The following is a 56,044-nucleotide window of genomic DNA, read 5'->3' on the forward strand; positions in this document are numbered from 1 at the left end:
TACTTCTTGGTCATGGAATATTCCTCAATAGGTGTAGTTTCACCTATTGAGGTGTCCGGGACTATTAGACCAGCTCAGACATCCATGTGACTGAACTACCGCCATCGCGAGCAAGCTCGCTCCCACACCGGATTTTCGGCAGACACTTAACACACATGCGCCCAGTTTCCCTGTGGGAGCGAGCCTGCTCGCGAACGGGCCGGCACCTTCAATATTTTCATTGAATGAGCCATCGCCATCGCGAGCAGGCTCGCTCCCACATGCAATCTTCAGTGGACACAACATTCATGTCCAACACAGACCCCCTGTGGGAGCGAGCTTGCTCGCGATGAGGCCAGTCAGCCCAGCACCCATGCGACTGAACCACCGTTATCGCGAGCAAGCTTTGCTCCCATGGATCTGATGGGTATACGACTGGGAGAGGCAGGTCGGCTTTAAGGCCGCCTCGTGGTTAACGGATATTTACACCAAGAAAAGCTACACCAGGCGATCACTTGCAAACATAGAACTTGCGCACATAGACACTGCTCTTCCACGCGCAGGGAGTGCCTCGCGGTACGAACACTGTATCTCCCGTGTTGACCGCCAGTTGGGTCCCATCGACTTGGAGAATGATGCTGCCTTCGACCAGGTACATCAACTCATGCATCGTATGTGGCCGCGCCCTACGGACATAAGGTGTCGAATCCCAAATGCCGATGCGCAGGTTGGTCGCGTCCTCGACGAACAAGTTGTTCGAGCGACATTGTGGCGTCGGGCTCAGCAGGAACTCTTCACTCGGAGGCGTCGAAGGGGAGAGCAGGGTGTGCGGGGGGAGAGCGGTCAGCCCTATGTTGCCGGCTTCAACCGGTTGGATATCGGCACAGAATGCCCAGAGCGAACCCGGTTGCGCCTCGATCCGAACCGATGTGCCGCGGGCAATCACGGCGCTGTCACCCGGATTGAGTTCGAGCGAGTGCTCCTGGCTCTGCAGGGTGACGTGTCCCGCGTGGACAACAATCGTTTCGCTGTAGGGGTAGTCATCGGTGCTGAATTGCCCGCTCGCCTGGACGATGCCGGCAGCAATGTCATCGGTCCCGACATAAGCGATTTGCCGGTCGAAAGGATCGTTGGCGCCCAATGAGCCGCGGGTGAATGCCGTGGACGCGGGAGTGCCGTTGGCATGGGCCAGCAGCACGGCAGTGGGTTCTAGCATGAGGGTGTTTCTCCAGGAGAGTGGATGGTATAGCGGTGATGGAGGGGCGTCAGCCGATGGCCTGGGTCACCAGCGCAAATTGATGTACGCCGCCGCTGGCCTGGGGCGGGGTCCCGCGGACCATTTGGGCGACGGTGTCGACCTGTTTCAACCCGGCTTCTTCCAGCCAGGCACCCAAGCCGCTGTCGGGCAGTACATCCATGCGCACGAAAGCGTCCGGTACTTGCGCCAATAACACGGCGATCAAGTACCTGGCCTGCCCTGGATTTTCTGCCACGACCGGGCCGATATAACGACCGCGGCCGAAGGGACGCAGAATGGCGAATCCGCGCAGTTGTCCATCGCGCTCGATGCCCACGACGTCGTCGACACTGTCGAACAGATCGTTGAGCACGGTATGCCTGTCCAGGCCGCTGCCGGCATTGGCGAGTTCGATCACCTCGTTTCGATCGGTGTCGGTCAGGCGGCGCAGGCGCTCACCGGATGGTAGGTCCGTGGAGGCAGGGGGCAATACGTTGCCCTGATGCTGCTGGATATGCCCAAAGTCAACGAATCCCTGGCTGGCATAAAGGGGCGCGCCGGCCAACGTCGCATTGAGCACCGCGGTCCGCGAACCGCACGCTTCGAGCGCCAGTTCCATCAATCTGCGCCCGATGCCCTGGCCCTGGTACTCATCGCTGACGATCACCAGGCCAATCGTGGCGTAATCACCCTGCGGGCAAGTGAACGCGGTACCGATCAGACGCCCTTCGTCCTCTACGACAAAGCCTTGGGAGACACGCTGCAGCATGGCCCAGTCTTCCAGACGGTGGGGCCATTTCAACTGCACGGACAAGGCATGGGCCGCCGCCACATCGGCAGCGGTCATGGGGCGGTAGGCATAGACAGGGCGTTGCGAGTTGGACATGACAGATCTCCATGGACAAGGGAGCGTGACCGGTCGGATTTCTCCGCTGAAAGTATGGGTATCTCACCTGCCGCCAGGCCTGACAAGAGGCCGGCATTGATTCGGTAGATTGCATAAGTTGCGGCTTCACGCGCCGCAGTTATTGCTCAAATCCGCAGCCGGCCCAGCAGCAAATATCAGCGTCTTTTTTGTCGGTGCTTATGCAGACGCATGGGCTGCGCGGGTCAATAACGTCGCTGGCGATCAATCTGGCCGAGCATCGATTCGCCGCGTTGATGCCGACGGATATTTTCCAGCAGCACGCCAAAGGCGCTTTCGGGTTGGGTCATCGCCGCGATATGCGGCGTCAGCACTATCTGTGGATGTTGCCAGAACGGGTGATCCGGCGCGGCCGGCTCCTGTTGCAGGACGTCGAGCACCGCGGCACTGAGTTGACCGCTGGCCAAAGCCTCGAGCAGGTCCGCTTCTATCAGGTGCCCACCGCGGCCCATGTTGACCAGGGCCGCGCCCTGGGGCAGGTGTCTGAACAATTGACGGTTGAGAATCCCTTGGGTCTGCTCGGTCAATGGCAAGACACAGATCACGATGTCGCATTGGCCGAGGAACGCCGGGAGTTGTTCGTTACCGGCAAAGCAATCCACGCCAACGATAGTGTGTTCGCTGCGTGCCCAGCCGGATAAGGCGAATCCAAAGGTCTGCAAGGTGGCCAGGATCTGCTGGGCCTGCATGCCAAGCCCCATGACACCGACCCGACGCTGGGCCGCCGGTTGCAGCAAGTGCGCCTGCCAGCATCGGGCGAGCTGTTGCTGGCGATAACGGAGCATATCCCGGTGCAGGCTGAGCACGGCGAAACTGGCGTACTCGCACATGCCCCGGGTGATACCAGGATCGAGTAGACGCACCACCGGCAGGGACATCGGCAGGCGATCAAGGTCGAGTTGGTCGACCCCGGCCGACAACGCGAACAGCACTTCAAGGTTCGGCAACAGTGCTTCGAGGTCATCCGGCGTCTGCCAAGCGGCGAGGTAGCGAATGTCCTTCGGATCGCCGATGTCCGGCCAGGCACGCCATTCGATATCCGGCGCGTGCTCGGCGAACAGACGCTTCCATTGTTCGCCGCGTACCGGGTCGGCTTTATAAAGCAGGGCCATGGGTCACTTCTCATACTGGATAGGGAACATCCAGCATGCCCGAGTGGTAAAGCAGGATGTATCAAAAGGGCCTGCGTAATCCGTCGACACTGCGTTGTATGGGGCGTTTGCCGGCAGATTCCATGGGGCTGGAGGCGGCTGAAGGAATCTGCTGTTTGCCGGGGTGAAAACAGTCGATCCGAATTTCCCAGAGGCCAAGTTCGGCTTAGACAATTGCGTCGAACGCTTAACCTGTGGAACACATCGCAACCGTTTCCCGGTTGCCTGGTTCACTGTGGGAGATGCCATGAACAGTAAAGTCGAAGAAACCCCAAGCTTGCTCCGTCAACGCGATCAATTCGTGCCACGGGGTCTGGTCACCGCACATCCACTGGTCATCGACCGGGCCCAGGGTGCCGAGGTGTGGGACGTGGACGGGGCGCGCTATCTGGACTTCGTCGGCGGCATTGGCGTCTTGAACATCGGCCATAATCACCCGAAGGTGGTCGCGGCGGTGCAGGCCCAACTGCAGAAGGTCAGCCATGCTTGCTTCCAAGTCGTGGCCTACAAACCCTACCTCGACCTGGTCAAGCGCCTGTGCGAGCTGGTGGGTGGCGAGCAAGCCTACAAGGCGGCGCTGTTCACGTCCGGCGCGGAGGCGGTGGAGAACGCGGTGAAGATCGCCCGTGCCCATACCAATCGTCCCGCCGTCATTTCCTTCCGTGGCGGTTTCCATGGTCGTACCTTGCTGGGTACGACGCTGACGGGCATGAGCCAGCCCTACAAACAGAACTTCGGGCCCTTCGCGCCTGAAGTCTTCCATACCCCATACCCGAATGCCTATCGCGGTTTCAGCAGCGAGATGGCGTTGCAGGCCCTGAATGAGTTGCTGGCGACCCAAGTCGCTCCGGATCGGGTCGCGGCGATCATCATCGAACCGGTGCAAGGCGACGGTGGCTTCCTTTCCGCGCCGCCGGAATTTCTCCAGGCGCTGCGGACCCTGACCGAGCAACACGGCATCGTGCTCATCCTTGATGAAATCCAGACCGGCTTCGGCCGTACCGGCAAGAGGTTCGGTTTCCAGCACGCCGGGATTCAGCCGGACCTGGTCACCGTTGCCAAGAGTCTGGCCGGTGGCTTGCCCAGTTCAGGTGTGGTGGGACGTGCGCACATCATGGACGCGCCGTTGCCCGGCGGTCTCGGCGGCACCTACGGCGGTAACGCCTTGTCGTGTGCGGCGGCGCTGGCGGTGATCGACGCTGACGAACAGGAGCAGTTGCTTGAGCGGGGCCAGGTCCTGGGCGCGCGGCTGCGTCAGGGCCTGCTGCGCTTGCAGGCACGTCACCCGCGCATCGGTGACGTGCGCGGCACTGGTTTCATGTTGGCCATCGAATTGATTAAAGACGATGAGGCCCGCAGCCCCGACGCCGAGCTCACCCAGCAACTGATCGACCAGGCCAGGGTAGGCGGGCTGTTGGTGATCAAATGCGGGGTGTACCGCAATGTCCTGCGCTTCTTGGCTCCCTTGGTCACCGAAGAAAGCCAGATCGACGAAGCACTGGCCATTCTTGAAGCAGCTTTGCTACGCGTGTTGGATTAATCTCAGGTCTCGATCGGCGCCTGTAACGAGGTGCCGACCGAGGGCATTTAGCGCAGATGGATTGATGAATGCATCATGGGAGGCGACACATGCACCTGACTGATTATCGTGCGCTGCTGATCGATTGCGACGAAGTCCTGGTCGATAGGGACTCCGGTGTCTGGACGGCCCTGCAACCCTTGCTCGACAACCACCCGGGCATGCCGGACAGGGACGCCGTGTTGGCGGAATTCGACGCGGCGGTGCGCGGGCTTTATCCGCGTTTCTCCGAACTCGGCTTCAGCGGTTTGTTGTGCTTTGCCCATCGTCAACTGGCAGAGCGCCTGGGGCTCAAGGTCAGTTGGGAGGAGGGCATGAGCTTTGCCCGTTCGGCAGGCAACTGGTCGCTGTTCGAGGACGCGCCCGGAGCGATGTTGTACCTGCGCAAATTCTATCGGCTGCTGGTGTACTGCGACCGCGATGCCGAGGATCGCGAGCCCCTCTGCGAGCGTTTGGGAATCCCTCCCGAGGACTTGCATTCCCGAGCGAACAATCCATTGGAAGATGAGGCATGGCTGCAGGCGAACACGCTCAAGCCAGAAAACATCATGCAAGTGTCCAGGCCACCTGCACAAGCGCCAAAGTCAGCGGGCCTGTGCCTGATCCGCCGTGGCCATGAACCTGATAATCAAGAATATTCTGCCGATTTCTACCTCACCAGCATGGCCGCCCTGGTCGCTCAGCATCAGCTATCTTTGCGCCGTTGAATTTGCTAAAACCACTGTCAACCTGAAGACAACCGAGGGGTACACGATGGAAGGTTTAATAAAACTAGACCGAATTGATATCAGTATCCTTGTTGAACTTCAAAAGGACGGTCGAATGACCAACGTCAGTCTGGCCGATGCCGTGGGGCTTTCATCCAGCCCATGCCTGCAGCGAGTCAAGCGACTTGAGTCGGCGGGTTATATTTCCGGCTACAGGGCTCATCTCAACCTGGCCAAGATCACTGACTCGGTCACGGTCTTCACTGAAATCACGCTGAGCGACCACAAGCGCGAGGACTTCGCCAAGTTCGAATCCAATATCCGCTTGGTCGATGAGGTACTGGAGTGTCATTTGATCAGCGGCGGCTACGACTACCTCGTGCGTTTCATGACCTGCAGCATCCAGCATTATCAGGAAGTCATCGAAGGGTTGCTGGACAAGAACATCGGCATTTCCAAGTACTTCAGCTATATCGTCATCAAGTCCCCGGTGCTAAAGGATGGGGTGCCGTTGCGTAGGTTGTTGCGTCACTGATACATCCTGGCGGCAAACCGAGCTTTTGGACTGCTCACAAGCAACAAAAAAATTTGTGCTTGTAGAAAATTTATATTGATTTTTTTTAGGCGTATGCGGCTTTAGCATGAATATGGCCTAAGAAGCCCGGCAGGCAGCGAGCCCCGTTGTCCGTTTGGAAATCAATAAAAATTGCAGCCCGGAGTCCCGATGAGTCTTTCTCCTTTCCACCTCGCAATCCCCGTGTATGACCTGGCCGCCGCACGCACATTCTACGGTGAAGTGTTTGGTCTTTCCGAAGGGCGCTCCAGCAACCAGTGGGTAGACTTCGATTTCTACGGCCATCAATTGGTCATCCATGAGCACCCTAAAACCGCTTCTCAAGAAAGCGTCCATAGCAACCCCGTAGACGGTCACGACGTACCGGTGCCTCATTTCGGGATCATTCTGGAATGGGCACAATGGGAAGCGTTGGCCGAGCGCTTGAGAGCCTTCGATACCAAGTTCGTCATTGAACCCTACATCCGATTCAAAGGGCAGGTGGGGGAACAGGCCACCATGTTCCTGTTCGACCCCTGTGGTAATGCACTTGAGTTCAAAGCCTTCAAAGATATGAGTCAGCTCTTCGCAAAATAATAAAAAACCTGGCGCGAATACATCGCGCCAGGAAATTCCAAATGAGCTGGAAGCTCATGAATCTAGCTACTGCCCTTAAGCAGTCCTTTCATTCCAAAAAAAAGGCTAGACATGAAACGTATCCCATTGGTTTGGCAGATCGTTGCTGGTCTGTTGCTCGGCGTGCTCGTTGGTTGGTACTTCAATACCCACCCGCAACATCAGGTTTGGGTCAGTACCGAAGTGCTTAAACCCCTCGGCGACATTTTCATCAAGATGATGAAAATGGTCGTTGTTCCCATTGTTTTTTGCTGCATGATCCTCGGCATTGCCGGGGGCGGCGATAACAAGTCCTTCGGTCTTATGGGGGCAAAGTCCCTGATTTACTTTTTTGCGATTACCACCTTGGCCATCGTGCTGGGGCTGTGCTTTGCCAATCTGTTCGAGCCTGGTCAGGGCACCCAGATTGCTGGCATCGCCCACAGCGGTAGCTCGGTGGTCACCATTGAACCGTCTAAAGGTGCACTGGTCATCCTGCAAAACATCGTGCCGGATAACGTGATCGTGGCGATGTCGGAAGCGAAGTTGTTGTCGGTGCTGTTTTTTGCCGTCCTGCTCGGAATGGCGCTGAACACATTGCCCAAAGCGAAGAGCGCACCGGTCATTGCAATCATCCAGGGCTTTTCTGATGCCATGTTCAAGGTCGTGTCGTTTGTCATGGCGTATGCACCGATTGGAGTGTTTGGCATGATCGGAGCAACCGTTGCGACTTTTGGATTCGCCTCGTTGTTACCCTTGCTCAAGTTGATTGGCGTGGTCTATCTCGCGCTGATTACTTTTGCGTTGGTATTACTGGGAGGTATTTGCTATCTGATCGGTGAAAATGTATTCAAGTTGATCAAGTATTTCAGGGATGAGTTGATTCTGGCGTTTTCAAGCGCTGCCTCTGCAGCGGTCATGCCGCAGTTGATGACCAAGCTTGAAGCGTACGGTGTCCCTGCGCGTATCGTCAGTTTCGTCGTGCCAGTGGGCTATGCCTTCAACTTGGACGGGGCTTCGATTTTCCTCGGTGTGGCGACGATCTTCATTGCCCAGCTATACGGCATCGATCTTTCATTGACTCAGCAGATCTTGCTCGTAGTCACGATGGTATTGACGTCGAAGGGCGCTGCAGGTGTGCCTGGTTTCGCCATCATTATTCTGTCGGCAACCCTGGCGTCAGCCGGCCTGCCATTGGAGGGGGTCGCGTTGATCGCCGGGATTTTCAGGATTATCGACAGTGGAACCACCACCTTGAACGTCTTGGGTAATGCGATTGCGCCCTTGGTAATCGCCAAGTGGGAAAAGGCACCGCTTGTACGGAAAAAAGCCGTGGGCGCTTAGAACGCCGGGGCAGCGACACAAAAGGGCTCTCCACGTAACAGCGTCGAGAGCCCTTATTTTATTGCTGATAAGGTTCATCGTCGGGCAGACATCGCTCCTTGCCCTACGGGCTTTTCAGAACCTGGTCGGTAATCAACTGGACTAATAACTTTACCGGCTCGCTGAGGCTACGGCGCGCACGATGGACCAGGCCAATGTCGCGATGAAATGTGCGTTGTTTCAGGTCGATGGGGCGCACCCCGGCAGACCATTTCTGGTGGGTTGCCGTTTCCGGCACCAGCGCCACGCCCACTCCGTTTGCCACCAGCTTGATAATTGCATCCAGCTCATCGAGCTCGCAGACTTCATGCAGCGGTATATGAGCTTCTCGCAAGAACCGATCAACCTGACGCCCGCCAAAAGATGAGCGGTCATACCGAATGAAGGGCTGGCTTGATAACAGCTCCGCCCAGTCGTCTCCTGGCATATCGGCAGGAACGATCAGGCGGTACGGTTCACGGGCCAAGGTAGTCCAGCGCAGGTCGCTCTGCAGAGAGAAGGGTGGACGGATGATTGCGGCCATATCGATCTCACCTGAATCGACCTGGTTCACCAGTTCCATCGAAAGGCCGGGAACGACGCGGGTCCTGCATTGTGGGGAGCGTTGGTGAAACTCGGCGAGTGCTTCCGGCAAAAAGGAGCGTTGAACGGAGGCAATCGCGCCAATGGTGCCCAGGATACTGGCCGATAGGCCCACCGATGTCGTGCCCAGGTTTTGGAACTGGCGCACCAGCTCCTGGCCCTGCAATAGCACTTGATGTCCCATGCGGTTGAGCTGGGCGGAGCGTCCCTTGCGGTCGAATAACGCCACGCCAAGCTCCGCCTCGAGACGTTGCATCTGTGCACTGACGGCGGCTTGGGTAAGCCCGATCTTGCTGCCCGCCGCAGCAAACGTGCCTTCTCTGGCCACCGCGATAAGTGTTTTCAGTTCTTTGATCATTCGAAAATAATAATGTTGTTTTGACGGGAAACATATTCATTTTTTTTGTGATTGCAGGGCAGACTTCGTTATCGCGTATCCTTCGTAGAAGCTTGTAGACGACTGGTCTAATTTCCGGTAGGCTGCACCCACTATGAAGAAACCCGCTAATGAAATGCGCGAGCACATCCTTGATGTAGCCAGGGCGCTCATGACCCACAAAGGCTATACCGCCGTAGGTCTCAATGAAGTGTTGAGCACGGCGGGCGTGCCCAAGGGGTCGTTCTATTACTATTTCAAATCCAAGGAAGAATTCGGCCAGGCACTCCTTGATGAGTACTTTGACGAATATCTGTCGCGTATCGGCCCGATTCTCAAGCAACAGGCCAGCGGGGCAGAGAGCCTTCTGACGTACTTCCAGTATTGGAGCGAAACCCAGCATGACGACTCGGTCGATAACAAATGCCTGGTCGTGAAGCTTGGCGCTGAAGTCTGCGACCTCTCCGAGGTTATGCGGCAGGTGTTGGAGAAAGGCACGACTCGGATCGTGAAGCTGATCACGGACAGCATCGAGCGCGGAATCAAGGACGGCAGTATCGCTACCCGTGACAGTGTTGCGCTGGCTGAGTCGCTTTACCAATTGTGGCTGGGCGCCTCGTTGATGGCGAAAGTGAACCGTTCCACTCAACCCTTTGAATCGGCAATGACCCTGACAAAAAGCTTGCTCGGTTGAGCTCGCTTTTTTTTGCCTGGGAACTAGACGACTGGTCTACTAAACTGAGACGCATATGATTGATAACAATCCCCGCACTGATCTGTTCGAGCCCACGCGCATGGGGGCCATCGAACTCGCCAACCGTTTCGTAATGGCGCCGGTTACTCGTAGCCGTTACGCCGAAGACGGTGTCCCTGACGATCTGCACGCTACCTACTATGCCCAGCGTGCATCAGCCGGCCTGATCATTGCCGAGGCGACCAATATTTCCGCCCAGGGCCGGGGTTATGCCGCCACCCCGGGAATCTGGAGCGATGAGCAGACCGCAGGCTGGAGGAAAGTCACCGAGGCCGTGCACGCTGAAGGGGGCAAGATTGTGCTGCAGTTGTGGCACGTCGGCCGCTTCTCCAGCGTCGAACTACAGCCTGACGGCCAGGCACCGGTAGCACCGTCTGCAATCAAGGCCGAGGGCAGTACCTACACGGCCGGAGGTTTCGTTCCGGTGTCCATGCCGCGAGCCCTGGAAACCGATGAAATTCCCGGAATCATTGAGCAATACCGCGTGGCCGCACGGAATGCCAAGCGCGCCGGTTTCGACGGGGTAGAAGTACATTCGGCCAATAGCTATCTGCTCGACCAGTTCTTGCGTGACTCCACCAACCAGCGTACCGACCGTTACGGTGGCTCGATCGAAAACCGGGCGCGCCTGACCCTTGAAGTCACTCGCGCGGTGATCGATATCTGGGGCAGCGACCGAGTCGGTATCCGTCTTTCGCCAGTGACGCCCGACGCAGGTAATACGCCGCCGGACAGCAACGTCATGGGCCTGTTCGGTTACCTGGTGCCCGAGCTGAACAAGCTCGACCTTGCCTACCTGCATTTTGTCGAGGGCGCCACGGCGACCAGCCGCGACGTCCCCGAAGGCGTCGATATGGATGCCTTGAGCGGCCTGTTTACCGGGCCTTATATCGGTAACAACAACTACAACCTGGGAATGGCCATCGAGCGCCGCGCTCAGGGCAAGATCGACGCCGTGGCCTTCGGCCGCCTGTTCATCTCCAACCCTGATCTTGTCCAGCGCCTGCGCCTGGGAGCCGAGCTGACGATTGCTCCGCGTGAGAGTTACTACGGTGGCGGCGCCAAGGGCTACATCGACTGGCCCAATGGCAACTACTGAGGTTGCTGGCGGAGTAACCCCAGTGCTGTCCATGGGGATCGCCACGGCTCTCGTTATCCCCATGTGCCCAATTCCCGGGCGCAGGTAGAAGGATCAAAACATGAATTATCTGGATCAGAAAGTCGTCGTCATCACCGGTGCCTCTTCCGGTCTCGGCGCAGCTTCCGCGCGTGCCTTGGCTGCTTGTGGAGTACGTATCGTCGCAGCCGCCATCGATGGGCCAGGGCTGAACGCTTTCGTTGCGGATTTGCGTGCCAGCGGTGTGGACGCAGTTGGCAAGGTCACCGACGTGACCGACCTGGACGAGTCCCGCGCCCTGGCTCGATTCGCCATGGATACCTACGGCGCCCTCGACATCCTGGTCAACAACGCCGGCCTGATGCTGTTCTCCAACTGGACCGATATGGCTGTCAACGACTGGAACAAGATGATCGACGTCAACATCAAGGGCTATCTCAACATGATCGCCGCGGTACTGCCACAGATGCTCGAGCAGAAATCTGGCCACATTCTCAACATGGCCTCTGTGGCTGGCCATCAGGTAGGCGAGGCCGCTGGCGTGTACAGCGCCAGCAAGTTTTTCGTGCAAGCGATGACCGAGTCGATGCGCAAGGAGCTGGGGGTCAAGCACGGTATTCGTGCCGGCACGATCAGCCCCGGCGTGATCAACACCGGTTGGGCGGACAAGGTTGAAGACCCCGAGGGCCGCAAGGCCGCAAGGGCGCTTAACAAGATCGCCATTTCCCCGGACGACATCGGCAGGGCGGTGGTCTACGCCCTCAATCAACCTGCCAACGTCACTGTAAACGACCTGATTGTGTCCCCGACCCGGCAGGATTGGTAAGGGCGCATCGTGCTGGAAACCCGACGGGATTCCCCCGTGGACGCCCAAGCACTTCTCACACATTTAGAACCAGGAAAAACACCATGAGCAACCCCACTTACGTGCAGGAATACCAAGCCATCGTCGACGTGCTGAACCAGTACAACGAAGGCGGCAAGCAGGCCAAGAGCAGCGTCATGAAACCGGCCTTCAGCGAGCAGGCAACCATTTTCGGTGTCGATGGCGACGCCAAGTTGGTCGGCGGTGCGATCCAAGGTCTGTTCGATACTATCGACAACCCACCTTTCCGTCCTTCCCCGGAAGCCCAAGGTGTCATCGTCAACGTTGACATCGTTGGTACCGCCGCCAGTGCCCGCATCGATACCAACGATATCTCGGGGTTCTGTTTCACCGATTTCTTCAACTTGCTGAAGGTTGAAGGCAAGTGGACGGTGGTCAGCAAGATTTACCACACCCATATCGCTCCGTAATTGGCGGTTTTTCAATGAGCCCGGCGTCAAGCGATGCCGGCCTCCCACTGGCGCGTCCTGCGTCGCATTTGACTGGAGAGAAATCATGAGCAAGAACATCAAGGCCGTTCCTACGGCCGAATACGATGCCGTGATCGCGGTAGCGCAGAAATATGTCGATGGCCTGCGCATCGGTAGCGTTGAAGATGTGGCGCAGGCATTCCACAAGGATGCGGTCATGTACGGCTTCACCAACGGGGCGCTATTGGGTGGCCCGATTGCCAATCTGTTTGGCTTCATCGAGAAGAACGGTAAGGCTCCGGAGATCAAGACCCGCCTGGATGTGTTGGCGATTACGCCGACCACCGCGGTAGTACGTGTGGACATGGAAAAAGACGCCATCGGCGCCGACTACAACGACTATCTGACGTTGATCCGGATTGATGGCACGTGGAAGGTCATCGCCAAGGTTTATCACCAGTTCGAAGGCTGAGCGCTGTCACTAACCACTGGTCTTGGGTCATGCCCGCCGAGCGCGTGACCCCAGACGTTTCCCCCTTATGCTCATTGAAATCAGGCAGGCAGCGGCCTGTCAGGAGTCCTGCTATGCCTTCGGTTCACCACAACGCGCTGGTCAACAGCGACGCCACCCAGGTGTGGAGCGTCATCAAGCAATTCGCAAACATCAGCCAATGGCATCCGGTCGTTACCCGGAGCCTGATCGAGGACGGCCAGCCCGACGGCCTGGTCGGCTGCATTCGCACCCTGATCTTGCAGGATGGCGCCATCTTGCGCGAGCGCCTGCTGGCGATGGACGACAGCCAGTTGAGCTTTTCCTACCGTTTCGAGGAGGCGCCATTGCCGGTGGACGACTACGTGATGACGGTAAAGCTGATCCCCGTCAGTGGCCAGGACAAGACCTTGATCCAGTGGTCGGCGCGTTTCGACAACCAAGAACCGGATCCCCAGGGGCTGCAGCTGGACATTATCCGTGGTCTGATTGTCAGTGGGCATGACAGCCTGCAAGCGTATCTGAACCGTTGAACGCTGGAGGTTGCCGATGAACAAACACATCGCCCCGGTACCGCTGGAGAAGGCCTTTCGCCTGATCAATCACGGCCCCACCGTCCTCGTCTCCGCCCGTCACGACGGCGTGGACAATGTCATGGCCGCGTCCTGGGCCTGCGCACTGGACTACTCACCGCCAAAGTTGACCGTGGTGCTGGACAAGGTCGCCAAGACGCGAGAGCTGGTAGAGCACAGCGGCCACTTCGTTATCCAGGTGCCCACGCTCGCCCAGCTCGACCTCACGTACCAAGTGGGCCACCGCAGCCTGTCTGACGAGGCGGACAAGCTGACGCGTAGCGGCGTTGAGCTGTTCGCCATCGATGGCCAAGACGTGCCGTTCGTGAGCGGCTGCTCGGCCTGGCTGGCCTGCCGCTTGATCGCCGAACCGCACAACCAGGAGCGATACGACCTGTTCATTGGCGAGGTTATCGGCGCCTGGGCCGACACTCGGGTATTTCGCGACGGTCATTGGCATTTCGAGAGCGCCGAACCGGCCTGGCGTAGCCTGCACTACATTGCGGGTGGGCGTTTCTACGCGAGTGGTGAAGCCTTGGACTCGCGAGACAAACTCGACTGATCAGCAGCACACCGTTTCAGTGTTTTGCCAAACAGTTCCAGCTGCGCCCATCGGTGCGGCTGCACAAAAGGGAGCATTTGCTCCCTTTTGCCATTCGATTTTCATAAAAACGTAACACAACTGTTGCAGAGTTCTCCGGCCCGTCATCACAAGGAATTTCTTTCAATGAAAAGTTTGATGAAGTCTGCTGCGCTCGCCGTTACGCTTTCTCTTTGTGCCACTTCGGCGACCTTCGCTGCAGAAAGTGTCCGTCTGACGGGTTCTGGCGCGAGTTTCCCAGCGCCGATCTACCTCACCTGGTTCAAGGATTTCAGCAAGAAATCCGAAGGCGTCACGGTGGACTACCAATCCAAGGGCAGCGGCGCGGGTGTACAGGACTTTCTGAATAAAACCGTTGATTTCGCCGCCAGCGACTCGGCGATGAAAGACGAAGACATCGCCAAGGTCGCCGAAGGCGTGCAGTTGCTGCCGATGACCGCTGGGGAAATCGTCCTGGCCTATAACCTGCCGGGCAATCCCAAGGGCCTTAAGTTGCCACGGGATGTGTACTCCAACATCTTCCTCGGCAAGATCACTCGCTGGAACGATCCGCAAATCGTGGCGGCCAACCCGGACCTGAAACTCTCCGATACGCCGATCACGGTTGTCGTGCGTGCCGATTCCAGCGGCACCACCGCGGTATTCACCAAACACCTGGCGACCATCAACCCAGACTTCAAACAGGCGCTGGGGGAGGGCAACACCGTCAACTGGCCGGCCAGTGACAAGTTCATCAAGTCGCCGAAGAACGATGGTGTGACCGCTACCGTGCGCCAGACCCCGGGCGCGATTGGCTACATCGAATACGGCTTCGCCAAGCTCGCCAAGGTTGACTTCGCCCAGTTGCAGAACAAGGCCGGCCAATACGTCGTGCCAAACGCCGAGAGTGGTGCCGAGGCCCTGGCGGCGGTGAAGATGCCAGAAAGCCTGGTGTCCTGGTTGCCTGATCCAGACGGCGCCAAGTCGTACCCGATCACGTCCTACACCTGGATGATTTTCCGCAAGGACAACGGCAATCCGGCCAAGGCCAAGGCCATGCGTGAAATGGTCGAATACAGCCTGACCGAAGGCCAGAAAATTGCCGACTCGATGGGGTACATCCCGTTGCCGGCGTCGGTTGTCGATCAGGTTCGCAAAGCTTCCGCCAACATTCAGTAACGCCTGAGGCCTCTCCCGGTGTGGCATGTCAGCCATGCTGGGAGAGCTTTCCCCCTGTTCCGGAATTAGCCAATGAACACTCCCTTTGTCGTACCGGTTAATCCAGATTCTGCCTGCCAGCCACCGTCCGCGAAGGACTTCCTGGTGGATCGCACCTTTCGTGCGATCGCTCGCATAGGGGGGGTCCTGGTTCTGGCGCTGGTGTTTGCCCTCGTGTTCGAGGTCGGACGCAAGGCGCTTCCCGGCATGGAAAAGCACGGGTTTGATGTGCTGCTCGGCACTGTCTGGGACGTTAACCAGGGTAAATACGGCATCCTGCCGGCTATCTGGGGCACGCTCTACAGCGCCTTTATCGCGTTGCTGATCGCCGGGTTCTTCGGCGTCAGCATGGCGATTTTCCTGACCCAGGATTTCCTCCCCCCCAAGCTCGCCGCCATTTTTCGCACCATCGTCGAATTGCTCGCGGCCATCCCCAGCGTCGTCTACGGCCTGTGGGGGATCTACGTGGTGATCCCGGCGATTCGGCCGCTGACCACCTGGTTGAACAGTGAGCTGGGCTGGATACCGTTCTTCGGCACGTCCTTGAGCGGGCCGGGGCTGCTTCCCGCAGCGTTGGTGCTTGCCATCATGCTCCTGCCGACCATTGCCGCCGTTTCGCAGGATGCGCTCACGGCCGTACCGATGAAAACCAAGCAGGCTGCCTACGGCATGGGCACCACCCATTGGGAAGCGATTCTCAAGGTCATGGTGCCGTCCGCTGCCACCGGTATTTTCGGCTCCCTGGTGCTGGGCCTGGGGCGTGCGCTGGGTGAAACCATGGCATTGGCCATGCTGGTCGGCAACGCGAACAACATTTCCCTTTCGCTGTTCGCCCCGGCCAACACCTTGGCGGCCTTGCTGGCGGTGAACTTCCCCGAAGCCGGACCGAACGAGATTGAAGTCCTGATGTATGCCGCGCTGGTGCTGATGTTCATCACGTTGATCGTGAACGTCTTCGGCTCCTTGATCATGATGTATGCCCAACGGGGTAATAAGTGATGACCGATCTCACTGCTGCAACAGACTTGACGGCTCCAGCAGGCGCGATGCCCAGCCTGCAGCGCAAGTTCGAGGGCCGTGCCCTGCGCAGCCTGATCTTGACCACACTGGTCTGGAGCGGGGCGCTGCTGGCCAGCGTGCCGTTGATTTCCGTGCTCTACATGCTGATCACCCGCGGCGGCGCGCGCCTGAACCTGGAAGTGTTTACCGAACTGCCGCCGACCGGTTTCGAGATGGGCGGGGGCTTCGGCAACGCGCTGGCCGGTACGTTTGTGATGGTGGGCATCGCGGCGGCAATCGCGGTGCCGGTCGGCATCATGGCGGCGATGTTCCTGGCTGAACTGGGGCCGGACAGCAAACTGGCGAATGCCGCGCGCTTTGCGGCCAAGATGCTCACGGGGCTGCCGTCGATCCTGGCCGGGGTGTTTGCCTACGCCTTGGTGGTGATGACCACCGGTACTTATTCGGCACCGGCGGGCGGCGTCGCGCTGGCGGTACTGATGCTGCCTATCGTCGTGCTGACGGCGGAAGAGTCGATGCGGATGGTGCCCAAGATCATGAAGGATGCCGCCTACGGCATGGGCTGCACCCGCTCGCAGGTGATCTGGAAAATCATCTTGCCCACCGGCATGCCAGCAATCCTGACCGGCGTCATGCTGGCCGTGGCCCGTGCCGCGGGCGAGACAGCGCCGTTGTTGTTTACCGCGCTGTTCAGCAACTACTGGATCTACCACCAAGGCAGCCTCGAGGTCATGAACCCGACGGCATCGCTGGCAGTACTGATCTACAACTTCTCCGGCATGCCGTTCGACAACCAGCTTGAGCTCGCATGGGCGGCCTCCCTGGTGCTGGTGATGATCGTGTTGGTCGTGAACATCATCAGCCGTATTTTCGGCAAGCCCAAGTATTAAGAACGGGAGCATCTGATCGTGAACGTATCCACTGCGCAAATAGCCGCTCCGTTTGTCACCCAGGCCCCTGTCGTCATGGACTGCAAACTGGACAAGATTTTCTACGGCAACTTCATGGCGGTACGTGACAGCCATGTACCGATCGAAAAAAACAAGATCACCGGCTTCATTGGGCCCTCCGGCTGTGGCAAGAGCACCGTGCTGCGCAGCCTCAACCGAATGAACGATCTGGTGAAAGGTTTCCGTTTCGAGGGCCACGTGCACTTCCTCGGCCAAGACGTCTATGGCAAGGGCGTCGATCCGGTGGTCGTGCGCCGCTACATCGGCATGGTGTTTCAACAGCCCAACCCGTTTTCGATGAGCATCTTCGACAACGTCGCGTTTGGCCTGCGCCTCAATCGCTACAAGGGCGATATCGGCGATCGGGTCAAACATGCCTTGCAAGGCGCCGCGCTGTGGGATGAGGTCAAGGACAAGCTCAAGGTCAGTGGCCTGTCGCTGTCCGGCGGCCAGCAACAACGACTGTGCATTGCCCGCGCCATCGCCACCGAGCCGGAAGTCCTGCTGCTGGATGAGCCGTGCTCGGCACTCGACCCGATCGCTACCCGGCGGGTCGAGGAGCTGATGGTCGAGTTGAAGAAGGACTACACCATCGCGCTGGTCACCCACAACATGCAGCAAGCCATCCGCGTCGCTGAAACCACGGCGTTCTTCTCGGTGGATATTACCCAGGGCACGCGCACCGGCTACTTGGTCGAAATGGGCCCGACGACGCGAATTTTCGACAACCCTCGTGAACAGATGACCGGCGACTACATCAGCGGCAAGTTCAGCTGAGTCCACTTCCGGTCAAGGCCGCATACCTGCAGAAGCCAAATGGATTTGGCGGGCATCCGGTAGACATTTACCAAGCGTTTCCCAAGGAGCACCAATGCCTGCTACGCACCGCCTTGATTTGCCTGCGATTGAACGTGCACTGCGGGAAGTGCAAGAGCGCTTCGCCGCGCTGAGCCGGCACTTCACCGAGCCGCGCGATCCCTTGACCGACGAGGTGCTGCACAATGTGCTTGAAGGTTATGCGCTGGTTGACGACTATGTTGCCCGCGGTGTTGATCTGTTCGACCTCCAGCAACTGAACCTGATGCTTGAGATCAACGCCACGGTGCTGTGCGGCCGAGACCCGGCGCGCCGCTTGGAGTACGCCCAGCACCTGGCCGCGACCGAGGCGCATTTCTTCAACAACGTTGAGGGAGGCATCAAGGACTTGTACAACTGGTATTGTGCGTATCGCAGCGAATCCGTCTGGAAGCGTGCGGCTGGCGTCTATGTGCGCATTCTCAGCAAGCCGCAGTTGTTCATTGAAGGGAACAACCGCAGTGGGTCGCTCATCGTCAGCTACCTGCTCATGCGCGCGGGCTTGCCGCCTTTCGTGTTGACGCTGGAAAACGCCGAGGGCTACTTCAACCCTTCATCGGTCATACGCAACTCTGCCAAACATGGAGTCAAGGCGTTGTACGAATTGCCCAAGATCAAGAAAAAATACGCAGCTTTCCTGGAAGAACAGGCGCCTGACCCGATGAAGTTCTTTCTCAAGGGCAAGCCGTCGTCCTTCTCTCTAGGTGGCCATTGATGGGCAAGTATACGGCGCTCGCCAAATGCAAAACCGTCGGTAGCCGGGTAGAGCAGGCCATCCGTGGCGCTGTCCCGCTGCAAATGTCCAGGCGCCAACGCATCCGTATTTCGTTTGATATCGATGACACGCTCGCCTGCCAACTCCACCACTGCGAAGTCGAGCACAGCAAACTGCCGGCCAGCGTCCATCGTTGGTTGGGTGAACCGTTGCGCAGGGGCACACGTTCCTTGATCCGAGAGCTGCGCCGCCAGGATTGCAGCATCTGGGTCTATACCTCGTCCGGTCGCACGCCGTCCTATATCCGTCGTTGGCTGCTGCTGTATGGCATTCGCGTCGATGGCGTCGTCAACAGCGTGCTGCACAACCGCGCGCTGGCGGTCCATGGGCTGTTGAATACGCCCTCGAAATATCCGCCAGCGTTCGATATCGACTTGCACGTTGATGATTCCGAAGGGGTGCAGATCGAAGGGGATGACCATGGCTTTCGCGTGGTCGTGGTGCATCCGGAGGATGAGGGTTGGGCGCACAAAGTGCTGGAGGCGGTCGCCGTTGTCCAGGCGCAATTGGCTTGGCAGCAGAGGCCTGTACAGCGAGCTTCGTTGCGCCGAGTGCCGACTATTTAGCCAGTGACAGATTCCGTACCGCGTGCCTTCTATACAAGCTCGCTGACTTGGCTCCATGGGATGTTGAATCGACCCAGAAACTTACGGATACGATCGGAATCATTAGGCGATGCCTTGGCTGATCGGCTCTGTGAAAAGAGCTTGCGACCGGCCTCCGCCTGACTTGCCGCTGTGCTGCACACCTTCAAGACCGACTCCAGCTGAAGGCGATCGAACAGATCAATTTCGAGACCTGCTTTCGCCAGGTGCTCCGACAGCGGGTCGGAGATGGTCGGCATCCGCCAGTCCAGGCGCAGTCGTTCCAATTCATCCTCCACCAGCGCCATGTCGATCCGGCCGCTGTCGGCCAAGGTGGCCATCCGGGTGATCGACGCGGAGAGTTGTCGGAAGTTTCCCGGCCAACGGGCGTCCCCGCTGGTAGCAAAGGACACATATCGGCGCCGAGCTTCGACATTGAAACGAACCGTGTAGCCGTGATCCCGGGCATAGCGCTGCAGTTCAAAATCGATGTTCGGCTCGATGTCTTCCCTTCGGTTGGCCAGCCCGGGCAGCACAAATGTCCAAATGTTGATCCTGGCTAACAAGTCCTCGCGAAACTGGCCTTCGGTCACTCGTGTTTGCAGGTCTCGATTGGTACCTGCTATCAGGGTGAAATCGGACTCGACCTCCCTGTCAGAACCCATCGGCAGGAACCGCTTTTCCTCAATCGCCTTCAGGAGCATCGCTTGCTCATCGAGCGGCAGCTCTCCAATCTCATCAAGGAACAAAACCCCTTTGTGAGCCGAGCGCAGCAAGCCCTCTCGCGCCTGTTGAGCGCCGGTGAACGCGCCTTTGGCATGGCCAAAAAGCGTCGACATCGCGGTATCACCGCGCAACGTGGCGCAGTTCACCGTGACGAACGGGCCATCGATCTGGTGTCGGCCCCGTTTAAGCTCATAGACCTGTCGTGCCAGAAAGGACTTGCCGGCGCCTGTGGGGCCGCTGATCAAAATCGGCGCCTTGGATCGAACGGCGACCCGTTCGATCTGCTCTATCGTACGGTTGAACGCCGTGTTGCGGGTCGCAATGCCGGACTTGAGCAGTTGCGTACCTTCCAGCCGCTCAGCTTGGAATCGCTTCGCGATCTGGTCGTAGCGCTGAAGATCGAGGTCGGTGACAACGTGTTTGCCAGCCGGCACCGAGTCATCATTCCGCAGGCTGCTCGGCTGCGTCTGTATCAGTTTGGCCGGGACGTGCCGGGACTCGGCCAGCAGGAACCAGACGATCTGCTGAACATGGGTGCCCGTGGTGATGTGAACAAGATAATCCTCACGCTCTGTGTCAAAGGGGTAGTCAGCCGCGAAGTCGTGGAGTGCGGCATACACTTCCTCGAAGTCCCAGGCGTTTCGCATCGCCATGGTGTGCAGGCGGACTTCTGTTTCTGGCGACACCTGAGCGATATCAGCCGCTACCTTCAACGCCAGATCCGTGTCAAAACCCGCCTCCCCGTGAATCAGCTCAAGGCGATCAATCACCAGGTCGGGCTGCTGGCAAAGTGAGACAGTCGGGCGCCATTTGTTCCAGCGCTGCTCACCCTTGCCAACGCGGTCGAGCTTCGAACCCAGAATTCCAATGGCGACTGTCTTCTTGATCTGCATTGCGGGATATCTCAAAAGATAGCATTCGATAATACAGTATAGTTTTTATGTCTTTGTATTGAATAGACTTCACTGGGCTGCAGGTCGTCATATCTCAATTAACCGTTAGATATCAATGAAATACAGAAAATACAGTTCACCGTTAGTGACTTTGGCATGCCGCTCGCTATAGACCTCCAAACAGAACATCACAGGAGCGAAAATAATGACCACTCAAACCTTCGAGCTGCTTGAGGTCGAAAACGGCAAGCCCATCAAAATGTGGACCCGAGGCGTCCCGGTTGAACCCGAGGCCAGGCAACAACTGATGAACACGGCGCAGATGCCGTTCGTGTTCAAGCACATGGCGGTCATGCCCGACGTTCATCTGGGAAAAGGCTCGACCATCGGGAGCGTGATTCCTACCAAAGGCGCGGTGATTCCCGCTGCCGTCGGGGTCGACCTCGGTTGCGGGATGTCGGCCGTGCGCACCTCGCTGCGCGCAGGCGATCTTCCCGACAGTCTGTTTGGCCTGCGTAGCGCAATCGAGAAGGCCGTGCCGCACGGACGCACCTCGGGGCGTAGCGGTCGGGATAAAGGCGCTTGGGAGACCGCCCCGGCGCTTGTTGATCAGGCATGGTCGGCCCTTGAGGGGCGTTTCAACCTCATCACCGACAAACACCCCAGCCTGGAAAAATCCAACATCCGTAAACACCTCGGAACGCTAGGCACAGGAAACCACTTCGTAGAAGTGTGCCTGGACGAGACCGACCACGTGTGGGTCATGCTGCACACCGGCTCCCGTGGCGTAGGGAACATGATCGGCACCTATTTCATCGAAAAGGCCCGTGAAGAGATGCGCAAGCACATGGTGAACTTGCCCGACCGGGATCTCGCCTACCTGCGAGAAGGAACGTCCAGCTTCGATGATTACGTCGAGGCCGTTGAGTGGGCCCAGGACTTCGCCAAACAGAACCGCGCGGTGATGATGGTGGCGGTGTTGGACGCCGTCCGATCGATTATCACCAAGCCGTTCGAGTCACGGCTGATCGCTGTCGACTGCCACCATAACTACGTGGAGCGGGGCACTTATTTTGGGGAGGACATTCTTCTCACCCGTAAAGGCGCCGTCTCCGCGCAGAAGGGGCAGATGGGGATCATTCCGGGGTCGATGGGCGCAAAGAGCTTCATCGTGCGCGGCCTGGGGAACGAGGAGGCGTTCTGCAGTTGTTCCCACGGTGCGGGCCGGGTGATGAGCCGCACCAAGGCGAAGGCGGTGTTTACGGTCGAGGACCAGGTGCGGGCGACCGCGCATGTGGAGTGTCGTAAGGATGCGGCTGTTATCGATGAGATTCCGATGGCTTACAAGGATATCGATGCAGTGATGGCTGCCCAACGCGACCTGGTCGAAGTGGTTCATACCTTGCGCCAAGTCGTATGCGTGAAGGGGTGAGGTGATGGACCAGGACCTGATTCTGATCGACGGCACCCAGGGAGGAGGGCAGGTGCTTCGTACGGCCCTCAGCCTCTCGATGATCACCGGGCGGGCGTTCCGGATGACGGGGATACGCGGCAAGCGTTCCCGTCCCGGATTGTTGCGCCAGCACCTCACCGCAGTGCGAGCGGCGACTGAGATTTGTGGCGCTGAAAGCCTTGGTGCGGAACTCAACTCGACAACTATTAAGTTCCATCCCGGAAGCATAAAGGCTGGTGAGTATTCATTCGCAATCGGAACGGCGGGCAGCACGATGTTGGTATTGCAGACGCTGTTGCCTGCACTTTTGCGTGCTGATGGGCCGAGCACCGTCCGGATCACTGGCGGGACGCATAACCCCGCGGCGCCGCCCTTCGAATTCATACAACACGCTTGGTTACCGCTGGTACGGCGTATGGGCGCGCAGGTGGAACTGACGCTGCTCAATCATGGCTTTGTCCCCGGCGGAGGGGGGCTGGTCGAAGCCACTGTTGAACCTTCAATCCTCAAGCCACTGGAGCTGGACGGTGGAATGGACCCCGTCACCATCGTGTCGGCCGGAGCGCTGGTTTCGGCCATTCCTGTCTCGATTGGGAACCGAGAAGTCGACCGGCTTTCAGCGAGGCTGAAGATCGGACGGCACGACCTCTTTGTCACCGACCTGGGTGACCAGGCAGGGCCCGGAAATGTTGTGTCGATCACAGCCATGAAAGCTGGCGTTACCGAAGTGTTCGCCAGTATTGGCCAAGAACGCGTTCGCGCGGAGCAGGTCGCTGACGTGGCGATAGACGAATTCACAGAATGGGCCCATTCGAACACGGCGGTGGGAAACCACCTGGCAGATCAATTGATGTTGCCGTTGGCCATCGCCGGCGCTGGCAAACTGACGACGGTACGCCTGAGCAATCATATTCGAACGAACGCCGTTGTTATCCAGCAGTTCCTCGATGTCGAGGTGCGCCTTGCTCAATCTTCTGATCAAGGGAGCGCTGTTGTTGAGCTTCATGCTCGTTAATTTCACGCATTGGAAAAAGCGGGTGGGGGAGCGCGACATGATGGCCTTTTGCTTTTAAATGGATCCCGCTAGAATTCGCACCCCTCTCTGTGAGCGGCATTAGTAAAAATTACGCAAGGAAGTCGATATGCAATTTGCAAAAGCCATGGGCCTCGTCTTGGCCTTGAGCCTCAGTGGATGTGCCAGTTTCACCAAAGATGAAGTCGCCCCGGAGAATCTGCCTTCGATGGCCAGCTACTCGAACAAACCGAACGTCTATGTCGACTTCGATTTCTATCAGGGCGAACCTGGCAATGCCAAAGCCACCGAGGTGCCGCAGGCTCGGGACATGCTCAAGCCTGATCTGAAGCGGACCTTCGACGAATCAGGGCTTTTCGGGCGCGTAGTCTTCGACGAATTCCAGAAGCAACCGGGCGACTACAGTCTTCGATTGAAGGTCTACAACCACGCACCAGGTGGTGGGCAAATGGTCCTGGCATTCATCAGCGGCTTCACGTTCACGATCATCCCTGCGCTGGCAACCGACCAGTACACGGTGAGCCTGGAAACGCTGGATGAGCAGGGTCAGCCGGTGGGCAAGACCAGCAACCACGATGCGGTCAATACGTGGTTGGGTATCTGGTTCCTGCCCCTGGCAGGTAATACGCCCAAAGCTGCCATCACCGACACCTTCAACCGGCAGGTCAATGCACTGTTGAAAAACTGGGTCGACAACAACCGCATGAAATACTCCGCTGTCGATACCCACATTCCACGGGGCTGACAGCCGACAGAAAAAGAGCCGCAACCGCGGCTCTTTTTTTTTGATCACTTCAACGCTTGAGTGAACTGTGGATCGCTGTACAAGCTCTTGAGCAAGTCCTGCACCATAGGGTTGTAGTTGTTCGCCGCAGCCGGAATGGCGATCGGACCGAAGAAACTGCTGTCCCAATCACGCTGCACGTCTTTAGTGGTTTCGTATAAAACCTGGTCACCTTTACGCAATGTGAAGCGCGCAGCCAGCTCGCCATGGCCGTTGCTCATGCCAGCGGTGAGCTGGCTCTTGACCAATTGAATCTGCAGTTGCCGGTCAGCACGAGGGTCCAGCAAACCAGCCTGACGGAGCTCATCGTTGATCGCTGCCTGGATGTGCAGTGGAACGCTGCCCACGGGCGAAGAAATCGGGTTCAGGCGAACCATCAAAGACCCTTGGCCAGAATCAGCATTCACCTGTGTTTCGCGCAGGTGTTGCATGGGCTCATTTTTCTTGAGCTGCTGAACGTTTTGAAAGTTGGGTTCATAGCGGGTCATGGTCACACCACAGCCTTGAAGCAGCAGCGCGCAGAGCGGTAGAGCCAGGTAGAGCTTCTTCACAGCAAATCCTTATGTGCTTTTTGAGAAGGGGTGATTATCGACGGATAGCCTTAAGCCATCAATGAGGGGCTGAGGTTTGTGGCGATACGTAAACATCTCGTTTAACATAATATACATTATGTGTACTTGTATATTGGGCCAGTCGACGTCCTTTGCAGGCTTTTTCCGCTGCGCCGCCGTTGTCGACCACGACGGTGAATAATGTTGTGCCTTTACCAGGCGCTCGCCGAGCGACTGGCTCATGCCTAATGAACGATTATGCTAAGGTCCCATCCGCTCGACTAACCCGGCTTGCAAGGAATGCGTCATGGAGTTCGTGGTTCATAGCTATTGTCTTAAAGGCGCACGCCAGGAGCTTTTGCTGCCTCCTGTCACCCTCACACCCATTTCATTGACCTTGACGGTCGCCGAGCTCATTCGCCTGACCGTTGCCGAACAGATCGCCGCGCTGTCAGCTCAACACGGGCTGGAACAAGCGTCGATGCGTAAAGCGCTCGACCGCCAATACCTGAGCGAGCGGGATATTCTTCTGCAAGCCAGTGAAGGCGCGATTGTCATGCCTCAGGCCACCGCGCCTCCAGTCCTGGATGTCAGCGTTGAGGTCGAGCGAGCTTTAAAGGGTTTTGAAACCCGTGCGTTCCGCGTTCTGCACAATGGCGTCATGCTGCAAAGACTCGACGAGTCAATCGAATTGAGTCTTCCTTCCACGCTCGCGTTTATCCGCCTGGTGCCGCTGGTTGGCGGTTGATCCTCGTCACTCAGTTCTCGGATATCCTCATGCAATCACGCCGTCCAGTACCCGAACAAACCGAACGTCTCGCAGCGCTGCGAGCATTCTGTGATAGAGCGTTGGATGACTATCCCGAGCTTAATCGATATGACGAATTCGAGCCCGATTTCTGGGACGGCATCGACTGCCTATGTATAGCGGCTGACTGGGTCAGGCAGCATCCCGAGGATGGGCCCAAGGCACTGGCTGATGGTTTTGTGTTCCCTACCGTGTGGGACGATCTGGAGGACCGCCGCGATCAACTGCGCTATGGCCTGCAATATCGACTCTGCGATGCGTGGATCACGGCCCGCCCAGATGCTTATGCACTGGAGCAGATCGGGGCGCGACTGCGGCATATGCTGCAATTTGCCTTCGAGGACAGTGATTATCCGCTGCCCACTGACGAAGATGGACCTGCCTACTACCGAAGAAGTCCGGACCAGGCCTGGGCTTTCCCAGATGTTCAGGCCTGCATCAATCGTCTGAGCAATTACCCGTCCACCCCGGCCTGGCAGACCCTCGCCGAATGGTTACTGGACGGCAGCTGGAACCGCGAGCAGCCCCCGTCCACGCCTTGTAGTGAACAAAGGAAAATCGCCGACGCGTATACCTACGGGCACAAGGAAATCAAGCGCATTGCGCGGGGCCTGATGGAAGCGGGCCGCCTCGATTACCCTCGCTTCGTCCGGGCAGCCAATACCTGGGGCCGCGCCATGATGTTCTACGCAGGCGACGCCGGACTGGGCAGCGATGATGTGGACCTGAATCAGTACGCGGATGAGGAGTTTGACGAGGACGATTCCAGCGACGAGGCCCCGGAAGACATGGATGTCGAGTCATTCCAAAGTGAGGAAATTCCTACTGAAGAATCTGCTGTCGCCTCCCCTGAACTGGCGAACTTCACCGTTCGTTATGTCGAGGAAGCCCTGGCTGGATTGCCCTATAACGCCGAGAGACTGGCTGACACCTTCCGTTCGGTCGAGGTTTATGAGACCCGCTGGTTACTGCAGGCCTTGGCGGTCATTGAGCGACTGGGCATGACGCCGGATAACTTCCTCGACGGCTTCGGCCATACGGCCGCGGTGCTCGAACGTTTTCTGTTGCGTCAGGCACTGCCCAAGGATCAATCGGCAGAACTGCTCCCAGCGCTGACCGGTTTTTCAAGAGATACCCTGCTGGCCGCCCTGCCCTATGCTGGACACGCCAGCCGGGTGATGCTCGACGCGCTCGGTTGGAGCGATTTGCGAGCCTTCCAGCGTGAGTACCTGAACATCGCCTTGGCGCCTCGCTCCGGCTGGGGCACCGACCTGCCCAATACGCTGGATGAAACAGTGGGTGTGGTGGACCGCTATCTGCTGGACAAGGCGCTGGCCGAGGCCAACCCGGACCACTTGCGTGAGTACCTCGCAGCACTCGATCCCTCGCCCTGGGCGTTTCCCGCGACGCGTGTGCTGCTCGACGCCTACCAAGGCATCGGCCGACCGGCCCTGGAAAAGAAGCTGGCCCGCCATGCACAGGCGGCTATGCGCATCTACGGCGTGCTGCCCGTCACGGATTCGGACGACGTACGCCAGCGCTATCTGAGGCTCAAGAAGCTGCACAACGAGGTGCGTAAATACGGCGCCGAACGACAAGCCAACTCCCACGCAGCGGTGCAGGCTGGACTGGAAAACCTGGCGCGTGTCGCCGGTTATCCCTCGGTGATCCGCCTGGAATGGGCCATGGAAGCGGAAATCGCCGAGTCCGCCCTGACGGCCGCTACCATCGATGGTTATGACGTCACGCTCGTCATCGACGGCTTGTCGCCCACGTTGCACATCAGCAAAGCCGCAAAGACGCTCAAGACCGCACCGCCTGCGGTTCGCAAACACGCAGACTTCATTGCCCTCAAAGCGCAGCAGACCCAGCTCAAGGAACAGATCGCCCGCTTCGGCCGCACCCTGGAAACGATGATGAGCAGCGGCGAAACCCTGGCCTTGGACGATCTGAAACAATTGTTGAAAATGCCTGCTGTTCGTCTGCTGCTGGAGCAACTGATTGTGCAGGTCGACGACACGGTGCTGGGCTGGCTTGATGCCGCGACGCTGACGGTGACTGATCTTGAAGGTCGCCAACACGTCGCTGAGAGGAATATGCGTATCGCTCACCCCTTTCATCTGTTCACGGCAGGGCAACTGTCAGCCTGGCAGAAAGACGTGGTGACCCATCGCCGCGTGCAGCCGTTCAAACAGGCCTTTCGCGAGCTGTACCTGCTCACACCTGCAGAGCGAGACACCGGCCTGTGGTCCAATCGCTTTGCCGGTCACCGCCTGAAAGCCCAAGTTGCCGCGCGGTTGCTGCAGGTCCGCAACTGGTCGACCTCCAGCGTCGAGGAGATCTATTACGAGAGCAAAGAGCACGGCATGTACGCCCTGTTCAACTTTTCGGATACCGGTCATTACCTCTCGGAAACGGAACACTTTACCTTCGACACCATTGCATTCCATCGCGCCCAGAAAGCTATCCCCCTTGAGCAAGTACCACCGCTGCTGTTCTCAGAAGTCATGCGTGACGCCGATCTGCTGGTCTCCGTAGCCCACGCAGCAGCCGACTACAGCACTAGCCACGAAACCGTGCAACGACGCGCGGAACTGATCGGCGAGTTGATCCAAGAGCTGGGCTTGCAAAACGTTGGGTGCGAAGGACATTTTCTGCATATTACCGGTCGGCGTGCGAACTACCGCATTCACCTGGGCAGCGCCGCCATCCATATCGAACCTGGCAACTACCTGTGCATCGTGCCCGCAGGTAGCAGTTTTGCCGAGTTCTACCTGCCGTTTGCCGATACAGACAAGAAAATGGCTGAGGTGCTAAGCAAGATGTTTCTGTTGCTGGACGACATGAACATCACCGACAGCCTGATACTGGAGCAGATACAACTCGGTTGAGTCGAGGAGAAATCCGAGTCCATACTCAGCCCGCAACGCTGAGTTGACCATCGGTATGGTCCATCCCTGTAAATCCACCGCGTCGCCTAGGCTTCGCGGATGGGCTCGGTACCTTCAGCTCCGAAGCCGATACGCTGCACAGCGCTCTCATCGCCTCACCAATCTGTCAGATCCTGTAATAAATCGCCGCGTATGAATTATTGGAAACCGTTGTAGGATTTCTTCCCCAACTATTTCCAGGTCTGTATGAACGCCCCCCAGGAACCTCCTAGTCGTCCTCCAAACAACCGCTTTCCCTCCGGCGTTCCTACGCCCTGCATACATGTGTTGCAGCCCCCTTCCCTCGCTTCGATCATCCGGAGGGGCGAATAACCCATGGAATGGATCGTTGACCCCACGGCCTGGCTCGGCCTGCTGACCTTGATCGTGCTGGAGCTGGTACTCGGCATCGATAACCTGGTATTCATCGCCATCCTGGCTGACAAACTGCCGCCCGAGCAGCGCGACCGTGCCCGTATCATCGGCCTCTCCCTGGCATTGCTGATGCGCCTTGGCCTCCTCGCCAGCATTTCCTGGATGGTAACGTTGACCAACCCGCTGTTCGAGGTGTTCGGCAAGACGTTCTCGGGCCGGGACTTGATCATGCTGTTTGGTGGTGTGTTCCTGTTGTTCAAGGCAACCATGGAGTTGCATGAGCGGCTCGAAGGCCACGTGGCGCAACGCTCCAGCAATGCCGCCTATGCGATGTTCTGGCCTATCGTTGCGCAGATTGTGGTGCTGGACGCGGTCTTTTCCCTGGATGCGGTGATCACGGCCGTGGGCATGGTGGAGCACCTGTCGGTCATGATGATCGCGGTGATGTTCTCGATCGGCTTGATGATGATCGCGAGCAAGCCACTGACAAAATTCGTCAATGGCCACCCTACCGTCATCATGCTGTGCCTGGGCTTCTTGATGATGATCGGCTTCAGCCTCACCGCTGAAGGCCTGGGTTTCCACATTCCAAAAGGCTACTTGTACGCCGCGATCGGCTTCTCGATCCTGATCGAGCTGTTCAACCAGTTGGCGCGCTCTCGTCGCAAGAAAAGCCTGCAAGGTCTACGGCCGATGCGCGAGCGTACCGCCCATGCGGTGTTGCGCCTGCTGGGCGGCCAAAAACTGGATGCCGATGAAGTCGGTGAGGAAATCGCCGACATGCTGGAAGGTGAGGAATCGGAGCAGGTTTTCCATCGGCGCGAACGGGTCATGATCAGTGGCGTGCTGCAGCTGGCCGAGCGGCCGATACGCAGTGTGATGACGCCTCGTGCGCAAATCGATCACCTTGACTTGGCAAATGCTGCGCAAGAGATCCGTGCGACGCTGATGCATTCTGCTTACTCGCGCTTGCCGTTGATCCGCGAAGGACGCGTGGATGAGCCGCTGGGCTTTGTCCATAAGAAAGAACTGCTCAAGGAAATACTGGCAGGCAATCAACCAAACCTGGAAGTCATGGCACGCAAAGCCATCAACCTGCTCGACAGCTTCACGATCCTCAATGCACTTGAGCAAATGCGTAAGGCGTCGACCCACATCGCGTTTGTGGTGAATGAGTTCGGTGACTTCGTCGGCCTTCTCACCATGACCGACATCCTGGAGTCCATTGCCGGTGAGCTGCCGGATGCCAGTGAAATCGAAGGACCGAACATTGTTCCCCAGCAAGAAGGTTTCCTTGTCAGCGGTGCCCTGAATCTCAGTCTCGTCCGCGAACACATCGGCTTTCAGGCAAAAGCGACGGAAGAGTATCAAACGCTTGCCGGCTTGGTGATGAGCCTGCTGGATCGCTTGCCGATTATTGGAGACACGCTCAGTTGCCAAGGATGGAACATGACCGTGATGGCGGTTGAGGAGCGACGGGTGACCCGGGTGCTGTTGCGTAAGGAGTAAGCGCGGGTGGCGGACTCCCGGCCTTGAAGGTACCTTCTCGATGACGTCTAACGATTTGAAAGGAGCCGTGACGGTGAGTGTCGATATCGACTGCGTAGTCGTGGGTGCGGGTGTCGTCGGGCTTGCCATCGCGCGGGAAATGGCCTTGGCAGGTCACGAAGTCCTGGTGATTGAAACTGGGGCGGCAATCGGTATTGGCATAAGCTCGCGTAATTCGGAGGTCATCCACGCGGGGATTTATTACCCTCCCGGGAGCTTGAAAGCCCGGCTGTGCGTCGAGGGCAGACAGGCACTTTACGAGTATTGCGATAGCCACGGTGTCAGTACGCGCAGACTTGGAAAGCTGATCGTCGCCAACACTGACGTGCAGGTAGATCAGCTTCGATTCTTGCTCAAGCGAGGGCATGAAAACGGTGTGGATGATCTATGTCTGCTTGATCGTAATCAGGCCATGGCGCTGGAGCCTGCGCTTGAATGCATCGCTGCGTTGTATTCACCTTCGACCGGCATCGTCGACTCCCATGCGCTGATGTTGGCGCTGCAAGGGGACGCCGAGGCGGCCGGCACCAGCATCGCGTTCCATGCCCCGTTCCTCGGTGCAAAGGTGACAGCGGACGGTTTTCTCCTTCATGTGGGTGGGGTAGCTCCCATGGAGCTTGCATGCCGCCGGCTAATCAATGCCGCGGGCCTTCATGCGCCGGCATTGGCACGGCGAATCGACGGATTGCCGGCTGATGCGGTGCCGCGTGACTATTTGTGCAAGGGCAGTTACTTCAACGTGTCCAGACGCGTGCCCTTCACCCATCTCATTTACCCGGCGCCGGAAGCCGACGGTCTCGGGGTGCATATGACCCTCGATCTGGGCGGACAAGCACGCTTTGGTCCAGATACCGAATGGGTCGAAACCGAGGACTACCAAGTCAATCCCGCTCGCGCAGACAGTTTTTATGCGGCCATTCGCACTTACTGGCCCGACTTGCCGGACGGTAGCCTGCAACCGGGCTACAGCGGGATTCGCCCGAAGATCTCGGCACCTGGCGAGCCAGCCCGCGATTTTATGATCAGCAGCCAGCGCGAGCACGACGTCCCGGGGCTGATCAATTTGTTTGGCATAGAGTCTCCCGGACTGACGTCATGCCTGGCCATTGCCAAGCACGTACGTGAGCTGATTGAACGGCGTCACGCTTAACCAGGCTTGCTCCACTCCCCCACCATCGCCTCATAAACCTCTTGGCAAGCGAACTCCGCCGAGACCTTCGCATCGGCAAAAACCTGATCGCCTGCTGACGTGAGGCAGGCGTAGCCTACACGCGCGTCCCGTGGGTCACTTTGGCGAGACACCAAGCCTATTTTTTCAAGCGGCAGCAGGGATTTGGTGACCGCCGATGCCGTCAACCCCATGCTGTCAGCCAGGTCCGCTCGCCGCAGTCGAGCATTGTGTGCATGTTTCAAGTGGTACAGGATCATGAAATCGCTGAAGCTCAGGCCGTGCACGGCAGAGAGCTTGGCATCCACTCGCCGTGCGGCTGAGGTGTAGGCGCGTGAGAAACGAACACAGCGGTCGAGTATCGAGCCATTCGCGGCAGGTGCGGTAGATTCGTTGTCAGACATTGCAGCATTGCTCCAATTCTTGTGGGGAAGGACGTTCAAATCGGGAATCCATGAAATCAAACATTGGCCCCGTTACCTCGAAAGCGTAGGTCTCGCCTTTTTCACTATTTCTTTGCATGACCCGCTCACGCCGCAGTTGGGGGGCAGCATCGATGAAATAGCTGGACACCTGATAGCCCGCTTGGCCGGCCAACAAACGAATGCGTGTGCGATCAGCTTCACTCATGAAGCCTTGATCAAGCACGACGTCGCGCCCTGCTCCCAGGACCTGTATAGCCGTCTTCCATATATGGGCTTCACAGCGTTGTACACGGGCCATGATCCACGCCAGGTTCATGGGCTTCGGCAGGTCCGGGCCATAAAGCTCGTTCATCCACTCATCGATGGAGAAGCGTACGCCAGTCACTTCGGCATTCAGTTGCCTGGCGAACGTCGACTTCCCTGCCCCCAAAGGGCCAAAAACCATATGGACTGATTGCATGACTTTCTACTTTCTAGATACTTGAATGATACAGTATCAAGAAATAAGAATGACGTGACCTATGGTCGACGAACGGCTGAAGTTACCCGAACATGAAATGAGGCAGCCGATATCCCCTCAGCCTACTTCCCTCCAGTCACATCCAGGAAGGTTCCCGTCACAAACGAAGCCTGCTCCCCCGCCAACCAGAGAATGGCCCGCGCGACCTCCTCCGGCTGGCCACCGCGCCCCATGGGAATCGTGTCCTTCACCCGATCGACTCTGCCCGGCTCTCCTCCGCTCGCATGCATCTCGGTATAGATATGCCCGGGTCGAACGCAATTGACCCGAATGCCCTCCCGCGCCACTTCCTTGGCATAACCGGTCGTGAACGTTTCGACCGCGCCCTTGGACGCTGCGTAGTCCACATATTCATTCGGGCTACCGAGACGGGCTGACGCCGAGGAGACATTGACGACGGCACCGCCACGCCCGCCATAACGATAGGCCATGCGCCGGGTAGCCTGCTGCGCGCAAAGCATCGGGCCCAAGGTGTTCACCGCGAATATTCGCTGCATGCGCTCGAAGCCAAGATCCTCCAAGCGAGACTGCTGGGCGAGTATCGAGGCGTTGTTGACCAGCACGTCGATTCGCCCGAAGTGCAGGTCAAGGGTGGCGAACAGTTCGGCGACCTGTGCTGGATCGGCATTATCGGCACGTACTGCCAAGGCACGGGCGCCCTTGGCCTCGACCTTCGCGGCCACCGCCAACGCCGACGCTTCATCGGCGATATAGGTCAGCACGACGTCGTAGCCTTGCTCAGCGGCCAGTATGGCCGTCGCCGCCCCGATCCCGCGCCCGCCTCCGGTGATCAGGATCACGGGCTTTTGCGAACGTTCATTCATGGTCAATCCTCACGACTGGATGAAAAAGCAACGTCAGCCGATGACCAGCGTACCGAGGGCAATGACGGCACAGGCCAGCAGCTTGCGCAAGGTCAATGCCTCGCCAAGAAAGGCGTACCCGATCAACGCGGCGAACATGACGCTGGTTTCTCGCAACGCAGACACCGCGCCCATCGGTGCATGAGCCATGGCGTAGATCACGACCCCGTAGGCCAATAACGAAACCAGCCCGCCAGCGACGGCCACAGCGAACCCTGGTCGCAGGGCAAAGAGGCTTTGAGTGTCTCGCAGCCCGATGTAAACCATGGGCATCATCACGCCCCACAACAGGCACATCCAGGCGGTGTAGGCCATCGGCGCCCCGGAGAGGCGAACACCGATGCCGTCGACAACGCTGTAGGCGGCGATGAAAAAACCGGTTCCCAATGCGTAGGGCAAGTTGGGCAACGTCCGCCGACGCCTGGTAAAGGCCAGCGATAGGATCCCAGTCGACACCAACGTAATCCCCAGCAGTCCACTCGGCGCTACCCGCGCACCGGCGAACAGCGAAGCGGCCAGGACAATCAGGATCGGAGAGACACCGCGGGCGATGGGATAGGTTTGGCCGAGATCCCCGGACTTGTAACTGCGCACCAGGAACAGGTTGTAGCCCACGTGCAATACCGCGGAGAGGCCGGCGTAAAACCAGCTTGCCCGGGCGGGCGGCGCCAGTAGCGCCGCCACGATGACGCTCGCCACGGCGATCGCCATGCACATGATGGTCATGGACCACAAACGGTCGGCGCCCCCGCGCAGCATGGCATTCCAACTGGCGTGCAGCAGCGCGGCGAACAAGACGAGGCAGATGATGTGTAAGGGCATGCATCATCCTAGACCGCTAAAGTAGCGCTATAGAAGCAAAGTCTCTTCATCCGGGCATGATGAAAAGCTCATGCATAAGCCTGCTGAGCGCCAACTGCCTGGGTCACCAGCCAACGACGAAAGCTGGCAATATGCGGTTGAGTCTCGATCCCTTTGGGACAGACAAAGTAATACGCCAAGGGCGATGCGACCGGCAGTTCGAAAAGCCTTTCAAGGCGGCCGTCATTGAGCTCGGCTTCGACATGCCCGCTGCGTGCCAGGGCGATACCTTGCCCCAACAGCGCCGCCTCGATGGTCATGTTGGTGTCGGCGTAGCGGATGCTTTCCTTCAAGGTTGTGACCTCGACACCCACCTGGGCAAACCACTGCTCCCATTTCGGCACCAGCGCTGCGCCATCGCGCGTCAGCAGTGGATAGCGCAGCAATTCGGCTGCCGTTTGAGGCGTACCAAAACGTGCGAGCAACGCTGGGCTGGCGACAGGAAAAATCTGCTCGCGGAACAGAAACTCTGAGAACAGCGAAGGGAAATGACCGTTGCCCAGGCGGATAGCAACGTCTGGGTCTGCCGTCGAGAAGTTAATGGGGTTGTCGGTACTGTCCAGGGTCAGCAGGATTTCCGGATGGGCTTGCGCCAGATCCGCAAGCCGGGGCAGCAACCACTTCAAGGCGAAGGAATAGGTTGTGCTGACGCTCAACCGCTGCCGCCCGTTTTGCTCGCGCAAATCGGCCAGGGTGGCCTCGAGCTTCATGAAGAACTCCCGCACGATAGGCGCAAGCGCTGCGCCTGCCGAGGTCAGGTGCAGCGCGTTACCGCGATGAAACAGCTGCAATCCCCAGAGCTGCTCCAGATGCTTGAGTTGGTGGCTCACTGCGCTCTGCGTGACATGCAACTCCTCTGCTGCCGAGGTGAACGTGGCGTGCCGAGTAGCGGCTTCAAAGGCTCGCAGGCTCGAAGAAGGCGGGAGGTTTCGCATGAGGGTCCTCTCTATGAGTAAACCTTCATGCTAGCGCCTTTGCATCGCGCGTTATAGCCAGCTGTTAGCCGGCCACTGAGTCAGGTGTCAGACGGTTGATCCTTCAGGCTTTCGGGACTGCCAGCGCAAAGACCATCCATGACCAGGTCCATCAATCTGGCGAGACGCGAGCGCCAATCGCTCTGGGAATCGATTTGCCAAATTCCTGCGGTGGCTAGGAAAAAGTCGTCGTGGGTAACCCCGCTACGAATCGTTCCGGCCTTTTCATTGGCCCTTAAAAGCGACTCGGCAGCGGCCTGGACGGGGGCGTATCCCGACTTCCCTGGGAACTCGTAAGTGGAGGCGGCTTGTCGTATCGCGGTCGCAAGCCCAGCCTTGGTCATTGCATATTCTGCGAGGCAGTCCATCCATTCCCGGAGGGCTTGCTTTGGGGGTTTTGTCGCGAGCAGCTCTTGCGCCAACGAGGCCACTTGCTGCATTTCGAATTGATAAACCTCGAATACCAGCTCCTCCCTATTGGCGAAATGGCGATAGAACGTGCCCTGCCCCACGCCGGCTTTCTTCGCAAGCGCGCTCAGCGGGACCGCAGGATCGAGTGTCAGCTCTGCCACAGCGACCTTCAGAATTCGTTCTCGATTTTTCTTGGCGTCAGAACGCATCGCCAATTCATCATTCTTGGGCAAAGTTTTTTCCTGCGCTGCATTGCAAAGCGGACAGTTGTCCGTTAGTTTTTTTGCAAGTGGACAGCTGTCCGCTTGCGTACCCTTACCGGAGTTTACTATGAACAGCACGGGCAACACGATCCTGGTTACCGGCAGCACCTCAGGCATAGGCCTTGGCTTGGCGCTCAGGCTGCACAAGGCGGGTAACACCGTCATCATCGCGGGGCGGCGCAAGGCTCTGCTCGACAAGATCGTGTCAGAACATCCAGGTATTGAATCGGTATTACTGGACGTCTCTGATCCGCAATCCATCCAGCGCATTTGCGAAGCGCTGGCGATCAGTCACCCGAAACTGAACGTTCTCATCAACAACGCCGGCATCATGCATTGGGAGGATCTGACCGCTGCGCAAGACCTGAGCATCGCCGAAGATATCGTGACAACGAACCTGCTCGGCACGATTCGCATGGTGTACGCCTTCATCCCCCAACTGATCAAGCAGCCCAGTGCGACAATCATCAACGTCAGTTCGGCTTTGGCATTTGTCCCACTGCCTGCAACGCCGACCTACAGCGCAACCAAAGCGGCCGTACATTCGTTCACTCAAAGTCTTCGCGTGCAACTGGAAGCCTCGCCCGTCGAGGTGATCGAGCTTGCACCGCCAGGTGTGCGCACCACGTTGCTTGGGCAGGAAAATGACGAACACGCCATGCCTTTGGATGAGTTCTTGAATGAAATCTTCGAGCTGTTCGAGATCTCTCCAACCCCACAAGAGCTTATCGTCGAGCGCGCAAAACCCTTGCGGTTTGCTGAGGCGAGCGGCTCGCACGATGAGATATTGAACATGCTTGCGGGCTACAAACCACCGACAGAGTGATATTGACCATGCCATCGCTGCAGTCCTGAAAGGGCCTGCAGCGAGGCCCCTATAGCTTGCGCAACTCGCCACCCTCCTGCTTCAGACGCTCCAGATACGCAGTGGCATCCAGCAATTGATAAGGAAAGTACAGCCCCGGCGGAGTCGGTGGCTGGCCGTGCAACCCGATCAAACGTTCAAGAGTCATCGCGACGCTGAGGCCAGTCAAGGGGGCCGCGCCTGCCGGATGGATGAGCGCATGACGTGTCTGCAGCGGCTCGCCCTGGCGGTCTTCGCCGACGAGTTCGATGATGATCTCGGTGGACATCGGCCTGCCCTGGCGGCGAGTTGAGCTTACTGCGGTGGCCAGGTTGAACTGGACATTCGGCGCGCCCGTCGCAGCCGCCAGGCCAACGACATCAATGGACGAGAAGCCGGTGGCCTCGATCTTCGTACCATCCACCGCGTGGAATCCTGCCTTGGAATCCTCTCCTTCGCGCCAGACGAACACACCGTCGCGCCGTGTCAGCGCGGCGGGCAGCATCTTGATCAAATGTTCAAAATCGGTGGCGACGGTCGGACCGCCAGTATCCTGCTCATCGACCAGGGCGTTGATACGGATGTCCTGGACTCGGCCGAAGGCGCGGGCAATGCTCAGCGTCGACACGGTCGTCGCGCCGACCATCCATTCGTAACCGAGGACAATCGGCGAAGCATCAGGCGTGTGCATGTACGTTGCGATTTCCGGCGCGATCTCGAAAACGCCGGAGGAGATGCTGAGGTGCGGCACGCCGCGCTTTTGCGCAAAACGTAATCCGGCAAGGGCGTGGTCCATGTAAAAGACCACGACGGCGCTGACCGGGTGATCGCCGAGACCGAGGTCGTCTGCGGCGGCGTCGATCACCGCCCCCTGTGCCCCGCCAATGTGCTCTGCGGCCCGCTGAGCCTTGGCAAGGTCGCGGCCACCAATCAGCAGGGGTACGTCGGGATGGGCGGCTCGTAGCGCCCGGGCGGTGTGATGGCCAATAGCGCCGGAACCGCCCATTAATAAGATAGGATCGAGTGACATGGTGTGTTCTCCTTGTCTCTGGTTTAAACCTACTTTCAGTAGGTAAGCTAACACACCATCACGCACTTAAACCTACCATTGGTAGGTTTTTATCGGCCAGGAACGAAAACGTGCAGAAAAACACTGAGCATAGCCCTCTCGGCGCCCCTCCCCGCCGGCTTGCGAAAGCCGAACGGCGTCGACAATTGCTGGATACCGCGCTATTGATCGTGCGTGAGGAAGATGCCGATCGGTTGACCTTGGGGCATTTGGCTGCTCGCGCTGGCGTGTCCAAACCGGTTGTCTACGATCATTTCGGCACTCGCTCGGGTCTGTTGATCGAGCTCTATAAGTGGATCGATACCGAGCGGGTCACCGCTTTTCGTGACGCCATGTCCAACACTGCGCGGAGCCTGGAGGAAACGGCCGTCGTCCTGGCGAGCGCCTACATTCATTGCGCGGCCGATAACACCGACGAATTCCATGCAGTGGGCGCAGCCCTGGCAGGCAGCGAGGAAAAGGCGGCGGTGTTCCAAGAGCTTCTGGACAACTGTGTGCAGATGTTCATGGCCGTGCTCGAGCCTCACACAACGTGGTCGACTGACGAACTTGAGCGATGCTGCATTGGCCTCATCGGCGCGGGAGAAGCCCTGTCCGGCGCGTTGGTGCGGGGGCGGCACGACGAGGACAAGGTCATCGGCACATTCGCTTCCCTGATTCGCAGCGTCGTAAAGCCGACGGTGGCGTAGCTTTAGGCGCTGCGGTAACGGCCCCGGGATGCTTACATGTGCGGACGACTGTTGCTATCAGATAGGCCCGGACTGTAACTGACGCCCTCCTCGTCGTTCGCTTACTGTCGAGGCTCTTCCCTCGGAGTGATCCCCATGCCGGACACCGCCAATCTCTACCTGTTCGTGGTTGCTGTCGTGCTTCTGCTGATCGTTCCGGGGCCCAACATGGCCTTTGTCACCAGCCATGCGTTGGCCCACGGCTGGCGTGCCGGTGTCGCTGCGGCCCTCGGCATTTCCTTTTCGGACATGCTGATGACGATGATGGTCAGCGCTGGCATTGGCGCGCTGGTGATGAGCTGGGCGCCGGCGTTCGACGTGCTACGTCTGGCCGGGGCCGGTTATTTGCTGTGGCTGGCCTGGCAAGCACTGAGAACGCCGGCCGCGACTCAGGACAGCCAACTGCAGGCAGCTTCGCTGTGGAAAATCTTCTGCCGAGGCGCCCTCAACAGCCTTTTGAATCCCAAGGCGCTGCTGTTCTTCATGGTGTTCCTGCCTCAGTTCGTTGACGTCAAGGCTGGCGGCGTGGGCCTGCAATTGATCTTCCTCGGAGCGTTGCTGGCACTGATTGCCCTCGTCTTCCATACGCTGCTGGGTGTTTGCGCCGCGCAGCTCAAGGCGAAACTGGGCAACGGTGGGATTTCAAGGCGCCTGGGCACGTATGGTTTTGCCGGGGTCATGGCAGCGCTCGCGGCACGCTTGTTGTTTCTTGATCGACCGCTTTGACCCGCGACGCCTCAGGGGCTGTCCTATGCTTACCTCATCCACTGCGGAGCTGGATCAATGTCGTCACCCGAAACCAAACTCCTCCAAAGTTGGCACCACAATGCCCAGGCCTGGATCGAAGCCATCCGCTGCGGTGCCATCGAAAGCCGTCGGACAGTCACTGACCAGGCCATGCTGCTGGCAGTGCAGAGCCGCCGGCCCGAACGCGTGCTGGATCTGGGCTGCGGCGAAGGTTGGTAGTTGCGGGCGCTGGCTGAACGGGGCATCGAAGCGGTGGGTGTGGATGGCGACGCGACGCTGGTCGAAGCGGCCCGGGCATCAGGCTCCTCGCCGGTGCATCTGGCAAGTTATGACGCACTGGTGGAGGCGACGGTGGACGTCGGCAGCGGCTACGACCTGATCTGCGCCAACTTCGCGCTGTTGCACCAGGACATCATCCCGTTGCTCGCCGCGAGGAACGCCCTGCTCAGCCCAGGCGGCGCGCTGGTGCTCCAGACGCTGCATCCCTGGACCGTGGCGGCGGGCAATTATCAGGACGGCTGGCGAGAAGAAACCTTCGATGGGTTCAAAGGCCAATGGCAGCCCATGCCGTGGTACTTGCGCACCTTGTCCAGTTGGCTCAATGCGTTGGAGATGGCGGGTTTCCGACTGGTGAGCCTGCGGGAGCCGCAGCACCCGCAAAGCCCGGTGCCGCAGTCGTTATTGCTGATGGCCGAGCAATCCCCCTCATGGCGTTAGCGACTCGACGGTAAAACAGCCCGAGCGATAAACCCTGTGCGCCTGCATGCCGCGCCTTTGCAGGGCTTTCCTGACGGTTCTGAGGAACATGCCGTGGGAGACGATGATTGTGATCTTCCCGGCCTCGCCGCCGATTTTGTAAAGCTCAGCGGCCACACCGAGCGCCCGCTGGTGTTCGGCTTTTCGGCTGGCGGCCCCCAGTGAAATCCCCAACAACCAAAGGATCCTGTGCAACGCGAACCAATGCCTCAAGCCCATCTTCAGGACGGGAATGTTGCTCAACCGCAGGTCAAACTCACGTAATCGAGCATCCTGTTGGATACACGCCACGTCGAACAACCGGCAAGCCGTCGCGTAGGCTCTGTTGACGGGCGAGGACATGACGTTGGCTTCGCTCGCCAGGAGCATTTGAGATACGTTTGGCTGGCCCAGGAAGGCTGCAATTTCAGCCTCATCGATGGATGAGGTCTGGTTGTATTCATCCAGCCGAAGCTTGGCCGAACGGGCATTGCAGGGTTTGTAATCGATCAACGGCGTGGCATGGCGTATCAGGTAAATCACGGCAACGGCTCCTTGTTTTCTCGGTAAATCCCTTTCGAAGCGCACCTGTATACAGGCTACGACGCCATTCAGCGAGTGCCATGCCGTTTTATCCAGGAGATACATCTGTGGCGAGGGAGCTTGCTCCCGCTGGGCTGCGCAGCAGCCCCAAACCCAAACCAATGCATCAGGAAAATACGGTTGGCAGGTTTTTACGACGGCTGCGCCGCCGAGCGGGAGCACGCTCCCTCGCCACAATGTACCGCAGGGCTTCTTACCAAAGCGCCACGGTGTAGCTAACGATCAACCGATTCTCATCCAGGTTATTGCCAAAATTGGAGCGCACCGTCGCGTTGCGCCATTTCAAGCCCAGCCCTTTCAACCTGCCGTCTTGCACCACATAGGCAATATCGGTGTTGCGCTCCCACTCCTTGCCTTCGCCCGGGGTGCTGCGCTGGACGTTGTCGCCAGTGATGTAGCGGGTCATGAAGGTCAACCCGGGTACGCCAATGGCGGCAAAGTTGTAGTCATAACGCGCTTGCCAGGAACGCTCGTCGATGTTGGCGAAATCGCCGATCTGCACGAAGTTGACCAGGTACGGATCGCTGCGGCCGATGTAGGGGAACGGATCGTCACCGCTCATGCGCTGGTAGCCCAGGCCCAACGCATGACCCGCCAGGCTGTAGGTGAACAAGGCGCCGAAAGCCTGGTTGTCGAGTTCGCGGAAACTGCCGTCTTCGGTACTGCGCGAATAACGCACGTCACTCTTGAATGACTGCCCTGCGCCCAGGTCCAGGGTGTGGACGAACCCGAGGTAGTTTTGCTGGTAGATGTCTTCCAACTGGCTATAGCGGTATTGCGCCGCGAGGTTCGGCAGGAACTGATAGTCCGCCCCGGCGAACTGAAACCTGTCGCTGCTGCCGCCCATGCGGTTGGCGGTCATGTCCTGGTAGTCGGTGGAGTCGACAAAGTTGATCTGGGTGAGTTGCCCGGCGGTCAGCTTCAAGCGATCGATTTCCTGCACGCTCAGCAAGCCGCCCTTGAACGTGCCCGGCAACAGGCGCGTGTCGTTGGAACTCACCGCCGGGTCCTTGATCTGCAACGTGCCCAGCTTCAAGGTGCTCTTGGACAGGCGCATCTTGGCGGTCAGGCCCAGTTCGCCATAACGGTCCTGGGAACCGCCCGACAGATCCGCCGGCAACAGATTGGTGCCCGCCGTGCCGCCGCCGGAATCCAGTTTGAAACCGGCCATGCCCAAGGCATCGAGGCCGAAACCCACGGTTCCGGCGGTGTATCCCGATTCCATTCGCAGCAGGAAACCCTGGGCCCATTCCTCGGCCTTGTCCCGTGCGCCGTCCTGGCGGAAGTCGCGGTTGAAGTAGAAGTTGCGAGCCTCCAGGTTGCCTTTGCTGTCGGCGATGAAATCGGCCTGGGCGTTCGGCACGCCGATCAGGCTCAGGCCGAGCAAGGTGCCCGCTGAGGTCCAGGTCCGTCGAGGGAATGTGGCGTGTTGCATGGCGCGCTCCTTTTATGGGCGCGAGCGACCCCTCCAGGGGCTCTGCGCACGCCTCGTTATTGTTGTCATGGGGATGCCGGCGCAGTGGGCTTGCGTCGTGGAGCGGATTCTTTGTGTCGAATCGGCGCAGCGTCAAACGGGAAAAAAGCCGGATCGGCCATAAGAAAATTTGATGCGCCCGATGGCTCGATCTGGAGTAACAATTGCAACCATAAGAACCACACGCACCCAGAGAGCCTCCATGAACCTCAAATTCCTCGAAACCTTCGTCTGGGTTGCCCGGCTGCAAAGCTTCAGCCTCACCGCCGAGAAGATGTTCAGCACCCAGGCGGCGATCTCGAGCCGGATCGCCTCGCTGGAAGAAGAGTTGGGCCTGCGCCTGTTCGTGCGGGATTCGCGCGGGGTCTCATTGACACCCGAAGGCCTCAAGGTGCTCGACTACGCCGAACAAATGCTCGACGTCCAGCGCGCATTGAAACAGTCCCTGGACACTAGCAGTCCGCAGCAAGGCCTGGTGCGCATCGGCGTGATGGATACGGTTATACACACTTGGCTCAGCCCGCTGATGTCGATGCTGATGCAAGCCTTCCCCGCCGTGGAAATCGAAATCACCGCCGATGCCGCGCGCAACCTCTGTGAGCAATTGCAGAAAGGCTACCTGGACATCGTGTTCCAGACCGATCTGGTCCGCCACGAAAGCGTGCGCAACCTGGAACTGGGCCACTACCCCATGCACTGGATCGCCGCGAGCCAATCGATCTATGCCCGGCCCTATGCGTCGCTGGTGGAGATGGCCGGCGAGCGCATCATCACCTTCGTCAAGCATTCGCGTCCGCACCAGGACGTGCTCAACCTGCTGTACGCCCACGGCGTGAGTGCGCCGCGGGTCAGTTGCGTCAATTCGGTCTCGGCCATGACCCGGCTGATTCGCGACGGCTTCGGCATCGGCGCCTTGCCGGCCGCGCTGGTGGCCAAGCCTCTGGCCAGTGGCGAATTGATCCAACTCGACCCCGGCACCGCCCTGCCCCAACTGGACGTCGTGGCGTCCTGGCGCGCTGGCGTCGGCCTGGAGTTGATCGAAAACATCGTCCAGATGAGCCGTCAGGTGGTCAGCCAGTACGCCGTCGATGTCGGGCCATTGCGCATGGTGGCGGCCCCCGGACTGAACAGCCAAGCGCCTCTCGAATAACTTTTAGTTGTCGCGGGGTACCAATATTCCTTGTTGGACGTCATCGCCACGCTGTTCCCAAAGTAGCGAACGACCACTTGGAGAACCCGTGATGACGTCCTTCGAACAATTACAACAATACTCACCCGTTGCCCTGCGCCAAAGCATCGCCGCCGGCCAATACCAAGGCCACACCAGCGGCCTGGGCCAAGGTCGCGTGCAAGCCAATATCGTGATTCTGCCCGGCGACTGGGCCAATGAATTCCTGCGCTATTGCACCCTCAACCGCCAGGCCTGCCCGGTGCTGGACGTGACCGAGCCAGGGGACCCGTTCTTTCGCAACCTGGGTGCCGCCATCGATATCCGTCATGAAGTGCCTCAATACCGGGTCTACCGCAACGGCGAGTTGAGCGAATCGCCCCTGGACATCGAACACTTGTGGCAGGACGACCTGGTGGCCTTCGCCCTCGGTTGTTCGTTCTCCTTCGAACAACCGTTGCTGGAGGCCGGCATCCGTTTGCGGCACATTGAACTGGGGCGCAATGTGGCGATGTTCCAGACCAACATCGACACGCGCCCCACCGCCCGACTGTCTGGCAAGATGGTGGTGACCATGCGGCCGATGAAGGCCGCCGCGGCCATCCAGGCGATCCAGATCACCGGACGCATGCCCAACGTTCACGGCGCTCCAGTGCATATCGGCGATCCGTCACTGATCGGCATTCAATCCCTGGACACGCCGGATTACGGCGACGCCGTGCCAGTGGAAGCCGACGAAATCCCGGTCTTCTGGGCCTGCGGCGTGACGCCTCAATCGGAGGTCCAGGCCTCGCGCCCACCGTTGTGCATCACCCACGCCCCGGGCTGCATGCTGGTGACGGACTTGTGGAACAGTGATTTGTAAGCCACGAATGACAATCTGAAGGGATACACGATGAACACGGCTCGGCAATCGATTCAACAGTACATCAATGCCAAGGACGGCAACCGCCCGCACCTGCTGGACCAGGCCTTTACGCCGACTGCTATTCTGGACATGGTCGTGCGCACCGGCTCCATCACGTTTCCTGGTCACGTTGAAGGCCGTACCGCCATTGGCGATGTGCTGGTCAGTCGCTTCGGCCAGGCCTTCGAAAACGTCTACACGTTCTGCCTGGCCGCCCCACCGCCAGTAGACGCCGAAGCGTTCCAGTGCAAATGGCTGGTGGCGATGTCGGACAAGAGCAGTGGCGAGGCGCGGGTCGGTTGTGGCCTGTATGACTGGCACTTCGATTCGCAGTCGCGACTGGCCGAGGGATTGACCATCACCATTGAACACATGAAGACCCTGCCGGGCGACCGATCTGCCGATGATCATGGCCTGGGCATCGAGGCTGGACTATCCGTGGTGCCGGCCGGAAGCGGCTGTCGATAACGTGCCGGATCTGCATGAGTTGCAAGAAGTGGTCTTGTATATGACTAATGCCGGGCAGTGAAGAATATGAAACCTGCCTAGCGACTGCGGGAGGAGACTTCCCTGTGGGGGGTGACTCCTCTCGCCACAGTTTCCATGCTTTCCATGACTGCGCCAAGGAACCGCCCCAAGTGAACATCAAGTTTCTCGAAACCTTCGTCTGGGTGGCCCGCCTGAAGAGCTTTCGCCTCACCGCGGAGAAGCTGTTCACCACCCAGGCGTCCATTTCCAGCCGGATCGCCGCCCTGGAGGACGAAATGGGTGTGCGGCTGTTCGTGCGCGATTCCAAAGGGGTGTCGCTGACCTCCGAAGGCCAGCGCGTGCTGGAATACGCCGAGCGCATCATGGATACCATGCAAAGCATGAGAGCCGCGATCAAGGATCCGCGCCAGGTGCGCGGCCGGATCCGCATCGGTGCGATGGATACGGTGATCCACACCTGGCTCAGCCCCTTGGTCACACGCCTGATGGAATGCTACCCGGCCCTGGAAATCGAACTGTCGGCCGACACCGCGAGCAACCTCTGCTCACAACTGGAAAAAGGCTACCAGGACATCATTTTCCAGACCGACATCCTGCGCCTGGACAGCGTGCGCAACGCAGTGCTGACCCGTTATCCGATGCACTGGGTGGTACGCACCGGCTCCGCCTACGACCGCGCCTATGGGTCGCTGGAAGATTTGTCCCAGGAACGCATCGTGACCTTCTCGCGCAACTCAAGGCCCCACCAGGACATCCTCAATCTGCTGCACTCGGCCAACATCGTCTCGCCACGCATCAACTGCGTGAACTCGGCATCGGCCATCACCCGCCTGGTTCGCGACGGCTTCGGCATTGGCGCCATGCCCGCGGCGCTGGTGGTCGGTGAACTGGCCCAAGGCACCTTGACGTTGGTGGATGGTGTGCCACTGCCCTCGGTCATGGACATCGTCGCCAGTTGGCGAACCGGTGCCGGCATGGAGCGAGTGGAAGACATCGTCAGCCTGACCCGGGAAGTGGTTGGCGAGTTCGTTGCGCAACTGCCCGCAGCGTACCGTTTGGCGGTGCAAGACTTCAGCGGGCTGTAAGTGAACTGCAATATCCCCGACTTATTCTGAGCCCAGCGCACTGCGGCGAACGCAGGTTGTGCAGGTCGCCCACTCGGAATGATCCAGGGAATCCGCCATGAAGATCAGTGTATTCGGAAGTGGTTACGTAGGGTTGGTACAAGCCGCCGTGTTGGCCGAAGTGGGCCATGACGTGGTGTGCATGGACATCGACGAGCGCAAGGTCGACAGCCTGCGGCAAGGCCAGGTGAGCATTTTCGAGCCCGGCCTGGCCGCGCTGGTGCGTGAAGGGCTGGAGGCCGGGCGCTTGCACTTCACCTGTGACGAACAACTTGCCGTGCAACACGGCCAGGTGTTGTTTATCGCGGTGGGCACACCCTCCCGGGACGATGGCAGCGCAGATCTGAGCCAGGTCCTGGCCGTTGGCGAGGCCGTCGCCCGCTACCGCGAGCAACCGCTCATTGTGGTGGAGAAATCCACCGTGCCGGTGGGCACTGGCGACGTTCTGCGAGCGCACATCGACAAATGCCTGCTCAAGGCCAGTCGCTTGCTGCAGTTCGATATCGTCTCCAACCCGGAATTTCTCAAGGAAGGCTCGGCGGTCGCCGATTGCCGTCGTCCGGACCGCATCGTGATCGGCTGCGAGCGCGATGAAGTGCGCGAAACCATGCGTGACCTGTACGCGCCGTTCAACCGCAACCACGACCGGATCCTGTTCATGGACCTGCGCAGCGCCGAACTGACCAAATACGCCGCCAACGGCATGCTGGCGACCAAGATCAGCTTCATCAACCAGATCGCCGAACTGGCCGAACACCTGGGGGCCGACATCGAGTCCGTACGCCTGGGCATCGGCGCCGACTCGCGCATCGGCTACCACTTCATCTACCCGGGATGCGGCTACGGCGGCTCGTGCTTTCCCAAGGACATGCGCGCCTTGATCCACACCGCCGAGCAGGCCCATTGTTCCAGCGACTTGCTGCAAGCGGTGGAAGCCATCAACGGGCGGCAGAAGCACAAACTGTTCGAACGGATCAACGCGTTCTACCAGGGCGACCTGCGCGGCAAGACGTTCGCGCTGTGGGGCCTGGCCTTCAAGCCCAACACCGCCGACATGCGCGATGCGCCGAGCCGCACCCTGCTGGAGTCGCTCTGGGCCGCGGGGGCCAGCGTCCGTGCATATGACCCGGAGGCGAAGCAGCAGACGCAACTGCTCTACCCCGACGAGACCCGACTCTTGTTGATGGGCACGGCGGAATCGGTGTTGCCGGGCGCCGACGCGCTGGTCATCTGCACCGAATGGCAGCCCTTCAAGGCGCCGGACTTCGACCTGCTCCGGCAGCGGCTCAAGGCCCCGGTGATTTTCGACGGTCGCAACCTGTTTGACCCGGACCGCATGGCCGACAAGGGCTTCACCTATTTCCCGATGGGCCGCGGGCAATCCCGCGGCCTGCCCATTGCCCAGCAGACCTGGTTCCCAGCCTCCAGAAGTGCTTGAGCGCGATCGTTACCTCAAAATTAATGCACTCAAGCAGCATTAATATGAATTTGTAAGCGAGGGTTGTGACCGGCACACTGTGCACCGTTCCTCCCCCAACTGTTGGAACACTTAAAGGGCTTTCTGGGATCTCCCCGTAAGCCCCTTTTTTTGTTCGTTTTTTGGATTTTCGCTTAATGCTTTCTCGCTGGATCCCCGCCGCTATCAATACCCGTCCCACCGAATGGAGCCGCGCCGCCATCGGCATGGCATTGGGGACCCTGTTCAGTGTCTGGCTATGTGGCCAGGTCTTTGGCCTGGAGGTGGCACAACACCTGATCGGCCCCCTCGGTGCTTCGGCCGTGCTGTTGTTTGCCGTGTCATCGGGTGCCCTCGCCCAGCCGTGGTCGATTGTCGGCGGTTACCTGTGTGCGTCGGTCGTGGCGCTGCTGGTGGCCCATGTCCTGGGGCGTACGCTGGGCAGCGCCTGCCTGGCGGCCGGCATGGCACTGGTGCTGATGTGCTGGCTGCGTTGCCTGCACCCGCCGGCCGGTGCCCTGGCGGCGACGTTGGTGCTGGCGGATCCATCTATCGTTGCCCTGGACTGGCAGGCGGTTGGCGCGGCCATGTTGGCCGGCTCCGGGTTGCTCATCTTTGCCCTGGCCTACAACAACCTGACGCGGGTGCGCTATCCCAAGCGCGCCAGCGAACCGGTGGCCGTCATACCGGCTGACCACCCTCCCGTCGACCGCCAGGCCATCACCGCCGAAGACCTGAAACTGGCCCTGGCGGAAATGGAGGCATTCTTCGACGTCACCCCGGAAGATCTGGAACAACTCATCCACGTCAGCGAGCGAAATGCCAAGCGCCGCAGCATCACGGAGGTCCTTTCAAGTCGCGGTTGAGCCTGTGGCTGCTATAAATATGCAGACAGGACCTGCACGTATCCCGGTTGTGCAAGGCAAATTTGCACTGGTACGATCCTGATCGGGTACGCGCGACACAATTCATAAAAAACAATAAAAGCAGGGAGTTAGCGATGACAGCTCAGGTTTCATCCCAAGCTGCGGAAACCATCGAAGCCGTGGCCCATGAGGTGCTGGTCGACGTTCGCAATCACGTTGGCCACTTGACCCTGAACCGCCCCGCCGGCCTCAATGCCCTGACCCTGGGCATGGTGCGCAGCTTGCAACAACAACTCGATACGTGGGCACTCGATCCACAGATCCGTGCCGTGGTACTGCGTGGCGCCGGTGACAAAGCGTTCTGCGCCGGCGGTGATATCCGCTCGCTCTACGACAGTCACAAACAAGGCGATACCCTGCATGAAGATTTCTTCGTCGAGGAATACGCCCTCGACCTGACGATCCACCACTACCGCAAACCAATCCTCGCCTTGATGGACGGCTTCGTGCTGGGCGGCGGCATGGGCCTGGTGCAAGGCGCCGACCTGCGGGTCGTGACCGAACGCAGTCGCCTGGGCATGCCAGAAGTCGCCATCGGTTATTTCCCCGACGTCGGCGGCAGTTATTTCCTGCCGCGCATTCCCGGTGAGCTGGGGATCTACCTGGGGGTCAGCGGCGTACAGATCCGCGCCGCCGACGCGTTGTACTGCGGGCTCGCCGACTGGTACCTCGACAGCCGCAAGCTCAAGCAACTGGACGCGCGTCTCGATCGGTTGGAATGGCACGACACGCCGCTCAAGGATCTGCAAAGCCTACTGGCCAAACTCGGCCAGCAACAGCTCCCTGCCCCGCCCCTGGCCGACTTGCGCCCAGCCATCGACCATTTCTTTGCCCTGCCCGACGTACCGAGCATGGTCGAGCAGTTGCGCCAAGTCACCGTCGCCAACAGCCATGAATGGGCGGTGAAGACCGCCGACCTGCTGGACAGCCGCTCGCCCCTGGCCATGGCCGTGACCCTGCAAATGCTGCGGCGCGGCCGGCATTTGAGCCTGGAAGACTGTTTTGCCCTGGAGCTGCACCTGGACCGGCAATGGTTCGAACGCGGAGACCTGATCGAAGGCGTGCGCGCCTTGCTGATCGACAAAGACAAGAACCCGCGCTGGAACCCGCCGACCCTGGAGGCGCTGGACGCCGACCATGTGGCGAGTTTCTTCGACGGCTTCGACGACCACGGGAACTGAGCCATGCACGACCTCGAACTGACCGAAGAACAAGTGATGATCCGCGAGATGGCCCGGGACTTCGCCCGTGGTGAAATCGCCCCCCATGCCCAGGCCTGGGAAAAAGCCGGCTGGATCGACGACGGCCTGGTGGCGAAGATGGGCGAACTGGGCCTGTTGGGGATGGTGGTGCCGGAAGAATGGGGCGGCACTTATGTCGACTACGTGGCCTATGCCCGGGCGGGGGAGGAAATCTCCGCGGGCGATGGTGCCACCGGGGCGCTGATGAGCATCCACATCTCGGTGGGTTGCGGGCCGGTGCTGAATTTCGGCACCGATGAACAGAAGCAGACGTGGCTGGCGGAGCTCGCCAGTGGCCAGGCCATAGGCTGCTTCTGCCTGACCGAGCCCCAGGCCGGTTCCGAAGCCCACAACCTGCGTACCCGGGCCGAACTGCGCGATGGCCAGTGGGTGATCAATGGCGCCAAGCAGTTCGTCAGCAACGGCAAGCGGGCGAAACTGGCGATTGTGTTTGCCGTGACCGACCCGGAGCTGGGCAAAAAAGGTATTTCGGCGTTCCTGGTGCCCACCGATACGCCGGGGTTCATCGCTGATCGCACCGACCACAAAATGGGCATCCGCGCCTCAGACACCTGTGCGGTTACCTTGAACAACTGCACCATCCCCGAGGCCAACCTGCTGGGCGCGCGTGGCAAGGGCTTGGCCATTGCCCTGTCCAACCTGGAAGGCGGTCGCATCGGCATCGCGGCGCAAGCCCTGGGCATCGCGCGCGCAGCGTTCGAAGCGGCGCTGGCCTACGCCCGCGATCGTGTCCAATTCGACAAGCCGATCATCGAACACCAGAGCATCGCCAACCTGCTGGCCGACATGCACACCCGCATCAACGCCACCCGACTGCTCATCCTCCACGCCGCCCGCCTGCGCAGCGCCGGCAAGCCGTGCCTGTCGGAAGCCTCCCAGGCCAAGCTGTTCGCCTCGGAAATGGCCGAAAAGGTCTGCTCCTCGGCCATACAGATTCATGGCGGGTACGGGTATCTCGAGGATTATCCGGTAGAACGCTACTACCGCGACGCGCGGATTACCCAGATCTACGAAGGGTCGAGCGAGATACAGCGAATGGTCATCGCCCGGGAACTGAAACACTACCTGGTGTAGCGGCAGGAAAAGCATCGCGAGCAAGCTCGCTCCCACAAGGTTCAGCGGCGTACACAAAGGCTGCGCACACCCCCGATCCACTGTGGGAGCGAGCCTGCTCGCGAAAGCGATGCATCTGTCACAACAATGCCGAATGTTCCGCCGCTATCGCGGGCAAGCCCAGCTCCCACAGGGTTCGGCGGCGTACGCAAATACTGCGCACACCCCCGATCCACTGTGGGAGCGAGCTTGCTCGCGATAGCGTCAACAGCAACGCCGCATTACTTGTCCTGAAACTCCGCCGCACGCTTGGCCACGAACGCCGCCATGCCTTCCTTCTGGTCCTGCGTCGCAAACGCCGCATGGAATACCCGGCGCTCGAAACGCACGCCTTCGGACAGGCTGACTTCAAAGGCGCGGTTGACGCTTTCCTTGACCATCATGCTAATGGGCACCGACTTGGAGGCGATCAACGCTGCAGTTTTCAGCGCATCGTCCAGCAGTTCGTCGGCCGGTACGATCCGCGCGACGATGCCGCAACGCTCGGCTTCCACCGCGTCGATGAAACGCCCGGTCAGGCACATTTCCATGGCCTTGGCCTTGCCTACCGCACGGGTCAGGCGCTGGGTGCCGCCCATGCCCGGCAGTACGCCGAGGTTGATTTCCGGCTGGCCGAACTTGGCATTGTCCCCGGCCAGAATGAAATCACACATCAACGCCAGCTCGCAGCCCCCGCCCAAGGCAAAACCGTTCACCGCGGCGATGATCGGCTTGCGGCGGTTGGCCACGCGGTCGCTGTCGCTGAACAGGTCGTCCAGGTAGATTTGCGGGTAGGTCAGGTCAGCCATTTCCTTGATGTCAGCCCCGGCGGCGAAGGCCTTTTTCGAGCCGGTCAGCACGATGCAGCCAATCTTCGGATCCGCCTCCAGGCTATCCAGGGCCTGGTTCAGCTCGCTGACGATCTGCGCATTCAAGGCGTTCAAGGCCTGGGGACGGTTGAGGGTGATCAGGCCGACGCGGTCCTTGATCTCCAATAAAATCGTTTCGTAGCTCATGCAGGACTCCTGTTCAAAGATTGCGCGAAATGACCATGCGCTGAATGTCGCTGGTGCCTTCATAGATCTGGCAGACCCGCACGTCGCGGTAGATACGCTCCAGCGGGAAATCATTGAGGTAACCGTAACCGCCCAGCGTCTGCAACGCCATGGAGCAGACCTTCTCGGCCATTTCCGAAGCGAACAGCTTGGCCATGGACGCTTCCACCAACGCTGGCTGGCCGTTGTCCCGCAGGGCGGCGGCGTAATGCACCATTTGCCGGGCCACCGCGATCTGGGTCGCCATGTCCGCCAAGCGGAACGCCACGGCCTGATGCTCGATGATCGGCTTGCCGAAACTGGAGCGTTCCCGCGCATAGTCCCGGGCCGCTTCGAACGCGGCGCGGGCCATGCCCACCGCTTGCGCCGCGATGCCCACCCGGCCGCCTTCCAGGTTGGCCAGGGCAATCTTGTAGCCCTCGCCCTCCTCACCCAGGCGATTGCCCACCGGCACCTTCACATCCTCGAACAGGATCTGGCAGGTGTCGGACGCGTGCTGGCCGAGTTTATCTTCCACCCGCGCCACGCTGTAGCCCGGCGAATCGGTCGGCACGATGAAGGCACTGATGCCCCGCTTGCCGGCGCTCGGATCGGTCACCGCGAACACGATCACCACCCCAGCGTTCTGCCCGGAGGTGATGAACTGCTTGCAACCGTTGAGCACGTAATGATCACCCTCCAGCCGCGCCCGAGTCTTGAGGCTGCTGGCGTCCGACCCGGCCTGGGGCTCGGTCAGAGCGAACGCGCCCAGCATCGCGCCGCTGGCCAGGGGCGTGAGGAATTTCGCCTTCTGCTCATCGGTGCCGAACTTGAGGATCGGCACGCAGCCCACCGAATTGTGCACGCTCATGATGGTCGAGCATGCGCCATCGCCGGCGGCGATTTCCTCCAGGGTCATGGCATAGGCCAGGTAACCAGTGTCACAACCGCCCCACTGCTCCGGCACCAGCATGCCGAAAAAGCCCAGTTCGGCCATTTCACCGATGGCTTCCCGGGGGAAACGGTGCTCACGGTCCCATTCGGCGGCGAACGGTTTCAGCCGCTCCTCGGCGAACTGCCGGGCCATGTCACGGATTTGGGTCTGTTCTTCAGTCGGGAGCATGGTGATTCCTTAATACAGGCATTCGACGGCCATCGCCGTGGCTTCGCCGCCGCCGCTGCAGATCGCCGCGACGCCGCGCTTCAAGCCTTTCTGGCGCAGGGCCGACAGCAGCGTCACCAGGATCCGTGCGCCAGACGCGCCAATCGGGTGGCCCAACGCACAGGCACCGCCGTGGACGTTGACCTTGTCATGGGCGATTTCCAGCTTGGCCATGGTCACCAGCCCCACCACGGCGAAGGCTTCGTTGACCTCAAACAGATCGACTTGATCCAGCGACCATCCGGTCTTTTGCATCAATTTCTTCACGGCGCCAATCGGCGCAGTGGGAAACAGGCTCGGGGTATCGGCGAACGCCGCGTGACCGTGGATCACCGCCAACGGCTTGAGGCCACGCTCGGCTGCCTGGCTTTGGCGCATCAGCACCAGGGCGGCGGCGCCATCGGAAATGGAACTGGCGTTGGCTGCCGTCACCGTGCCGGCCTCGCGGAACGCCGGCTTGAGCGAGGCGATCTTGTCGATCCGCGCTTTCGGCGGTTGTTCGTCGTGGCGAATGGTCACTTGTTCCTTGCCGACCATGACCTGCAACGGCACGATCTCGGCGTCGAAACTGCCGTCCTTGATCGCCTGCTGGGCGCGGGTGGTGGAGGCAATGGCGAAGGCATCCTGGGCCTCGCGACTCAAACCGTTGGCCTCGGCGCAATCTTCGGCGAAGGTCCCCATCAACCGACCTTTGTCGTAGGCGTCTTCCAGGCCGTCGAGGAACATGTGGTCAAGCACCCGGCCATGGCCCATGCGGTAACCACCGCGGGCACGGTCCAGCAGGTACGGCGCGTTGGACATGCTCTCCATGCCACCGGCCACCACCCCCTCGGCACTGCCGGCGATGAGCATGTCATGGGCCAGGATCGCCGCTTCCATGCCCGAACCGCACATCTTGTTGAGCGTGGTGCAGCGGGTCGACTTGTCGAGCCCGGCGCCCAGCGCGGCCTGACGCGCCGGGGCTTGGCCTTGGCCGGCGGCGAGCACACAACCGAACAGCACCTCTTCAACCGCGCCCGGCGCCACGCCGGCACGCTCCACGGCGGCCTTGATGGCGGCGGCACCCAGTTGTGGCGCGGTGAGGCTTTTCAGCTCGCCCTGGAAACCGCCCATGGGGGTGCGGACGGCACTGACAATAACAATAGGATCGCTGGACATCATGAATCCTCCTGACTTATTTGGCTGCCATACGCAAGGCGCCGTCGAGACGGATCACCTCGCCGTTGAGCATGCTGTTTTCAATGATATGCCTGACCAGCGCCGCGTACTCGGAAGGTTTGCCCAGGCGCGGTGGGAACGGCACGCCGGCGGCCAGGGAATCGCGCACTTCCGGGGTCATGCCGGCCATCATCGGGGTTTCGAAGATCCCCGGCGCGATGGTCATTACCCGAATACCGAAGCGCGCCAACTCACGAGCGGCCGGCAACGTCAGGCTGGCGATGGCGCCTTTGGAGGCCGCATAAGCCGCCTGACCGATCTGCCCGTCGAAGGCCGCCACCGAGGCCGTATTGATGATCACCCCGCGCTCGCCGTCCGCGTTGGCTTCGGTTTCGGCAATGGCCGCGGCGGCCAGGCGCAGCAGGTTGAAGCTACCGATCAGGTTGACATTGATCACTTGGCTGAAGCTGGCCAGTGCGGGGGGGCCGTTCTTGCCGAGGATCTTTTCGCCGCGCACGATACCGGCGCAATTCACCAAGCCATTCAGACCACCGAACGCATCGACCGTGGCCTTGACCGCCGCTTCAGCCGCCGCCTCGTTGCTGATATCGGCCACCACGCTCTGGCAACCCAGTTTTTGCGCCTGGGCGGCTACGGCGTCGGCGTTGAGGTCCACCAGCATCACCTGGGCGCCGGCCTTGCCCAGCATTTCACCGGGGGCCGCGCCGAGGCCGGAAGCACCGCCGCTGACGAGGAAAATCTTGTTGTCGATCTGCATCATGGTTTCCTTGGATTCAAGCTGAAACGTTCTGCGCCAAAGTCTCTTGAACCTTGGCGATTTCCTGGTTGCGCAAGATAAAGCGCTGCAACTTGCCGCTTGGGGTTTTCGGCAAGTCGCTGACAAATTCGATTTCACGGGGAGAGGCATGGGCCGCCAGGCGCTGGCGCACGTGCAGGCGCAGCTCCTCGGCCAGCTCCGGTGAGGCGCGGTATTGGGTGCTGAGCACCACGAAGGCCTTCACCAACTCGGTACGCTCCGGGTCCGGCTTGCCGATTACCGCCGCTTCCACGACGGCTGGGTGTTCGATCAGCGCGCTTTCCACATCGAACGGACCGACCCGGTAACCGGAGGTAGTGATCACGTCGTCGCTGCGGCCGACAAAGCTGATGCTGCCGTCCGGGTTCAGCTCCACGGTGTCGCCACTGAGGTAGTAATCGCCGACGAAGGCCTTGGTCGGTCCGCCTTCGTAACCGGCGAACCAGCACATGGGCGACTGGCTGCGGTCCACCGCGAGAATGCCCGGCTGGCCCACGCCCAGTTCGCGCTGGTTTTCATCCAGCACGACGATGCGATGGCCCGGCGAGGCGAAACCGGCCGCGCCCAGGTGAACGGGATGTTCCAGCCCATGGTGATTGCACAGCACCATGCCCAGTTCGGTCTGGCCGTAATGGTCATGGATCACCACGTTAAGGTTGTCGGCAAACCACCGGATCACCTCGGGGTTCAACGGCTCGCCGGCGCTGCTGACGATGCGCAGCTTGCCCTTGATCGAGCGGGCGAACTGCTCACCGCCGGCGATCAACAAGCGATAGGCCGTGGGCGAGCCGGTCAGGTTGGTGATGCCGTATTTGTTGATGATCCGGCAGGTGCTTTCGAGGGTGAACGGGCCATCGTAGAAGGTGATCGGATGCCCCATGGCCAGCGGTCCGGTCACGCCAAAATAGATGCCGTAGGCCCACCCCGGGTCGGCGACGTTCCAGAAAGCGTCTTCAGGACGCAGGTCCACCGCGTCACGGGTGTAACTCTGGAACGCCACGATGGCCTTGAGCGGCACCGACAGCGCCTTGGCAGGGCCCGTGGTGCCGGAGGTAAACATCAGCAGGAACGGGTCTTCACCGGTGAGCATCAGCGGTTCGCACTGGTTGGATTGGTTCGCCACATCGGCCCAGAAACTGTAGTCGCCACGCACGATGCCCTGGCCCTTTTCGCCGCCGACCGTCACGACGGTGGGGCAACCGGCGACTTCGTTGAGTTTGGGACGGTTGACGGCATCTGTGACGACAATGCGCGCCCCTGAGCTGCCAAGTCGGTGCTCGATGGCCTTGGGTCCGAACGCAGTGAACAGCGGTTGATACACCGCGCCGATACGCCAGGTGGCGAGGACCACGATCAGCAGTTCAG

The 56,044-nt window shown here is 59.6% G+C and carries 55 protein-coding genes and 2 pseudogenes (1 of these 57 cut by a window edge); 37 read left to right on the forward strand and 20 right to left on the reverse strand.

From position 1 onward, the window contains the following. Window positions 1-490: 490 nt before the first annotated feature. The 3 genes from HGO40_RS15395 to HGO40_RS15405 form a co-directional block, all read right to left on the reverse strand. On the reverse strand, window positions 491-1,195 hold the full coding sequence (locus HGO40_RS15395) for a cupin domain-containing protein (RefSeq protein ID WP_250963697.1): 705 nt from the start codon (window positions 1,193-1,195) through the stop codon (window positions 491-493). A gap of 49 nt (window positions 1,196-1,244) precedes the next feature. Continuing rightward, window positions 1,245-2,102: a GNAT family N-acetyltransferase gene (locus HGO40_RS15400; RefSeq protein ID WP_250963698.1), complete on the reverse strand. Its 858-nt coding sequence runs from the start codon at window positions 2,100-2,102 to the stop codon at window positions 1,245-1,247. 224 nt (window positions 2,103-2,326) lie between these two features. Beyond that, a complete protein-coding gene (locus tag HGO40_RS15405; RefSeq protein ID WP_250963699.1) occupies window positions 2,327-3,253 on the reverse strand; it encodes a 2-hydroxyacid dehydrogenase in 927 nt (308 codons plus the stop codon). A gap of 286 nt (window positions 3,254-3,539) precedes the next feature. Between HGO40_RS15405 and gabT the strand changes: the two genes are divergently transcribed. The 5 genes from gabT (at window position 3,540) to HGO40_RS15430 (ending at window position 8,090) form a co-directional block, all read left to right on the forward strand. Next, on the forward strand, window positions 3,540-4,832 hold the full coding sequence (gene gabT / locus HGO40_RS15410) for a 4-aminobutyrate--2-oxoglutarate transaminase (protein WP_250963700.1): 1,293 nt from the start codon (window positions 3,540-3,542) through the stop codon (window positions 4,830-4,832). A gap of 89 nt (window positions 4,833-4,921) precedes the next feature. Continuing rightward, window positions 4,922-5,578, forward strand: coding sequence for an HAD family hydrolase (locus tag HGO40_RS15415; RefSeq protein ID WP_250963701.1), 657 nt, complete (start codon window positions 4,922-4,924; stop codon window positions 5,576-5,578). A 46-nt stretch (window positions 5,579-5,624) separates the two neighbouring features. After that, window positions 5,625-6,113 (forward strand): Lrp/AsnC family transcriptional regulator, encoded by a 489-nt coding sequence (locus HGO40_RS15420; RefSeq protein WP_008146530.1) that lies wholly within the window; start codon window positions 5,625-5,627, stop codon window positions 6,111-6,113. 189 nt (window positions 6,114-6,302) lie between these two features. After that, window positions 6,303-6,728 (forward strand): VOC family protein, encoded by a 426-nt coding sequence (locus tag HGO40_RS15425; protein WP_250963702.1) that lies wholly within the window; start codon window positions 6,303-6,305, stop codon window positions 6,726-6,728. A 111-nt stretch (window positions 6,729-6,839) separates the two neighbouring features. Next, entirely contained in the window at window positions 6,840-8,090 is a 1,251-nt protein-coding gene (locus HGO40_RS15430) for a cation:dicarboxylate symporter family transporter (RefSeq protein WP_250963703.1), read from the forward strand. 103 nt (window positions 8,091-8,193) lie between these two features. Here HGO40_RS15430 and HGO40_RS15435 read toward each other — a convergent pair whose 3' ends face one another. Next, on the reverse strand, window positions 8,194-9,069 hold the full coding sequence (locus HGO40_RS15435) for a LysR family transcriptional regulator (RefSeq protein WP_250963704.1): 876 nt from the start codon (window positions 9,067-9,069) through the stop codon (window positions 8,194-8,196). Between the two features lie 133 nt (window positions 9,070-9,202). Between HGO40_RS15435 and HGO40_RS15440 the strand changes: the two genes are divergently transcribed. The 13 genes from HGO40_RS15440 to HGO40_RS15500 all read left to right on the forward strand — a co-directional run bounded on the left by HGO40_RS15440 (window position 9,203) and on the right by HGO40_RS15500 (window position 19,280). Continuing rightward, on the forward strand, window positions 9,203-9,781 hold the full coding sequence (locus tag HGO40_RS15440) for a TetR/AcrR family transcriptional regulator (RefSeq protein ID WP_250963705.1): 579 nt from the start codon (window positions 9,203-9,205) through the stop codon (window positions 9,779-9,781). A gap of 55 nt (window positions 9,782-9,836) precedes the next feature. After that, complete coding sequence (locus tag HGO40_RS15445; RefSeq protein ID WP_250963706.1) at window positions 9,837-10,940, forward strand: alkene reductase; 1,104 nt, start codon at window positions 9,837-9,839, stop codon at window positions 10,938-10,940. A 100-nt stretch (window positions 10,941-11,040) separates the two neighbouring features. Beyond that, a complete protein-coding gene (locus HGO40_RS15450; protein WP_250963707.1) occupies window positions 11,041-11,784 on the forward strand; it encodes an SDR family oxidoreductase in 744 nt (247 codons plus the stop codon). Between the two features lie 83 nt (window positions 11,785-11,867). Continuing rightward, on the forward strand, window positions 11,868-12,254 hold the full coding sequence (locus HGO40_RS15455; RefSeq protein ID WP_250963708.1) for a nuclear transport factor 2 family protein: 387 nt from the start codon (window positions 11,868-11,870) through the stop codon (window positions 12,252-12,254). Window positions 12,255-12,339: 85 nt separating this feature from the next. Further along, window positions 12,340-12,726: a nuclear transport factor 2 family protein gene (locus HGO40_RS15460; protein ID WP_250963709.1), complete on the forward strand. Its 387-nt coding sequence runs from the start codon at window positions 12,340-12,342 to the stop codon at window positions 12,724-12,726. A gap of 113 nt (window positions 12,727-12,839) precedes the next feature. Next, the gene (locus HGO40_RS15465; RefSeq protein WP_250963710.1) at window positions 12,840-13,277 is read left to right on the forward strand and encodes an SRPBCC family protein; all 438 of its coding nucleotides are present in this window, start codon (window positions 12,840-12,842) and stop codon (window positions 13,275-13,277) included. A 16-nt stretch (window positions 13,278-13,293) separates the two neighbouring features. Next, window positions 13,294-13,878, forward strand: a complete 585-nt coding sequence (locus HGO40_RS15470) for a flavin reductase family protein (RefSeq protein ID WP_250963711.1) — start codon at window positions 13,294-13,296, stop codon at window positions 13,876-13,878. Between the two features lie 165 nt (window positions 13,879-14,043). Next, window positions 14,044-15,075 (forward strand): phosphate ABC transporter substrate-binding protein PstS, encoded by a 1,032-nt coding sequence (pstS, locus tag HGO40_RS15475; RefSeq protein ID WP_186705615.1) that lies wholly within the window; start codon window positions 14,044-14,046, stop codon window positions 15,073-15,075. 72 nt (window positions 15,076-15,147) lie between these two features. Beyond that, window positions 15,148-16,113 (forward strand): phosphate ABC transporter permease subunit PstC, encoded by a 966-nt coding sequence (gene pstC / locus HGO40_RS15480; RefSeq protein WP_250963712.1) that lies wholly within the window; start codon window positions 15,148-15,150, stop codon window positions 16,111-16,113. Further along, window positions 16,113-17,024 carry a phosphate ABC transporter permease PstA gene (pstA, locus tag HGO40_RS15485; protein ID WP_250963713.1) on the forward strand — a complete coding sequence of 304 codons (912 nt, stop codon included), beginning with the start codon at window positions 16,113-16,115 and terminating at the stop codon, window positions 17,022-17,024. Before pstC ends, pstA begins: the two co-directional genes overlap by 1 nt. Window positions 17,025-17,099: 75 nt before the next feature. Beyond that, a complete protein-coding gene (pstB, locus tag HGO40_RS15490) occupies window positions 17,100-17,861 on the forward strand; it encodes a phosphate ABC transporter ATP-binding protein PstB (protein ID WP_250963750.1) in 762 nt (253 codons plus the stop codon). 94 nt (window positions 17,862-17,955) lie between these two features. Continuing rightward, a complete protein-coding gene (locus tag HGO40_RS15495; protein ID WP_186705612.1) occupies window positions 17,956-18,654 on the forward strand; it encodes a hypothetical protein in 699 nt (232 codons plus the stop codon). Between the two features lie 83 nt (window positions 18,655-18,737). After that, a complete protein-coding gene (locus HGO40_RS15500; RefSeq protein WP_250963751.1) occupies window positions 18,738-19,280 on the forward strand; it encodes a hypothetical protein in 543 nt (180 codons plus the stop codon). 29 nt (window positions 19,281-19,309) lie between these two features. Here HGO40_RS15500 and rtcR read toward each other — a convergent pair whose 3' ends face one another. Then, window positions 19,310-20,917, reverse strand: coding sequence for an RNA repair transcriptional activator RtcR (gene rtcR, locus HGO40_RS15505; protein ID WP_284739124.1), 1,608 nt, complete (start codon window positions 20,915-20,917; stop codon window positions 19,310-19,312). Between the two features lie 205 nt (window positions 20,918-21,122). Between rtcR and HGO40_RS15510 the strand changes: the two genes are divergently transcribed. The 3 genes from HGO40_RS15510 (at window position 21,123) to HGO40_RS15520 (ending at window position 24,148) form a co-directional block, all read left to right on the forward strand. Further along, window positions 21,123-22,349: an RtcB family protein gene (locus tag HGO40_RS15510; protein WP_250963714.1), complete on the forward strand. Its 1,227-nt coding sequence runs from the start codon at window positions 21,123-21,125 to the stop codon at window positions 22,347-22,349. Window positions 22,350-22,353: 4 nt separating this feature from the next. Then, entirely contained in the window at window positions 22,354-23,385 is a 1,032-nt protein-coding gene (gene rtcA / locus HGO40_RS15515) for an RNA 3'-terminal phosphate cyclase (protein ID WP_250963715.1), read from the forward strand. A gap of 127 nt (window positions 23,386-23,512) precedes the next feature. Further along, on the forward strand, window positions 23,513-24,148 hold the full coding sequence (locus HGO40_RS15520; RefSeq protein ID WP_250963716.1) for a hypothetical protein: 636 nt from the start codon (window positions 23,513-23,515) through the stop codon (window positions 24,146-24,148). 44 nt (window positions 24,149-24,192) lie between these two features. Here HGO40_RS15520 and HGO40_RS15525 read toward each other — a convergent pair whose 3' ends face one another. Further along, window positions 24,193-24,738 carry a hypothetical protein gene (locus tag HGO40_RS15525; RefSeq protein ID WP_250963717.1) on the reverse strand — a complete coding sequence of 182 codons (546 nt, stop codon included), beginning with the start codon at window positions 24,736-24,738 and terminating at the stop codon, window positions 24,193-24,195. A gap of 307 nt (window positions 24,739-25,045) precedes the next feature. Between HGO40_RS15525 and HGO40_RS15530 the strand changes: the two genes are divergently transcribed. From HGO40_RS15530 to HGO40_RS15545, 4 genes are all read left to right on the forward strand, one after another. Beyond that, window positions 25,046-25,486, forward strand: a complete 441-nt coding sequence (locus tag HGO40_RS15530; protein WP_250963718.1) for a hypothetical protein — start codon at window positions 25,046-25,048, stop codon at window positions 25,484-25,486. Window positions 25,487-25,515: 29 nt separating this feature from the next. Continuing rightward, window positions 25,516-28,437 carry a DUF4132 domain-containing protein gene (locus tag HGO40_RS15535; RefSeq protein WP_250963719.1) on the forward strand — a complete coding sequence of 974 codons (2,922 nt, stop codon included), beginning with the start codon at window positions 25,516-25,518 and terminating at the stop codon, window positions 28,435-28,437. Between the two features lie 375 nt (window positions 28,438-28,812). Continuing rightward, a complete protein-coding gene (locus tag HGO40_RS15540) occupies window positions 28,813-30,360 on the forward strand; it encodes a TerC family protein (protein ID WP_250963720.1) in 1,548 nt (515 codons plus the stop codon). A 73-nt stretch (window positions 30,361-30,433) separates the two neighbouring features. After that, window positions 30,434-31,549 carry an NAD(P)/FAD-dependent oxidoreductase gene (locus HGO40_RS15545; RefSeq protein ID WP_250963753.1) on the forward strand — a complete coding sequence of 372 codons (1,116 nt, stop codon included), beginning with the start codon at window positions 30,434-30,436 and terminating at the stop codon, window positions 31,547-31,549. Here HGO40_RS15545 and HGO40_RS15550 read toward each other — a convergent pair. From HGO40_RS15550 to HGO40_RS15575, 6 genes are all read right to left on the reverse strand, one after another. Continuing rightward, complete coding sequence (locus HGO40_RS15550; RefSeq protein ID WP_250963721.1) at window positions 31,546-31,971, reverse strand: MarR family winged helix-turn-helix transcriptional regulator; 426 nt, start codon at window positions 31,969-31,971, stop codon at window positions 31,546-31,548. The two genes, HGO40_RS15545 and HGO40_RS15550, sit on opposite strands and share 4 nt — an antisense overlap. Next, window positions 31,964-32,452, reverse strand: a complete 489-nt coding sequence (locus tag HGO40_RS15555) for a P-loop nucleotide/nucleoside kinase family protein (protein WP_250963722.1) — start codon at window positions 32,450-32,452, stop codon at window positions 31,964-31,966. Before HGO40_RS15555 ends, HGO40_RS15550 begins: the two co-directional genes overlap by 8 nt. A gap of 122 nt (window positions 32,453-32,574) precedes the next feature. Beyond that, window positions 32,575-33,336 (reverse strand): SDR family oxidoreductase, encoded by a 762-nt coding sequence (locus tag HGO40_RS15560; protein ID WP_250963723.1) that lies wholly within the window; start codon window positions 33,334-33,336, stop codon window positions 32,575-32,577. A 33-nt stretch (window positions 33,337-33,369) separates the two neighbouring features. Further along, window positions 33,370-34,197, reverse strand: a complete 828-nt coding sequence (locus tag HGO40_RS15565; RefSeq protein ID WP_250963724.1) for an EamA family transporter — start codon at window positions 34,195-34,197, stop codon at window positions 33,370-33,372. A 68-nt stretch (window positions 34,198-34,265) separates the two neighbouring features. Then, window positions 34,266-35,171: a transcriptional regulator GcvA gene (gene gcvA / locus HGO40_RS15570; RefSeq protein WP_250963725.1), complete on the reverse strand. Its 906-nt coding sequence runs from the start codon at window positions 35,169-35,171 to the stop codon at window positions 34,266-34,268. Between the two features lie 80 nt (window positions 35,172-35,251). Further along, on the reverse strand, window positions 35,252-35,830 hold the full coding sequence (locus HGO40_RS15575; protein WP_250963754.1) for a TetR/AcrR family transcriptional regulator: 579 nt from the start codon (window positions 35,828-35,830) through the stop codon (window positions 35,252-35,254). Between the two features lie 121 nt (window positions 35,831-35,951). Here HGO40_RS15575 and HGO40_RS15580 point away from each other — a divergent pair, with 121 nt between their 5' ends. Continuing rightward, the gene (locus HGO40_RS15580) at window positions 35,952-36,710 is read left to right on the forward strand and encodes an SDR family oxidoreductase (RefSeq protein ID WP_250963726.1); all 759 of its coding nucleotides are present in this window, start codon (window positions 35,952-35,954) and stop codon (window positions 36,708-36,710) included. Window positions 36,711-36,759: 49 nt separating this feature from the next. Here the strand turns inward: HGO40_RS15580 and HGO40_RS15585 are convergent, their stop codons facing one another. After that, entirely contained in the window at window positions 36,760-37,758 is a 999-nt protein-coding gene (locus tag HGO40_RS15585; protein WP_250963727.1) for an NAD(P)-dependent oxidoreductase, read from the reverse strand. Window positions 37,759-37,868: 110 nt separating this feature from the next. Here HGO40_RS15585 and HGO40_RS15590 point away from each other — a divergent pair, with 110 nt between their 5' ends. From HGO40_RS15590 to HGO40_RS15600, 3 genes and pseudogenes are all read left to right on the forward strand, one after another. Continuing rightward, on the forward strand, window positions 37,869-38,486 hold the full coding sequence (locus HGO40_RS15590; protein ID WP_250963728.1) for a TetR/AcrR family transcriptional regulator: 618 nt from the start codon (window positions 37,869-37,871) through the stop codon (window positions 38,484-38,486). 135 nt (window positions 38,487-38,621) lie between these two features. After that, window positions 38,622-39,251, forward strand: a complete 630-nt coding sequence (locus HGO40_RS15595; RefSeq protein WP_250963729.1) for a LysE family translocator — start codon at window positions 38,622-38,624, stop codon at window positions 39,249-39,251. A 57-nt stretch (window positions 39,252-39,308) separates the two neighbouring features. Further along, a pseudogene (locus HGO40_RS15600) lies at window positions 39,309-39,989 on the forward strand (class I SAM-dependent methyltransferase). Here the strand turns inward: HGO40_RS15600 and HGO40_RS15605 are convergent. Both HGO40_RS15605 and HGO40_RS15610 read right to left on the reverse strand, forming a co-directional pair. Beyond that, complete coding sequence (locus HGO40_RS15605; RefSeq protein WP_250963730.1) at window positions 39,978-40,550, reverse strand: histidine phosphatase family protein; 573 nt, start codon at window positions 40,548-40,550, stop codon at window positions 39,978-39,980. The pseudogene HGO40_RS15600 and the gene HGO40_RS15605 overlap by 12 nt on opposite strands. 253 nt (window positions 40,551-40,803) lie before the next feature. Continuing rightward, complete coding sequence (locus HGO40_RS15610; RefSeq protein WP_250963731.1) at window positions 40,804-42,045, reverse strand: OprD family porin; 1,242 nt, start codon at window positions 42,043-42,045, stop codon at window positions 40,804-40,806. A 241-nt stretch (window positions 42,046-42,286) separates the two neighbouring features. Here HGO40_RS15610 and HGO40_RS15615 point away from each other — a divergent pair, with 241 nt between their 5' ends. From HGO40_RS15615 to HGO40_RS15650, 8 genes and pseudogenes are all read left to right on the forward strand, one after another. Continuing rightward, on the forward strand, window positions 42,287-43,234 hold the full coding sequence (locus HGO40_RS15615) for a LysR family transcriptional regulator (RefSeq protein ID WP_186705595.1): 948 nt from the start codon (window positions 42,287-42,289) through the stop codon (window positions 43,232-43,234). Window positions 43,235-43,325: 91 nt separating this feature from the next. After that, a complete protein-coding gene (locus HGO40_RS15620; RefSeq protein ID WP_250963732.1) occupies window positions 43,326-44,117 on the forward strand; it encodes a putative hydro-lyase in 792 nt (263 codons plus the stop codon). Between the two features lie 30 nt (window positions 44,118-44,147). Beyond that, window positions 44,148-44,688, forward strand: a pseudogene (locus tag HGO40_RS15625) (hypothetical protein). 109 nt (window positions 44,689-44,797) lie between these two features. Next, complete coding sequence (locus HGO40_RS15630) at window positions 44,798-45,733, forward strand: LysR family transcriptional regulator (protein WP_250963733.1); 936 nt, start codon at window positions 44,798-44,800, stop codon at window positions 45,731-45,733. A 97-nt stretch (window positions 45,734-45,830) separates the two neighbouring features. Then, window positions 45,831-47,210 (forward strand): UDP-glucose dehydrogenase family protein, encoded by a 1,380-nt coding sequence (locus HGO40_RS15635; RefSeq protein ID WP_250963734.1) that lies wholly within the window; start codon window positions 45,831-45,833, stop codon window positions 47,208-47,210. Window positions 47,211-47,386: 176 nt separating this feature from the next. Further along, window positions 47,387-48,094, forward strand: a complete 708-nt coding sequence (locus HGO40_RS15640; protein ID WP_250963735.1) for an HPP family protein — start codon at window positions 47,387-47,389, stop codon at window positions 48,092-48,094. A gap of 134 nt (window positions 48,095-48,228) precedes the next feature. Then, complete coding sequence (locus tag HGO40_RS15645) at window positions 48,229-49,335, forward strand: enoyl-CoA hydratase/isomerase family protein (protein WP_250963736.1); 1,107 nt, start codon at window positions 48,229-48,231, stop codon at window positions 49,333-49,335. Between the two features lie 3 nt (window positions 49,336-49,338). Continuing rightward, window positions 49,339-50,490, forward strand: coding sequence for an acyl-CoA dehydrogenase family protein (locus tag HGO40_RS15650; RefSeq protein ID WP_250963737.1), 1,152 nt, complete (start codon window positions 49,339-49,341; stop codon window positions 50,488-50,490). A 260-nt stretch (window positions 50,491-50,750) separates the two neighbouring features. On the opposite strand, the gene HGO40_RS15655 is transcribed toward HGO40_RS15650, so the two are convergent. The 5 genes in view from HGO40_RS15655 to HGO40_RS15675 are tightly spaced (at most 16 nt apart) and all read right to left on the reverse strand, a layout consistent with a single transcriptional unit that may run on beyond the window. Continuing rightward, window positions 50,751-51,524 (reverse strand): enoyl-CoA hydratase, encoded by a 774-nt coding sequence (locus HGO40_RS15655; RefSeq protein WP_250963738.1) that lies wholly within the window; start codon window positions 51,522-51,524, stop codon window positions 50,751-50,753. 13 nt (window positions 51,525-51,537) lie between these two features. Next, window positions 51,538-52,665, reverse strand: coding sequence for an acyl-CoA dehydrogenase (locus tag HGO40_RS15660; RefSeq protein ID WP_250963739.1), 1,128 nt, complete (start codon window positions 52,663-52,665; stop codon window positions 51,538-51,540). A gap of 9 nt (window positions 52,666-52,674) precedes the next feature. Further along, window positions 52,675-53,862 carry an acetyl-CoA C-acyltransferase gene (locus HGO40_RS15665; protein ID WP_250963740.1) on the reverse strand — a complete coding sequence of 396 codons (1,188 nt, stop codon included), beginning with the start codon at window positions 53,860-53,862 and terminating at the stop codon, window positions 52,675-52,677. A gap of 16 nt (window positions 53,863-53,878) precedes the next feature. Next, on the reverse strand, window positions 53,879-54,640 hold the full coding sequence (locus HGO40_RS15670) for an SDR family NAD(P)-dependent oxidoreductase (RefSeq protein WP_250963741.1): 762 nt from the start codon (window positions 54,638-54,640) through the stop codon (window positions 53,879-53,881). A 16-nt stretch (window positions 54,641-54,656) separates the two neighbouring features. Next, window positions 54,657-56,044 carry the 3' portion of an AMP-binding protein gene (locus HGO40_RS15675; RefSeq protein ID WP_250963742.1) on the reverse strand. It continues 277 nt past the right edge of the window, so only the last 1,388 of its 1,665 coding nucleotides appear in the window; the start codon falls outside the window, past its right edge — the gene reads right to left on this strand; its stop codon occupies window positions 54,657-54,659.

Origin of the sequence: Pseudomonas sp. CG7, from assembly GCF_023701885.1 — a bacterium.
Classification (GTDB): domain Bacteria; phylum Pseudomonadota; class Gammaproteobacteria; order Pseudomonadales; family Pseudomonadaceae; genus Aquipseudomonas; species Aquipseudomonas zanjanensis.

Coding starts and splice junctions, on each gene's coding strand:
- HGO40_RS15395 (WP_250963697.1), bottom strand. CDS start 1,195: ATGCTAGAACCCACTGCCGTGCTGCTGGCCCATGCCAACGGCACTCCC.
- HGO40_RS15400 (WP_250963698.1), bottom strand. CDS start 2,102: ATGTCCAACTCGCAACGCCCTGTCTATGCCTACCGCCCCATGACCGCT.
- HGO40_RS15405 (WP_250963699.1), bottom strand. CDS start 3,253: ATGGCCCTGCTTTATAAAGCCGACCCGGTACGCGGCGAACAATGGAAG.
- gabT (WP_250963700.1), top strand. CDS start 3,540: ATGAACAGTAAAGTCGAAGAAACCCCAAGCTTGCTCCGTCAACGCGAT.
- HGO40_RS15415 (WP_250963701.1), top strand. CDS start 4,922: ATGCACCTGACTGATTATCGTGCGCTGCTGATCGATTGCGACGAAGTC.
- HGO40_RS15420 (WP_008146530.1), top strand. CDS start 5,625: ATGGAAGGTTTAATAAAACTAGACCGAATTGATATCAGTATCCTTGTT.
- HGO40_RS15425 (WP_250963702.1), top strand. CDS start 6,303: ATGAGTCTTTCTCCTTTCCACCTCGCAATCCCCGTGTATGACCTGGCC.
- HGO40_RS15430 (WP_250963703.1), top strand. CDS start 6,840: ATGAAACGTATCCCATTGGTTTGGCAGATCGTTGCTGGTCTGTTGCTC.
- HGO40_RS15435 (WP_250963704.1), bottom strand. CDS start 9,069: ATGATCAAAGAACTGAAAACACTTATCGCGGTGGCCAGAGAAGGCACG.
- HGO40_RS15440 (WP_250963705.1), top strand. CDS start 9,203: ATGAAGAAACCCGCTAATGAAATGCGCGAGCACATCCTTGATGTAGCC.
- HGO40_RS15445 (WP_250963706.1), top strand. CDS start 9,837: ATGATTGATAACAATCCCCGCACTGATCTGTTCGAGCCCACGCGCATG.
- HGO40_RS15450 (WP_250963707.1), top strand. CDS start 11,041: ATGAATTATCTGGATCAGAAAGTCGTCGTCATCACCGGTGCCTCTTCC.
- HGO40_RS15455 (WP_250963708.1), top strand. CDS start 11,868: ATGAGCAACCCCACTTACGTGCAGGAATACCAAGCCATCGTCGACGTG.
- HGO40_RS15460 (WP_250963709.1), top strand. CDS start 12,340: ATGAGCAAGAACATCAAGGCCGTTCCTACGGCCGAATACGATGCCGTG.
- HGO40_RS15465 (WP_250963710.1), top strand. CDS start 12,840: ATGCCTTCGGTTCACCACAACGCGCTGGTCAACAGCGACGCCACCCAG.
- HGO40_RS15470 (WP_250963711.1), top strand. CDS start 13,294: ATGAACAAACACATCGCCCCGGTACCGCTGGAGAAGGCCTTTCGCCTG.
- pstS (WP_186705615.1), top strand. CDS start 14,044: ATGAAAAGTTTGATGAAGTCTGCTGCGCTCGCCGTTACGCTTTCTCTT.
- pstC (WP_250963712.1), top strand. CDS start 15,148: ATGAACACTCCCTTTGTCGTACCGGTTAATCCAGATTCTGCCTGCCAG.
- pstA (WP_250963713.1), top strand. CDS start 16,113: ATGACCGATCTCACTGCTGCAACAGACTTGACGGCTCCAGCAGGCGCG.
- pstB (WP_250963750.1), top strand. CDS start 17,100: ATGGACTGCAAACTGGACAAGATTTTCTACGGCAACTTCATGGCGGTA.
- HGO40_RS15495 (WP_186705612.1), top strand. CDS start 17,956: ATGCCTGCTACGCACCGCCTTGATTTGCCTGCGATTGAACGTGCACTG.
- HGO40_RS15500 (WP_250963751.1), top strand. CDS start 18,738: ATGTCCAGGCGCCAACGCATCCGTATTTCGTTTGATATCGATGACACG.
- rtcR (WP_284739124.1), bottom strand. CDS start 20,917: ATGCAGATCAAGAAGACAGTCGCCATTGGAATTCTGGGTTCGAAGCTC.
- HGO40_RS15510 (WP_250963714.1), top strand. CDS start 21,123: ATGACCACTCAAACCTTCGAGCTGCTTGAGGTCGAAAACGGCAAGCCC.
- rtcA (WP_250963715.1), top strand. CDS start 22,354: ATGGACCAGGACCTGATTCTGATCGACGGCACCCAGGGAGGAGGGCAG.
- HGO40_RS15520 (WP_250963716.1), top strand. CDS start 23,513: ATGCAATTTGCAAAAGCCATGGGCCTCGTCTTGGCCTTGAGCCTCAGT.
- HGO40_RS15530 (WP_250963718.1), top strand. CDS start 25,046: ATGGAGTTCGTGGTTCATAGCTATTGTCTTAAAGGCGCACGCCAGGAG.
- HGO40_RS15535 (WP_250963719.1), top strand. CDS start 25,516: ATGCAATCACGCCGTCCAGTACCCGAACAAACCGAACGTCTCGCAGCG.
- HGO40_RS15540 (WP_250963720.1), top strand. CDS start 28,813: ATGGAATGGATCGTTGACCCCACGGCCTGGCTCGGCCTGCTGACCTTG.
- HGO40_RS15550 (WP_250963721.1), bottom strand. CDS start 31,971: ATGTCTGACAACGAATCTACCGCACCTGCCGCGAATGGCTCGATACTC.
- HGO40_RS15555 (WP_250963722.1), bottom strand. CDS start 32,452: ATGCAATCAGTCCATATGGTTTTTGGCCCTTTGGGGGCAGGGAAGTCG.
- HGO40_RS15560 (WP_250963723.1), bottom strand. CDS start 33,336: ATGAATGAACGTTCGCAAAAGCCCGTGATCCTGATCACCGGAGGCGGG.
- HGO40_RS15565 (WP_250963724.1), bottom strand. CDS start 34,197: ATGCCCTTACACATCATCTGCCTCGTCTTGTTCGCCGCGCTGCTGCAC.
- gcvA (WP_250963725.1), bottom strand. CDS start 35,171: ATGCGAAACCTCCCGCCTTCTTCGAGCCTGCGAGCCTTTGAAGCCGCT.
- HGO40_RS15575 (WP_250963754.1), bottom strand. CDS start 35,830: ATGCGTTCTGACGCCAAGAAAAATCGAGAACGAATTCTGAAGGTCGCT.
- HGO40_RS15580 (WP_250963726.1), top strand. CDS start 35,952: ATGAACAGCACGGGCAACACGATCCTGGTTACCGGCAGCACCTCAGGC.
- HGO40_RS15585 (WP_250963727.1), bottom strand. CDS start 37,758: ATGTCACTCGATCCTATCTTATTAATGGGCGGTTCCGGCGCTATTGGC.
- HGO40_RS15595 (WP_250963729.1), top strand. CDS start 38,622: ATGCCGGACACCGCCAATCTCTACCTGTTCGTGGTTGCTGTCGTGCTT.
- HGO40_RS15610 (WP_250963731.1), bottom strand. CDS start 42,045: ATGCAACACGCCACATTCCCTCGACGGACCTGGACCTCAGCGGGCACC.
- HGO40_RS15615 (WP_186705595.1), top strand. CDS start 42,287: ATGAACCTCAAATTCCTCGAAACCTTCGTCTGGGTTGCCCGGCTGCAA.
- HGO40_RS15620 (WP_250963732.1), top strand. CDS start 43,326: ATGACGTCCTTCGAACAATTACAACAATACTCACCCGTTGCCCTGCGC.
- HGO40_RS15635 (WP_250963734.1), top strand. CDS start 45,831: ATGAAGATCAGTGTATTCGGAAGTGGTTACGTAGGGTTGGTACAAGCC.
- HGO40_RS15640 (WP_250963735.1), top strand. CDS start 47,387: ATGCTTTCTCGCTGGATCCCCGCCGCTATCAATACCCGTCCCACCGAA.
- HGO40_RS15645 (WP_250963736.1), top strand. CDS start 48,229: ATGACAGCTCAGGTTTCATCCCAAGCTGCGGAAACCATCGAAGCCGTG.
- HGO40_RS15650 (WP_250963737.1), top strand. CDS start 49,339: ATGCACGACCTCGAACTGACCGAAGAACAAGTGATGATCCGCGAGATG.
- HGO40_RS15655 (WP_250963738.1), bottom strand. CDS start 51,524: ATGAGCTACGAAACGATTTTATTGGAGATCAAGGACCGCGTCGGCCTG.
- HGO40_RS15660 (WP_250963739.1), bottom strand. CDS start 52,665: ATGCTCCCGACTGAAGAACAGACCCAAATCCGTGACATGGCCCGGCAG.
- HGO40_RS15665 (WP_250963740.1), bottom strand. CDS start 53,862: ATGTCCAGCGATCCTATTGTTATTGTCAGTGCCGTCCGCACCCCCATG.
- HGO40_RS15670 (WP_250963741.1), bottom strand. CDS start 54,640: ATGCAGATCGACAACAAGATTTTCCTCGTCAGCGGCGGTGCTTCCGGC.